The following is a 57,077-nucleotide window of genomic DNA, read 5'->3' on the forward strand; positions in this document are numbered from 1 at the left end:
GCCGAGGCGACCTTGAAAGCTCTCGCGGCCGCCATCAAAGCAAGATGGGTCTGCGAGCAGGCCCATCAGCAGATGAAGGAAGAACTCGGCCTCGATCACTTTGAAGGCCGATCATGGCAGGGCCTACACCGACACGCGTTGATGACGATGATTGCCTATGCCTTTCTTCAGCATCAGCGCCTCAACAAGGCAAAGCGGGAAAAAAAGAAAGAGGCACGGCCCGCCTAAGCCGACACTGCCAGCTGTCCGGCGTGCCGTCATAGCCGCACTCTCAAACCACCATCCACCACAACGATGTCCACACTGCCGTATCAGGTTCCAAATGAACCTAAATTCAATTCTGCCAAAGTAGTGCTAGTGATGATGAGCGGAACCGCCTGCTAATTCACCGCTCCATGAGGAGCGCATGCCGAATTCCTGTCGATTCCGCGATTTATGGGGTTCCGTTTGCAAATACATTTGCCTATAAGCCGCTTCTAGCCTGAAAAGACATGCCATGCGCCCCCGGCCGGTGATCTCCCACCCTGGCCGGTTTTTCGCGCAACAAAAAAACGGATGTGAGCCCATGCCGAAGCGCCAAGATATCAAATCGATCCTCATCATCGGCGCAGGACCGATTGTTATCGGCCAAGCTTGCGAATTCGACTATTCCGGCACACAGGCCTGCAAGGCGCTGAAGGAGGAAGGCTACCGCGTCATCCTCGTCAACTCCAATCCCGCGACGATCATGACCGACCCGGGCTTGGCGGATGCCACTTATGTCGAGCCGATCACGCCGGAAGTCGTCGCCAAGATCATCGCCAAGGAGCGCCCGGACGCCCTGCTGCCGACCATGGGCGGCCAGACCGCCCTCAACACAGCGCTGTCGCTGAAGCGCATGGGCGTGCTCGACCGCTACAACGTCGAGATGATCGGCGCCAAGCCGGCCGCGATCGACATGGCCGAAGACCGCGCCCTCTTCCGCGAAGCCATGGCCCGCATCGGTCTCGAAACGCCGCGCTCGATGCTGGCGAACGCCACCGACATCAAGGATACCGACCGCAAGACGCATGAAGCCGAGCGCACTAAGCTGAAGGCACAGCTTTCCGGTGCCGAACTCGACAAGGCGCTCGACGAACTGGAAAACCAGTGGAACCTCGGCGAAAGCGACCGCAAGCAGCGTTACATGAGCCATGCCATGGCAATCGCCGCCCAGGCGATCGACCATGTCGGCCTGCCCGCCATCATCCGTCCTTCGTTCACGTTGGGCGGCACCGGCGGCGGCATTGCCTATAACCGCTCGGAATTCTTCGAAATCGTCGGCGGTGGCCTTGATGCCTCCCCGACCACCGAAGTGCTGGTCGAAGAATCTGTGCTCGGCTGGAAGGAATTCGAGATGGAAGTGGTCCGCGACACGGCGGACAACTGCATCATCATCTGCTCGATCGAAAACATCGATCCCATGGGCGTCCACACCGGCGATTCGATCACGGTTGCTCCGGCGCTGACGCTGACGGACAAAGAATATCAGATCATGCGCAACGCCTCGATCGCGGTCCTGCGCGAGATCGGCGTCGAAACCGGCGGCTCGAACGTGCAGTTCGCGGTCAATCCGAAGGACGGGCGCCTCGTCGTCATCGAAATGAACCCGCGCGTGTCGCGCTCTTCCGCCCTCGCATCGAAGGCGACCGGCTTCCCGATCGCCAAGATCGCAGCCAAGCTGGCCATCGGCTATACGCTCGACGAATTGGAAAACGACATTACCGGCGGTGCAACCCCGGCATCCTTCGAGCCCTCGATCGACTATGTCGTCACCAAGATCCCGCGTTTTGCCTTCGAGAAGTTCCCAGGCGCCTCGCCGGTTCTGACCACAGCGATGAAGTCGGTCGGCGAAGTCATGGCGATCGGCCGCACCTTTGCCGAATCGCTGCAGAAGGCGCTGCGCGGCCTCGAAACCGGCCTGACCGGCCTTGACGAGATCGAAATCCCCGGCACCGAAGAGGGTGAAGGAAACCGCAACGCCATCCGCGCCGCCATCGGAACACCGACACCGGACCGTCTGCGCATGGTTGCTCAGGCGCTGCGCCTCGGCCTGACGCCGGAAGAAGTGCACGAAGGCTGCAAGATCGACCCCTGGTTCATCGCGCAGTTCAAAAGCATCGTCGACATGGAAGCCCGCATCCGCGAGCATGGCATGCCGGAAGATGCGACCAATCTGCGCATGCTGAAGGCGATGGGCTTTTCCGACGCGCGTCTCGCGACGCTGACCGGCAAGCGGCCGAAGGAAGTGGCGGAGCTTCGCAACAAGCTGAACGTGCGCCCGGTCTTCAAGCGCATCGATACCTGCGCCGCCGAGTTCGCGTCGCCCACTGCTTACATGTATTCGACCTATGAGACGCCTTTCGTTGGTACCGCGCGCTCGGAAGCACAAGTCTCCGACCGCAAGAAGGTCGTCATCCTCGGCGGCGGCCCGAACCGTATCGGCCAGGGCATCGAGTTCGACTATTGCTGCTGCCACGCCGCCTTCGCCCTGAAGGATGCCGGCTATGAAGCGATCATGATCAACTGCAATCCGGAAACGGTCTCGACCGACTACGACACCTCGGATCGTCTCTATTTCGAACCGCTGACGGCCGAAGACGTGATCGAAATCCTGAAGGCGGAGCAGGAAAATGGCGAAGTTGTCGGCGTCATCGTCCAGTTCGGCGGCCAGACCCCACTGAAGCTTGCCGAAGCGCTCGAAAAGAACGGCATTCCAATCCTCGGCACCGCGCCTGACGCCATCGACCTTGCCGAAGACCGCGACCGCTTCCAGAAGCTGCTGATGAAGCTCGATCTCAACCAACCGAACAATGGCATCGCCTATTCGGTCGAGCAGGCCCGCCTCGTCGCGTCGGAAATCGGCTTCCCGCTGGTCGTGCGCCCGTCCTACGTTCTCGGCGGCCGCGCCATGCAGATCATTCATTCGGAAGGCATGCTGCAAACCTATCTTCTCGACACGGTCCCCGAACTGGTGCCGGAAGACATTAAGCAGCGCTATCCGAACGACAAGACCGGCCAGATCAACACGCTGCTCGGCAAGAACCCGCTCCTGTTCGACAGCTATCTTGCCAGCGCCATCGAAGTCGACGTCGACTGCCTGTCCGACGGCACCGACGTCTACGTCGCCGGCATCATGGAGCATATCGAGGAAGCCGGCATCCACTCCGGTGACTCGGCCTGTTCGCTGCCGCCACGCACGCTGTCGCCCGCCATGATCGACGAATTGGAACGCCAAGCGAAGGCCATGGCCAAGGCGCTGAATGTCGGCGGTCTGATGAACGTCCAGTTCGCCATCAAGGACGGCACGGTCTACGTGCTCGAAGTCAACCCACGCGCCTCGCGTACGGTGCCTTTCGTCGCCAAGACCATCGGTGCGCCGATCGCCAAGATCGCCGCCCGCGTCATGGCCGGCGAAAAGCTGGATGCGGTGTTTGCCGCCTATGGCGAAAAGCCCGATCCGCGCAAGCTGAAGCACATCGCCGTCAAGGAAGCCGTCTTCCCCTTCGCGCGCTTCCCCGGCGTCGACATCCTGCTCGGACCGGAAATGCGCTCGACCGGCGAAGTCATCGGCCTGGATACCGATTTTGCTCTGGCCTTCGCCAAGTCCCAGCTCGGCGCCGGCGTCGAATTGCCGCGCGACGGGACAGTCTTCGTCTCGGTCCGCGACGACGACAAGCCGCGCGTCCTGCCGGCCATCCGCATGCTGACGGAACAGGGCTTCAAGGTGCTCGCAACCGGCGGAACCCAGCGCTTCCTCGCCGAGAATGGCATTGAAGCAACCAAGATCAACAAGGTGCTGGAAGGCCGCCCGCATATCGAGGACGCCATCCGCAACCGTCAGGTCCAGCTCGTCATCAATACGACCGACAGCAACAAAGCGATCTCGGATTCGAAATCGCTTCGCCGGGCGACATTGATGCAGAAGGTGCCCTACTACACCACCATGGCCGGCGCCGAAGCCGCCGCCATGGCGATCAAGGCCCTGAAGGCCGGGAACCTCGAAGTGCGGCCGCTGCAGAGCTATTTCTAAGGACGAATTTCCGTCACGACGAATGCGGATACAATAGCCGGATCACATTCGTCGCGGCGCGGAATGGGCATCGCGAGGATCGGTGAAGAAGCCTCATGGCCGATTTCCGGGCACCCGGCCTTGGCATGCGAAGACGTGGAGTAGCCTCCCATAAGTCATCGAATTTTCTGGAAATCGGCTGTCGCAATCTGCTATAGATGACAAAATATTGGCTCTACATGGTTCCGAAGTACCGCTTCGGAACCTGTTTTCTTTTGTGTGTGCGGAAGAGCAGCGCAGGGAGTGAAGGACAAGGCAAATGGTTGAAAAGGTACCGATGACACAGAACGGGTTCGTCAAGCTGCAGGAAGAACTGCGCTGGCGTCAGCAGGAAGAGCGCCCGAGAATCATCGAGGCAATTGCGGAAGCGCGCGCCCATGGCGACCTCTCCGAAAATGCCGAGTACCATGCCGCCAAGGAAGCACAGAGCCACAATGAAGGCCGCATCGGCGAGCTTGAAGACCTGACGGCACGCGCCGAAGTCATCGACCTCTCCAAGATGTCCGGCTCGAAGATCAAGTTCGGCGCCAAGGTGAAGCTCGTCGACGAGGACACCGAGGAAGAGAAGATCTATCAGATCGTCGGCGACCAGGAAGCCGACGTGAAGGCCGGCCGCATTTCCATATCCTCGCCGATCGCCCGCGCCCTGATCGGCAAGGAAGTCGGCGATTCCATCGAGGTCAATGCACCCGGCGGAGCCAAGGCTTACGGAATCCTCTCCGTCACCTGGGGCTAATCAGCCCCGTGCGCGATCGCGATTCAACGCATGCGAGCGATCTCCGCGAGATCGAGATCGTCGCGACGAATTTCAAACGCCGGCTCTCCGGCGTTACCTCCACGATCGTGCAGCTGATCCCCAAGCAGATCGAGCTAGGCTATCACATCGCAACGCTCGGCCCCGGTCTGCCGGCGGATCTGCCCAAGCTCTGCTGGATCCGGCTTTTCGGCCTCTGGACCAAGCCGCGCCGGCATCGCGTGCGTGTCTGGCATGCCCGCCGCAACAACGAGATGCTGGTCGGCCTGCTGCTGCGCTCCGTTCTGCGCATGCCGTTGAAGCTGGTGTTCACCTCGGCGGCCCAGCGCCGCCATACCGGCTATACGCGCTGGCTCATCCGCCGCATGGACGCTGTCATCGCCACCAGCACCCGCTCCGGCAGTTTCCTGCATGTGCCGCACACAGTTATCCAGCACGGCATCGATCTCAATCGCTTTCATCCACCGGAAACTCCTGACGACCGCATGGCCGCCACGGGCCTGCCCGGCACCTATCTCATCGGCTGCTTCGGCCGCGTCCGCCATCAGAAAGGTACCGATCTCTTCGTCAAGGCGATGATCGAGCTTCTGCCGCGCTATCCGGATTGGACCGCCGTCATCTGCGGCCGGGTGACTGCCGAACATCGCGGCTTCGGCGATGAATTGGTGAAGCTGGTAACCGACGCAGGCCTTGCCGATCGCATCCGTTTTCTGGGCGAAGTCGACGATATCAAGCCCTGGTATCGCCGAGCGACCCTCTACGTCGCCCCTTCCCGCAACGAGGGTTTCGGCTTGACACCGCTCGAAGCCATGGCGTCCCGCACCGTGGTTGTCGCCTCGGATGCCGGCGCCTATGCGGAGCTGATCGTTCCGGGCGAAACCGGTGCCGTCGTCCCCGCCGGCGATGGTGAAGCGCTGACCAGGGCTATCGACTTCTATCTTGCCAATCCGGAGGAGACGCTTCGTCAGGGCGAAAACGCCGTGCGTCACGTGCGCAGCGAATTCGCGCTGGAAAAGGAAGCGACTGCCATTGGCGATGTCTATCGACGGCTGCTCATCGCCAACGATTGAACGGGCAGGCTAGCGGCTGAGATCGATATGATAACGTTCAATGAAGTCGATCATCGAACGATCTTCCACCATATCTTCCTCGATGCTTTTGACGATGGACAGAACCTTGTCCCGGTATTTCGTCGCGCTGCTGTCGTAAGCCCATCCCCGCCCAAGCTTCTCCATCAGCTCCTGTCTAGATTTCGTATAGTAATGATTGAGCTGCAGGAACCGGTTCGAATAGAACTCGGGCGACTTCCGCGCCCGCCGCGTGAAGCGCTGGCCGGCATCGTTGGCCGTCAGATCCCCGTAAGCTCGCGTCTGGAACTGGTGAACGCTGACCTCAGTCACTTCACATGGATCGACGATGCATTTGAAATTGCTTACATTTTCCTTACGCGTCATCGGATCGGCGCCACGCTGCGTGTAGTTCAGCGTCAAGGGCCCGTCAGGAGGCGCCTCATGGCCGCTGGTGGCGAACATGTGCCATGGCAGCGAAACATTCGGAAAATCGCCGACGGCCTCCAACGCCTGTTCGACCGTGCGCGCCTGTTTCGGTAACAGGAACTCATCGACATCGATGAAAGCCATCCAGCGGTAATAACAGCCGAAATTGAGGATGGCGTGCGCGAAGACGATGACCTGGCCGTTCAGAATCGTTGATGTCGCCGTATCGCGCATCCGCCCGGCCCAGGGGATAACCGTCAGCGTGTCCTCATTCAGGAGGCTGCGAAGGAGCGCGCAGGTGTCGTCCGTGGAGCCGTTGTCATAGATGTAGAAGTGGCGAATGCCGACGGCCCGATGGAAGCGCACCCATTCCTCGATATAGCGCACCTCGTTCTTGACGCATGCGGCAATCGCAACACCATGGCGCCCTGCCCGTGGCTCGGGCGGATCGATGGTCAGTTTCTTGGCATCGGAGCCCTTGGGTTTCAGCCAGCGCATCAGCCTCTTTCTCTGCAACGGAACGATGCGTTGCTAGCAATCAACGGCTTGCATTGGCAAGCCCCGAGCTGAACAGTCCTGGCGGAACGACCAAAGGGATTTCAGCGTCTCAAGGCAGATTCAGGTGTTCGGCCTTGCAGCAAACCTGTCGTCATAACCGAAATCATACTTCAGCAGCGCCGAAACAGGCGAATAATTGATGAACGAAACACCGCGTTCCCCAGCGATTTGCCGGGCGAATACGAGATGCTCGACAATACGATCTTCGGCCCGTGCTATGCCTGAGAAAGCAGTGTCGCGGCCGGTCTCATAAAAGCGAGGTTCGCTCGCATTGGAAATATCGATACCCAGAAAGCCGATCGTCTTTGGCGTGCAATACAAGGCAAATTGCAGCGCAGACACCGCGACCGAGCCGCCAAGGAAAACGCCGCGATCCGGTGAGAGCGAGAAACCGGCTGAACCGGTTGCATCCAGACGCACATATTGGAGCTGCCTGATGTCGTCGAGGGTGCGGCGCCGTGTGCCATAGGGTTTGTAAATGTTATCGATCAGAATGATCGTCTTGTCCGCCAGCCAGCCTTTGTCGCTCTCGCAAAGCGCACGCAGTACGGCAATGGAGAACAAGCAAAGCGAGCCGGGCGCGATCTTCTTCCGCATCATTTCGATATGCCGCCAGACGAAGCGCTCGTCCTCGATCGCTATGGCGAGCGGCTCGGCGATCCGGTCGCCGATGAGCCCGATGGCGCCGTTCAGCAGAATGGCGCTACCGGATTCCAGTCCGCTTAGATCACAATCGCGAATCGATGGCCCCGAGCCGACAATATAGATCTGCTCGCCGGAGCGCTCACGCAGCTGATCCGGACCGGCGAGGACGGCGACCCTGGAGCCACGATAGAGCACTTCGCTCACATTTTGGCTGCGAACGATGCTAAGCCCGGGAAACCAATCCTGCACGTGAGCCAGCGAACCGCCCAGCACGAGGCGCACGCCGGACTTGATGAGCGATCGGTGCCACGGGCGATCCGCCATCCGTCCTAAAGCTCCACCAACCCAAGCTTCTTGACCTGCCGAATGGTCAGCATCGTACGCACCGTATCGACGTGCTCATTCGCCGTCAGAACCTCGATAACGAAATCCTGGAACCTGGTGAGGTTTTCCGCGACGCAATGCAGCAGGAAATCGCTGTCGCCGGAAACCATCCACGCCTGCCGCACCAGCGGCCATTCCGCGGTAGCGCCGGCAAAGGCCTTGAGATTGGCCTCGGATTGATGCTTGAGACCGACCATGCAGAAGGCAACGAGATCGAAGCCGAGCTTCGGGCTGTTCAGCATGGCATGATAGCCTTCGATGATGCCGGCTTCCTCCAGCTTGCGCACCCGGCGCAGACAGGGCGGCGCGGAAATGCCGACTCGATCGGCCAGCTCGACATTCGTCATCCGCCCGTCCCGCTGAAGCTCCCGCAGGATCTTGATATCGATGGCATCGAGTTCAGCGCGAAGCACTTTATGGCCTTTCTTTAATTCCCCTTCGCCAGCTTCTATATAAGGCAGGAAAATTCGCAAGAAAGTTTCTCTGGCGTAACCGATTCTTACACAAAGCAGATTTGCTCTGTTAGTAATGCAAGGCTGCCCTTGAATAAATGCATGCGGCAATCATAAATGGACCGGCGGATCGTGAAATCGCCTGCTTTTCCCGTTTGAAGCCGCGGTTTCCCAAGCGCTGAAATTGAAAGGACTGACTATGCCTGCCCGCCACACGAAGGTGCTCATCATCGGCTCCGGCCCAGCCGGCTATACCGCCGCTGTCTATGCTGCGCGCGCAATGCTGCAGCCGGTCCTGATTGCCGGCCTGGAACAGGGCGGCCAGCTGATGATCACGACCGATGTCGAAAACTATCCGGGCTTTGCCGACCCGATCCAGGGACCCTGGCTGATGGAGCAGATGCTGCAGCAGGCCCAGCATGTCGGCGCCGAGATCGTCAATGACCTCGTGACCGAGGTCGACACCAATCAGCGTCCTTTCCTCGCCCGCACCGACAGCGGCCAGGTCTGGACCGCCGACACACTCATCATCGCGACCGGCGCCAAGGCGAAGTGGCTCGGCATCGAGAGCGAACAGCACTTCCAGGGCTTCGGCGTTTCCGCCTGCGCCACCTGCGACGGCTTCTTCTATCGCAACAAGGACGTGATCGTGGTCGGTGGCGGCAACAGCGCCGTCGAGGAAGCGCTCTATCTTTCCAACATCACCAAGTCGGTGACCTTGGTACACCGCCGCGATTCCTTCCGCGCCGAAAAGATCCTGCAGGAACGCCTGTTCGCCAAGCCGAACGTGAAGGTTCTCTGGAACACCGAAGTCGCTGAAATCACGGGCACGCCGGCCAAGCCGCCGATGCCGCCATCGGTTTCAGGCGCACGCCTGCGCGATACGCGCACCGGTGCCGTCACCGATGTGGCGATCGACGGCATTTTCGTCGCCATCGGCCATGCGCCGGCGACCGAGCTTTTCAAGGGCAAATTGAAGCTCAAGGACAATGGCTACCTCTGGACCGCACCGGATTCGACGGCGACCAGCCTCGAAGGCATCTATGCCGCCGGCGACGTGACCGACGATACGTTCCGACAGGCGATCACCGCAGCGGGGATGGGCTGCATGGCCGCGCTTGAGGCGGAACGTTACTTGACTGGGCATATGCCCGTCGCCGTGGCTGCGGAGTGAGGCAGCCGATGAGGGGAAGCGGCATGCCATTGGACTGGGACAAGCTGCGTATTTTTCACGCGGCTGCCGAAGCGGGATCGTTCACGCATGCGGCGGATAAACTGCATCTGTCCCAATCCGCCATCAGTCGGCAGGTCAGCGCGCTGGAGCAGGATGTCGGCATCAAGCTCTTTCATCGCCATGCGCGCGGCCTCATTCTGACCGAACAGGGAGAGTTGCTCTACCGCACCGCACATGATGTTCTGCTGAAGCTCGAGACGGTCAAGATGCAACTGACCGAAACGACCGACAAGCCGAGCGGCAAGCTGCGCGTGACGACGACGGTCGGCCTTGGCCAGGGCTGGCTGACCGACAAGATCCAGGAATTCCTGCAGCTCTATCCGGATATGCAGATCCAGCTCATCCTCGACAACGAGGAGCTGGACGTGAACATGCGCCATGCGGATTGCGCCATCCGCCTGCGGCAGCCGCAGCAGTCGGACCTGATCCAGCGCAAGCTCTTCACCGTGCATATGCACGTCTATGCGGCCCCCTCCTACATCAATCGCCACGGCGAGCCGCAATCGGTCGAGGATCTGGACGAGCATCGCATCATCAGCTTCGGCGAGCCGGCGCCGAATTACCTGCTCGACGTCAACTGGCTGGAGATCGCCGGACGCTCTTCCGACAACAAGCGCATACCGCATCTGCAGATCAACAGCCAGACCTCGATCAAGCGCGCCTGCCTGCTCGGCATCGGCATCGCCGTGCTGCCCGACTACATCGTCGGCCGGGATCCAGGCCTGATTCAACTTGCGATCAATGCGGATGTCCCGTCCTTCGATACATATTTCTGCTATCCTGACGAGATGAAAAATGCGGCTAAGCTCAAGGTTTTCCGAGATTTTATCGTCGCCAAGGCCCGGAACTGGAATTTCTAGATAAGGGTAAACTACTGATAACAAACTCTTTTTGAGACTAATATATCAGCCGCGCGTATGATGCATAGCTGATATGCACAAAATAGAGTTGAAGCCTGCCCATTTAACTACCATATCGCACATAGCTGATGCACACGGTGGCTTTTCCTCCCAGTTCCACCGCATTGGCTGTTCCCCTCTGGAGGTTTTTGACCTTCATACCTATAGGGCCCTGGTTTACTCCGGTGGCCCTTTTTTTTGCCTTTTTGGCGCTGACCCTGCAAACGCATAACTGCCATGCACAAAAAAGCATTGCGCACTGCACAAATTAGCATCATAACGCACACAGCTGATGCACATGGTGGCTTTTCCTCCCAGTTCCACCGCATTGGCTGTTCCCCTCTGGAGGTTTTTGACCTTCATACCTATAGGGCCCTGGTTTACTCCGGTGGCCCTCTTTTTTTGCCCATTTTCTGAGCAGTCACCCTTGTTGCTATGCGGAAAATAATATCCCGCGTCGGTCTTGATATATCGAAAACCATCGATACATATATCGTCATTATTCGATATTCATGCGGTGAACACCATGGACAAAAGCGAGATACTCAAGGCTTTGGCCCATCCGGCCAGGCTTGAAATCCTCAACCACCTCAAGGATCCGCATACTCATTTCCCGACGCAGGAGCATCCGCTGGAACTGGGTGTCTGCGCCAGCCAGTTCGAGCGCTGCGGCCTGTCGCAATCCACCGTGTCGGCCCATCTGAGCACGCTGCACCGCGCCGGCCTGGTGACCACGCGACGGCTGGGCCAGTGGATTTTCTACAAGCGTAACGAGGAAACCATCGCCGAATTCCTCGACTCCCTGCAGAAGGAACTTTGAACATGCCGCTTGCGCTCCTCGTTCTCGCGCTCAGCTCCTTCGCCATTGGCACGACCGAGTTTGTCATCATGGGGCTGTTGCCCGAAGTGGCCTCGGACCTGTCCGTCACCATTCCGCAAGCCGGTTGGCTCGTCACCGGCTATGCGCTGGCAGTCGCCATCGGCGCGCCGATCATGGCGGTCTCGACCGCCCATCTGCGGCGGCGGTCGGCCCTGATCATGCTGATGGGCTTCTTCATTCTCGGCAATCTCCTTTGCGCCATAGCCCCGGGCTATTGGGTGCTGATGATCGCCCGGGTCGTTACCGCGCTTTGCCACGGTGCCTTCTTCGGCATCGGCTCGGTGGTCGCGGCAAGCCTGGTTGCGGATGATCGCAAGGCTCGCGCCGTTGCGCTGATGTTCACCGGCCTGACGCTTGCCAACGTGCTCGGCGTCCCCCTCGGCACGGCTTTCGGCCAGGCCTTTGGCTGGCGTGCGCCGTTCTGGATCGTCTCTCTTCTTGGCGTCGCCTCGATCATCGGCCTCATCGCCGTACTGCCGAAGGGCGAAGAAGTACGTCAGGGCAACCTCGGACGCGAGATCTCGGCACTGCGCGGCACCGGCCTCTGGCTGTCATTGCTGACGACCGTGTTCTTCTCGGCAGCCATGTTCGCGCTCTTCACCTATATCGCCCCGATGCTGCGCGACGTCACCGGCGTCTCGCCGAACACCGTCACCTGGACGCTGTTGTCGATCGGCGTCGGCCTGACGATCGGCAATTTGATCGGCGGCAAGCTCGCCGACTGGCGCCTCGGCACGACGCTTGCCGGCGTCTTCATCGCGATCGCGGTGACATCGGCGATCTTCAGCATCACCATTCATTCCTTCATCGGCGCTGAGATCACGCTGTTCCTGTGGGCGGCGGCAGCCTTTGCCGCCGTGCCTGCGCTGCAGATCAGCGTCGTCTCCTTCGGAAAGGACGCGCCGAACCTGGTTTCAACCATCAATATCGGCGCCTTCAACACCGGCAACGCGCTCGGCGCCTGGGTCGGCGGCATGGTCATCGACCAAGGCTTTTCGCTCTCGCAGGTGCCGCTCGCCGGCTCGGCCATGGCGGTCCTCGGCCTCATCACCGTCTTGTTGACCTTCGCAGCCGCCCGCCCCAAGGGCGAGGCCCTCGCCTCGTCCTGACAACTCCCCCTCTCCCGCCCCCTCATAAGAAAGGACGACCCATGACCAAATTGTTCGAACCGACGAAACTTGGCGATATCTCCCTTGCCAACCGCATCGTCATGGCACCTCTCACGCGCAATCGTTCCCCGAATGCCGTGCCGAACGAACTCAACGTCAAGTACTATGCTCAGCGCGCCTCCGCCGGGTTGATCATCACTGAAGCGACCGCAATCACCCATCAGGGTCAAGGCTACGCCAATGTACCGGGCCTCTACACCAAGGAAGCGCTCGACGGTTGGAAGAAGGTGACGGACGCAGTGCATGCCAATGGCGGCAAGATCGTCGTGCAGATGTGGCATGTCGGTCGCATCTCCCACACAACCCTTCAGCCGAACGGCGCCAAGCCGGTCTCCTCCACCTCCAAGCGCGCTGAAACCTCGAAGACCTATCTGGTCAACAGCGACGGCACCGGCAGCTTTGCCGATGTCTCCGAGCCGCGTGCGCTCGAAACCTCGGAAATATCAGGCATTGTCGAGGATTATCGCAAGGCTGCCCGCGCCGCCATCGATGCCGGTTTCGATGGCGTCGAGATCCACGCCGCGAACGGCTATCTGATCGACCAGTTCCTGCGCGGCAATGTCAACGATCGCACCGATCAGTATGGCGGTTCGATCGAAAACCGCGGCCGCTTCCTCTTCGAAGTCGTCGATGCCATTACCAGGGAAATCGGTGCCGGCCGCACGGCGATCCGCATCTCGCCGGTAACCGCGTCCGGTGATGCGAGCGATCCCGCTCCGCAGCAGCTGTTCACCTATGTGGTCGAGGGCCTGGCAAAGTTTGGCCTCGCCTACATCCATGTCGTTGAAGGCCAGACCGGCGGCAAGCGCGACTTCCTGTCCTTCGACTACGACGCCCTGCATGCAGCCTATAAGGCCGCAGGCGGCAAGGCTGGCTGGATGGTCAACAATGCCTATACCCGCGAGATGGCGATCGAGGCCGTCGACAGCGGCAAGGCCGATGTCGTCGCTTTCGGCAAGCCGTTCATCTCCAATCCAGATCTTGTCCACCGCCTGAAGGAAGATGCTGCGCTGGCAACGTGGGACCAGGCGACGCTCTATGGCGGCGGTGCAAAGGGCTATGCCGACTATCCGACGCTCGATGAGGCAGCCTGAGCCGCAAGCGGCGCTTTCACGCGCAAGCACGCATCTCGGATTTAATTCGATACCGACAAAGCACCCTCGCGACGAAACGTTGCGAGGGTTTTTCCATTTCAAAGCTTGAAAACAGACACGGCACAACCGAGCTAAACAGGCATGCACGCTTCAAAAGCATAATGCGCAGGTATAGCAAAGCCGATACATGTTTGATCCCTATATCGACCGTTGGTCGCTGACGCCGGACGGCGATCCCATCATTACCCATTCGAGCCATCTGTTGCCGGTCCTCTGGCGGGACAAGCCCGCCATGCTCAAGATCGCGCTGCATGTCGATGAGAAGTTCCGCAATCGCGTGCTGCGCTGGTGGGACGGTGACGGCACGGCCTTCGTCTACGAGCATGATGACAATGCTGCGCTTATGGAGCGGGCGATCGGGTCAGGCTCGCTGCTCACCATGGCGATACAGGGCGAAGACGACGAGGCGAGCCGGATCATGTGTCGCACGGCGGCAAGACTGCATGGGCCGAGGGCAAAGCCGCTTCCGTCTGATCTGGTACCTCTGGATCGCTGGTTCCGGGAGCTCGAACCGGCAGCGCGCATTCACGGCGGCATGCTCACCGCCTGCGCCGAGGTGGCCGCACGCCTTCTGGCGGATCAACGCGACCAGACCATATTGCACGGCGATATCCACCACGAGAATATTCTGGATTTCGGTTCCCGTGGCTGGCTCGCCATCGATCCCAAGCGGGTCTACGGCGAGCGCGGTTTCGACTTCGCCAATATCTTCTGCAATCCGGAGCTGCCGACCGTCACCAAACCGGGCCGCCTGCAACGGCAGTTGCCGATCGTTTGCGCCGAGGCAGGCCTCGAGCCGAAACGGCTGCTGCGATGGATCATCGCCTATGCGGGACTTTCGGCCGCCTGGTTCTTGAGCGACGGCGACACGAAGAACGCGGATTCGGATTTCACGGTCGCCGGTATTGCCTTTGCCGAGCTCAACGCCTGACGGCCGGCTTCATGCCGCCGGCAAGCAACCGATTGCTGCAAGGCTCGTCTTCACGGCCTCATCGATCGGCGTGTGTGGCTCTTCGCCCAGCGCGGTCAGCAGCTTGTCATTTCTCATCTGCAACGGCACGTCCCACAGATAGCTCATTTCGCGCAGCTCCCGCATGAACGGCACGAAGGGAGCAGCCAGCGGCACCAGCCACCAGGGAAACACCTTGACCTTCACCGGATGCCCGAGCACGCGCCCCACGGCATCGATCATCTGCCTGCCATCGCCATCCCAATGGCCGCGCATGTGATAGACAGCAAAGACAGGCAGCTCGTCGCCCTTCTCGATCAGGCGGATCATCGTCTCGGCGACATCGGGCAGGTAAGCCCATTGATGCCCGATACCGGACTTGCCTGGATAGGTTACGGAACGGATCGGTTTGCCGGGCGTCACCATCGCCTGTGAAAACCAGCTGTTGGCTCGGGTTCCGCCAAAGAAATCTCCCGCACGAACAATGATGACCGGCGTACCGCCCTCCTCCGCAGCCGCCCTCAGGCGCCGCTCCATCTGCACGCGGATGGCGCCCTTGCGGGTTTTCGGGCGCTGCGCACTATCCTCGGTGACATTGGGAAAGACATCCGGGCCGAAATTATAGACCGTGCCCGGCAGCACGATCCGCGCGCCGACAGCCTTTGCGGCCGCGATGGTGTTATCAAGCATCGGCAATACGAGCTGTCCCCAGTTGCGATAGCCGGGTGGGTTGACGGCGTGCACGATGACATCGGCTCCCGCCGCAGCCTTCAAGACATCCTCGGCTCGCATGGCGTCACCCTGGATCCCGTCGAAGCGCGGCTGACGGCGAGCCGCCTCTGCCGCGTCGCGGTTCAGCGCGCGGATGCGCCAGCCGCGCGCGGCGAGCCCCTCGGCAACGGCGCCGCCGATGCCGCCGGTAGCGCCGAGTATCAAAGCGGTTTTCGTATTGTCTGTTTGGTTGCTCATTGTCATCTCCACTGGTTCGATGAGCCGATTATGCTGCGTGCGCCAAATAAACAAAATTGCCAAAAAATCTGCAGATGTTATACATGAATGTATGATGACACCTGAACCAAGTTGGGATTTTTATCGCACCTTCCTTGCCGTGCTGCAGCATGGTTCGCTGTCTGCAGCCGCGCGCGATCTCGGACTGACCCAGCCGACCATCGGTCGCCATATCGACGCGCTGGAAGATGCCGTTGGCGCCGAACTCTTCACGCGCTCGCAACAAGGCCTCATTCCGACCGATGCCGCCCTCGCCCTGAGGCCATACGCCGAGACGCTGGCCAGCACCACCGCCGCCTTGTTGCGCACGGCTTCGGGCTCGCGCGACAAGGTGAGCGGCACGGTGCGCATCAGCGCCAGCGAAGTCATCGGCGCGGAGGTGTTGCCACCGATCCTTGCTGGGCTGCAGGCCAGCTACCCCGAGCTGATCGTGGAGCTTTCCGCCTCCGATGCGGTGGAGGACCTTCTGCAGCGCGAGGCGGATATCGCCGTTCGCATGGTCGAACCGGCGCAGGAAGCTCTGCTCTCCCGCCATATCGGTGTCATCCCGCTCGGCTTCTTCGCCCATCACACTTATATCGAACGACACGGCAAACCCGAGAGCCTCGAAGACCTGCGTCGACACAAGCTGATCGGCTTCGATCGCCAGACGGCCTATATCAGGATGATGCTGAAGCGCTATCCCGTGTTCGACGGCGTCCCCTTCGTCTTTCGGTCCGACCATAGCATTGCGCAGCATAACGCCCTGCGCGCAGGCATCGGAATCAGCTTCCTCCAGATACCTCTGGCAAGGCGCGAGAGAGACCTCGTGCGCCTGCTGCCCGAGATCGAATTGCCGCTCGACACCTGGGTCGTCATGCATGAAAACCTGAAGACATCGCCGCGCTGCCGCGTGACGTTCGATGCGCTGGTCACCGGCCTGCTGAACTATATCAAGGGTAACACCGCTGGAGAGCGAGCGTGACAATGAGTATTGCCGTGGAACTGGTGCCCTATGATCCGGACTGGCCTGCAGCCTTCCAGCATATTCGCGACAAGCTCGAGCGATTGTTGACCCCCTATGTCGTGGCGATCGAGCACATCGGCAGCACATCCATTCCCGGCCTGGCAGCAAAACCACTTGTCGATATCGACATCATTCTTCGCAGCTCCGATGACGTGCCACTAGCAACACAGCTTCTCCTGGATCAAGATTACGAGCCACGCGGCAATCGCTACGATGACGATGTCTGGGCGTTCATGCTTCGCGATGGCAAGCCGCCGGAACGCATCTATCTCTGCCCGCCGAACAACCAGACGCATCAAAGAAGGGTCATTTTTCGCGATCATCTGAGATCGCACCCCGACGACATGGCCGCGTATGCCAGGCTGAAATTGGATCTGGCGGAAAAGCACCGACGCGATGGTGATCGCTATACCGCCGAGAAACGGCATTTTGTCGATGCGATCATCGACAAGGCATCAGGTACGCCGTAATTCTAGGCACCGGGAGCCGTATCCACCGGCGGGAAATGCATCTGGCCATCGATAACTTCCGTTTCCGGCCGGTCGCCGCCATCGGCATATTCCTCATGCCACTTGCCGCTTTCGTCCTGCCAGCTGATTTCGGCCGAGTCACCCCCGACCTGCTGTTCGGCCGCGACAATCCTGGCTGCTTCCACCGCCTCGGAATGTGTCGGAAATGCTTCCGAATAGACATCGCGGAAACGATATGCCCATCCACCATCATGCGGCACGATTTCGTATACGACCTTGACCATTCAGATCCTCCTGCTGATCTGCCAAGACCTCAGGACCGGACATAGCCGGCGGGTCGCATGCATCTCAGACAAGTTTCGAGGATGCCGCGACATTTTTAGTTGGGCAGACCTATCCAACCAGTATTCCATTAAACGGCTTCGACTGCAAATTTCACCTTCGCATACGCGCTTGATGTGGGAAATCATTGATTTAGAGTACAACCGTGAATCGGCGCAAAGGTTGGAAACGTGACCATAGCAAAGTGGCTTAGACAGGAAAAAGCCCTCCTGGTGGCATTGGCAATCGCCGTCATCGCCTATGTCGGCGAGCATGCCGTGCTGGAAATGGGGCAAGCCGTGTCGGTGATCGCGGCCGTCGCATTGATCGCGACGATTGTGCTGGCCTCCATGCGCGTTGCGCATCATGCCGAAACCCTTGCCGTAAAAGTCGGCGACCCCTATGGCACGATGATCCTGACGCTGGCAGCCGTCGCCGTCGAAGTCATCATCCTCGCCATCATGATGAGCGGGGAAAGCTCGCCGACGCTGGTGCGTGACACCATCTACTCCGCCGTTATGCTCGACATCAACGGCATCCTCGGTCTCGCCGCCCTCCTCGGCGGACTGAAACATGGCGAGCAGCCCTACAACGACGATTCCAGCCGGACCTACGGCGTGATGATCCTGACGGCCATGGGCATTTCGATGATCGTGCCGGAATTCATTCCCAATGTGAAATGGCACTACTATTCCGCATTCACCATCGCCGCGATGATCGCTCTCTATACGCTGTTCCTGCGTATGCAGGTCGGCAAGCACAGCTATTTCTTCAGCTACAGCTATCCGCGCACCGAGAAGAAGCTCGCCGCGGCCGAAGCGCATCACGAGGACGAGTCCACCACCACATCGATCGTGACGATCCTGATCGGCGTCGTGCTGATCGGGGCCCTTGCGGAATTTATGTCTGCCTTCATGAATGTCGGTCTCAAGGGCACGGGCGCGCCGCCGGCCATCGCCGCGATCGTCGTCGCAGCGATTTCGGCAGCCCCGGAAATCCTGACTGCCTTGCGCGCGGCACTGCGCAACCGCATGCAGGCAACGGTCAACATCGCCATGGGTGCCTCGCTTTCGACCGTCATCCTGACGGTGCCTGTCATGGAGGCGATCGCGCTCTATACCGGCCAGCCCTTCATCATGGCGATGTCGCCGGCACAGACTGTCATGGTCATGATCACGCTCATCGTTGCCGCCATCAACCTCAACGACGGCGAAACCAACGCCATCGAAGGCATGACCCATTTCATCCTCTTCGCCACCTTCATCATGCTGACGGCGCTTGGACTTTGACTTTGATTTCAAAGGCTTGAGGCAGCAGGCGGATTCAAATCGCGAGGCGCTTGAATCAGTTGATGAGCCGATATCGAAGCCGGAAAAGCAAAAAAGCCCGCCATCTCCGGCGGGCTTTTCATTTGACTTGTCTTCGACTGCTTACTTGCAAGCGCCGCAGAAGCGCTGGATGCGGCGGCAAGCCTCTTCGAGCAGTTCTTCCGACGTCGCATAGGAAATGCGGAAGTTCGGGCCGAGGCCGAAAGCCGAACCGTGCACGACAGCTACGCCTTCCGATTCCAGCAGTTCGGATACGAAGTCCTCATCGGTTTCGATGACCTTGCCGGTCGGAGCCGTCTTGCCGATCAAGCCGGCGCAGGACGGATAGACGTAGAAGGCGCCTTCCGGAACCGGGCAGGAAAGGCCCTTCGCCTGGTTCAGCATCGACACGACGAGATCACGACGGCCTTCGAAGATCTTCTTGTTGCGCGGGATGAAGTCCTGCGGTCCGTTCAGCGCTTCGACGGCAGCCCATTGGGCGATCGAAGTCGCGCCCGAGGTCTGCTGGCCCTGGATCATGTCCATTGCCTTGATGAGCTGCAGCGGGCCGGCAGCATAGCCGATACGCCAACCGGTCATCGCGTAAGCCTTCGACACGCCATTCATCGTGAGCGTGCGGTCATAGAGGCTCGGCTCGACTTCGACCGGCGTGGCGAATTTGAAATCGCCATAGGTCAGATGCTCGTACATGTCGTCGGTCAGGATCCAGACATGCGGATGCTTGACAAGCACGTCCGTCAACGCCTTCAGTTCGGCATGCGAATAGGCCGCGCCCGACGGGTTGGACGGCGAGTTGAACATGAACCACTTGGTCTTCGGCGTGATCGCCTTTTCCAGGTCGGCAGGCTGGAGCTTGAAGTTGTTGGCCTGCGTCGTTGCGACGAAAACCGGCGTGCCGCCGCACAGCGACACCATTTCCGGGTAGGAAACCCAGTAAGGCGTCGGGATGATGACTTCATCGCCCGGGTTCAGCGTCGCCATGAAGGCGTTGAACAGGATCTGCTTGCCGCCCGTGCCAACGATGGTCTGCTCGGGAGCATATTCCAGATTGTTCTCGCGCTTGAACTTTGCGGCAATAGCCTTGCGCAGTTCCGGGATGCCGGCAACCGGCGTGTACTTCGTCTCGCCGCGATTGATCGCGTCGATGGCGGCCTGCTTGATATTGTCAGGCGTATCGAAATCAGGTTCGCCCGCGCCGAGGCCGATCACGTCACGTCCTTTTGCTTTCAACTCGCGCGCTTTCTGGGAAACGGCGATGGTGGCAGAAGGCTTTACACGGGAAAGAGCGTCGGCAAGAAAGGCCATGATGATCGGTCCTATTCGGTTGAAATGGGCAGAAAGCCTGTGGACCAGATTTCTGCGCTAAGCTCTATGTCGAATATGGGCCGCCGTTTCAAGCAGAAAGGCGTCACTGTGACGTTATTTCATGGCTTTTGAGCGGTGTCTTCCTTGTCATCTTCGGGCGATCTCGAGGTGACGGCGCAAGGCAGCGCCTGGCATCCGGATCGTCATCCGCCGCCCAAGCCTCGACATCATCATCCCCGAAGTTGAATCGATTTGCGAAGCACCTGATTCAGTTTCTGAGGACAGTTGAAATTTCCCATATGAAACAAAGGGTTTCCCAACCCCTTCGTTTCTCGCAAACCCGCAACGATTACGTCCCGACGACCCTGTCGGAGCCCTCGCCCGCGGAATAGCCGACGGATCGGCGGATGAGCGCGCGACAACACAAAGACGTTATCGACCCGATACCCGACCTTGAACGGCAGATTGGCCGCCCCACGTTGCGAAAGCGGCGATATTGGGGGAGTCGGGAAGATGCAATTTGGCAAAACAGGATTTTCGATCGCCCTGGTGGCTTCTGCCTTGCTGTCGGCAAGCATGGCGTTTGCCGAACCTGCGCGAACCTTCCAGACGCAGAAAGTAGCGGTCAAAATCGAGACGATCGCCACCGGCCTTGAGCACCCATGGGCCGTCGCGGTCTTGCCTGATGGAACCTATCTCGTCACCGAACGGCCCGGCCGCATGCGGACTATCCGCGATGGCAAGGTAGGGGCCCCCATCTCCGGCGTGCCGGAGGTCTATGCCCGCGGACAGGGCGGCTTGCTCGATGTGGAACTCGATCCGAAATTCACTAGCAATCGCACCCTCTACTTCACCGCCTCCGTGGCCGCCGGCGGCGGGAGCGGCACGGCGGTTTTTCGCGCGCGATTGTCGTCCGATGAAAAACAGCTGACCGATGTGAAGCGCATCTTCCTGATGAACAAGTTGTCGCGCGGCAATATCCAGTATGGCGCGCGCATCGCCATCGCCAGGGACGGCAGTCTCTTCGTCAGCCTCGGCGATCGCGGCGAGCAGGACCGCGCGCAGGATTTCCATGACGACGCCGGCTCCATCATCCATATCGAGGCCGATGGGAGCATCCCCGCCAACAATCCGTTCAAGGACGGCAAGGGTGCCCTGCCGGAAATCTGGTCGAAGGGCCATCGCAATCCGCAGGGTATCACCTTCGATACCGCGACGAACAAGCTCTACACTGCCGAACACGGCGCCAGGGGCGGCGACGAGATCAACACGCCGGAGGCCGGCAAGAACTATGGCTGGCCAGTCATCTCCTACGGGGTCAATTATTCCGGTACGAAGATTGGCATCGGCACGGCAAAGGCAGGCATGGAGCAACCCCTCTTCTATTGGGACCCATCAATCGCGCCCGGTGCCATCGCCGTCTATCGTGGCAAGATGTTTCCCGAATGGAACGGCGACCTGCTGGTCACCGCGCTGAAATTCCAGTTGCTTTCGCGCTTGAGCCGTGACGGCAGCGGCAAAATCACCGAGCGGGAACGTATGTTCGAAGGCGAATTCGGCCGTATGCGCGACATCACCGTCGCTCCCGATGGCGCGCTGCTGATAACGACCGACGAGGACGATGGTGCATTGCTGAGAGTTTCAAGAACAACGAGTTAGGCGAAGCTGTCGCCCAATTTGGCGCCTTTCGCCCTTGTCCGGCATAAGAGCAACTGCTAACGGTCGCCCAACTCGTTTTTCCCTTCCCGCAGGATGCAGATGTCTCGCATACAGGCGAATTTGTTGTTGTTGCTTGCCGCCGCGATCTGGGGCGGCGGCTTCGTCGCACAATCGACGGCAATGAAGTCGATCGGACCGTTCTGGTTCATCGGCCTGCGCTTCGCCGTCGCCACCATGGTCGTCCTGCCCTTCGTGTGGATGGAAAACAGAAAGGCGACGCAGCCGCTGACGCACCGCAACTGGCTCTCCTTCCTGCTGATCGGCATCGCGCTCTTCGGCGGAGCCGCGACGCAGCAGCTCGGGCTTTTGACCACCACCGTCACCAACTCCAGCTTCATCACCGGCCTTTACGTGGTTTTCGTGCCCTTGATCGCCGTCATCTTTCTGCGCCGCACGCCGCATTGGGTCATCTGGCCGGCGGCCCTGATGGCGCTTGGCGGCATATACCTCCTGTCCGGCGGATCCCTCTCGCATCTGACGATCGGTGATTTTCTGACCGTCGTCTGCGCGCTCTTCTGGGCCGCGCAGATCACGCTTGCCGGCTCCGCCGTCAATGAGACCGGCCGGCCGCTCGGTATTTCCGCCACGCAATTCGCAGTCACGGCCGTGCTTGCTCTTGCCGTCGCAATTGCCGTCGAGCCGATCAGTATTGCCGATATCCGCGCCGCACTCGGCGAAATCCTCTATGTCGGCGTCTTTTCATCCGGCCTTGCCTTCGCGCTGCAGATAATCGGTCAGCGCTATACGACGGCGCCGCAGGCGGCGATTTTCCTGTCCGCCGAGGCGTTGTTTGGAGCCTCGCTCGGCGCATTGCTGCTGGGCGAAACCATGGGTCCGCTCGGCTATGCCGGCTGCGCCTTGATGTTCGCCGCAATGCTGGCCGTGGAACTGGTACCGGAATTTGCCCGTAGGCGCCGCTCCCCAGCGTGAAATCGGCCTCAAATTGCTCGCTATGGCTGTCCCCATAAGCATTTTTTGAATTTTTTTCAAACAACCTGAAACACGCGTTTACCGTCAGCCATTTGGGAAAATAACGCCAAAACTATATCGCAAACGATGCAAAAACCTTAGAAATTTGTTTCAAAGCGGAAAAATTTACGAATCGCGTTATCACACTCGCATTACGGTACTGCGCGCGCCCAATGCGTTAAAAAACTTTTGCTTGCCAATTCCCAATAAACACAGCACTCTCAACGCTGTTCGGGCATTTTTAGAGCATGGGAAGTCCTAATAAAATTGCGCGCCGGGAACGCTAAATATTCCGGTCAGCTTGGTCGAGAAGCGGGTGGCAAACATCGCATCAAGATCATGCCGAGGTATAGGGGACCTTTTCCTTCAATTTGCGAGAATTGCCTGTAAGCGCCCGCAAGGGCAAGACAGTAGTGCTGCCCGTGTGGATGGCGGGCAGGGAGAAAAGGACCTTAGGCATGGCCGAGACTGGCACTGTAAAGTTTTTCAATACCGATAAGGGCTTCGGTTTCATCAAACCGGACAAAGGTGGGGCAGACATCTTTGTGCACATTTCTGCAGTTCAGGCTTCTGGTCTGGCAGGATTGTCGGAAAACCAGAAAGTAAGCTTCGACACGGAACCGGATCGCCGCGGCAAGGGACCGAAGGCCGTCAATCTCCAGATTGCCGGCTGATACGTCTTACGGCTATCATTCGAGTTGAGGCCCGGCAGCGATGCCGGGTTTTGTCATTCAGTCTGCATTCAGTTTGTTGCGTATAGTCTACCTGGCATGAAAGAGCGGGAATTGCAGTCGTCCCGTTCCCCTGAGAGGACAGACTAATGACCATACTCGGCAAATCGCTCGTACTGTCCGCCATGGCCGCAGCATTGACACTGACGTCTATAAGTGCTGCTTCGGCGGACGAATATTGGCGTCATCGCGACCGCGATGGTTGGGCGATCGGCGCTGCCGGCCTCGCCACCGGCCTGATCGTCGGCTCGGCTATCGCCAGCCAGCCGCGCTATGTTGAGCCCGGCCCGATCTATGCCGAGCCCGACTATGGCGCACCGCCCCCGCCCTATTACTACCGCGCCCCGCCGCGCCGGGTCTATGTCGAACGGGATGTCAGCTACTACGCGCCTCCCAGCGCAGCAGGCCTGCGCCCCTGGTCCTCGTCATGGATGCGTTATTGCTACGATCGCTATAGAAGCTTCGACGGCCGCAGCGGCACCTATGTCGGCTATGACGGCATGCGCCACTTCTGCACGGCCGACTGATCCCGAGCAGTTACTCATATCACCGGGAAAAAGCGCCGCCGTCGAGCGGCGCTTTTTTGATTCACAGTCCCCGCAAGAAAGGATTGGTGCGGCGCTCGTCGCCGATCCGGCTGCCTGGGCCGTGACCGCAGATGAAGCCCACTTCGTCGCCAAGCGGAAAGACCTTGTCGCGGATCGACTCCAGCAGTTGCTGGTGATTGCCGCCGGGCAAATCCGTGCGACCGATCGAGCCGCTGAACAGCACGTCGCCGAGATGGGCGAATCCCTGCTTTCGATTGAAATAGATGACGTGGCCGGGCGCATGCCCCGGGCAATGAAAAACGTCGAACTCATGCTCGCCGAAGGAGACCTTGTCACCGTCCTTCAGAAAGCGATCCGGCACCACGTTGCGCACGCCCTCGATGTTGAACATCTTGCCCTTGGCTTCGATGTCCTCAAGCAGGAACCGATCATCTTCGTGCGGACCGATGACCTCGATGCCGAGCGCTTCGCGTACTTCGTCAGCGCCTCCGGCATGATCGATGTGGCCATGCGTCAACCAGACGGCCTTCAAGGCGATGCCATTCTCGCGCACCATCTGCAGGATGATATCGACATCGCCGCCCGGATCGACCACCACCCCCTCCTTGGTCTCCGGATCGAACAGGATGGTGCAATTCTGTTCAAAAGGGGTCACCGGAATGATGCCGGCCTGGAGCATGCCCATGAGCGCCTCGTCTGTTTGATGGTCGTGCTGCCGGTATAGCGGCAAACAATCGGCAAAGCAGCCCCTGGCGATTTCATTTCAAAGTCGGGAGAGCCGCCCATCCCGGCGAGATTTAGCCGACCGGCAACCGACGTGGCCAACGCTCGGAACACTGAAGCGCCCGACGCGTTGAGCATAGTCTTTTGAGGCAGAAGGAGAAAACCAATGTCCTTGAGGAGAAATCTGCTGCTGGCCGGCTTCGTTCTCGTCGGCAGCGCCGGCCTGGCACAGGCCGACATGTCCGCAACCACTGCCACCGATATTGAGGTGCGCTCGGGTCCTGGCTCGGAATTTCCGACGATAGGCGTCGCGACGCGCGGCTCCGAGGCGACGCTGGATGGCTGCATCGAAGGCAGCCGCTGGTGTCGGGTCGACGTCAACGGCATGCGAGGCTGGGTCTACGCACAATATCTCAGCGTCGAGCAAAATGGCGCTTCGATGGTCGTCCAGGACCACCGTGACGACCTGGGTGTTCCGACCATCACTTACGAGCGAACCGATTCCGTCAAGACCGGCAGCGTGCAGCCCGGCCCGGATGATGAACTGCTCGGCAGCGTCGATCAGAACGGCGGTAATGTCGTTGCAATCACACCGCCGGGCGAGATTCGAACCTATATCGACGAAAATCCGGTCGATACCGTCCAGTTGGATGACGATGTCGCCGTCGGTGCAACTCTCCCAGAGAGCGTCGAGGTCCACCGCATCCCCAACTATCAATATAGCTACGTCGAAGTGAACCGTCAGCCGGTCCTGGTCGATCCGGGCACTCGGCGTATCGTCTACGTCTACCGCTGATTCGGCCTTCAATCGGAACAGGATGGCGAAATTCGCATTCGGCCGGCCGGCCGCATGCCTTCAAGGCCGATTTCTCCTGCAATTATTGCGGAATTCTCCCGTTTGAGTTGCCTTTCTATTTCCACCGATCGGTGCATGATGTAGTTCTAATATCATTGAGGATTATCGCCGCTCCCTGGCATCGATCCGGGGCGCGCCGAGAGGGCATCCGGAAGCGTCTTCCGGAACAATGGGAGAAGGGCAATCATGGAAAGTCTAGGGCCTATCATCACTCAACTGATAGCCGGCGCGATCGGCGGCAACGCCGCAAGCGCTGTGTTGAAGCAGGACGGTATCAATCTCGTCGCCAGAACGATTGCGGGTGCGGTCGGCGGTCTTGGCGGTGGCTTGATCCTCAATCTGATCGGCAGCGAAGCCCTGACCGGCCTCATCGCACAGGGCATATCCTCGCTGATCGCCGGCGGCGTGCTCTCGGCAATCGTCGGCGCGGTCCTGGGCCGCAAGTCGTAGAGATCGGAAACTGCAAAAGCCGGGCAGGACGACACGCCCGGCTTCTGCAGACCTATGCGAAATCTTGCTCGATGGCGCGGAAAGGTCCGGAATGGACACGTCTCCGCCACAGTACCGCGATAATCGGCCTCGTCATCTCCACATGGCGCCGATTTCAGCCACCCGTTTGCAAAATGTGCAGATCATCTAGAGATCGGCGGCGCTGGACGCATATCATGGCGTGGTCTTGATATCGCGGGCGGTATCCGGCGACATCGAAGCAGATGCCGTCATTTGAAAAAGGCTGCGCGCCGCCGGATCGCAATCACCAAGTTGATAGCATTGCGCTCCACGGAGATACCCTCCTCTCGCCATCGCGCCCGCAGGAGCCCCACATTGTCTCCTGACGCCGCTATACCATGGCAATTGATTGTTGCCTCAGCTAGGCTCCAGCCACGAGGCGCCAAAGGGAAATGCAAGAAATATTTGGAGTTTTGCGAGGCCGGGCTTAATTTTCAGATGGGGCATACCGTCCGGGCCATGCAAGATTGCGCGGAAGCGACCAGCGACGTAAAAATGCGTCAATAAAGCTGACATATTTTTGCGTAAGTTTCCCGAATGCTCCAAAATAGGAAAGGAAATGCCAGGGTGCCACGACAGACGAGCCAGAATGCGGCAAAGACGGAGCCGCTGGCAACGCCGATGCGGAATGCGGGAATCATCGATTTCGAGATTATCGAGCTGCTTTTCTTCGCCTATCGCGACTTCGTGTCGGATCCGGACCAGATCCTGGACAAGAGCGGATTCGGGCGTGCCCATCATCGCGTCGTTCATTTCGTTAACCGCGAACCCGGCATGACGGTTGCAGACCTTCTGGAAACCTTGAAGATCACGAAACAGAGTTTGGCGCGGGTTCTCAAACAATTGATCGATTCGGGGTATATTCGTCAGGTCGCCGGCCCGGAAGACCGTCGGCAGCGTAAGCTTTATCCGACGCAGGCGGGCAGAGATCTGGCGCTGGCGCTGGCTGAGCCGCAATCGCGCCGTATTGAACGAGCATTCGAAGGCGCATCGGAAGCGACGCGCGAAAGCGTGAAACGGTTCCTGAGGGGAATGCAGACCGAGAAGTGACGGCGAGTTCCGACCCCGGGGCCGGTTCGGAATGGATCATCTCAATCACTGGGTAGGACAAGATCGAGACGGATGGAATGACGACGAAAACAGCTATTTCGGACGACGCGGCGCACCTTCTGATCGTCGATGACGATACGCGTATCCGCGCCCTTCTCAACCGCTATCTGATGGAGAAGGGATTCCGCGTGACGGCCGCTGCCGACGGAGCCGAGGCGCGCCGCAAGCTGGAAGGACTCGATTTTGATCTCATCATCATGGACGTGATGATGCCCGGCGAATCCGGTATCGCGCTGACATCGAGCCTGCGTGCCATCAAGAACATCCCGATCATCATGCTGACGGCGCTTGCAGAAGCCGATTCCCGCATAGCGGGCCTCGAAGCAGGTGCAGATGACTATTTGCCGAAGCCGTTCGATCCGCGCGAACTGGTGCTGCGCGTCAACAATATCCTTCGGCGCAACACGCCGGCCGATTCCCCGAAAATCGAACTCGTCATGTTCGGGCCCTATACGTTTTCGCTGACCCGCAAGGAGCTCAAGAAGTCTGCCGAGCTCATCCGGCTGACCGATCGGGAGCAGGAGATCATGCTGCTCTTCGCCAAGCGCGCCGGCGAGACGATCCCCCGCCACGAACTCATCGGTGGCGACGCCGAAGTTGGCGAGCGGACCATCGACGTACAAATCAACCGGCTGCGCCGCAAGATCGAAGACGACCCGGCCAACCCCATCTGGCTGCAGACGGTGCGTGGCATCGGCTACCGCCTTAGCATAGACTGAAAAGATCGGCTCTCCAGGATCAGCGGCGATGGTGACATTCGACTCGATCAGGCGCGACCAGGATCACGCGCCGTCCAACGGCCTGCGGTGGCTTGCGCGCTGGCTGCGCCGGAATGTGCTGCCGACGGGCCTTTATGCGCGCTCGCTGCTGATCTTCATTCTTCCGATGATCATCCTGCAAGCGGTCGTGACTGTCGTCTTCATGGAGCGTCACTGGCAGATGGTGACGCAGAGATTATCCATGGCGACCACGCGTGACATCGCCGCCATCATAACGGTCATCGAGACCTATCCACAGGACGCCGACTATTCGGCCATTACGCAGATCGCACGGCAGAAGCTCGACCTCGCCATCTCGATCGAACCGGGTGGCGAGTTGCCGGCCCCGCGCGAAAAGCCTTTCTTCTCCATCCTGGACGGCATTCTGAGCGATGAAATCCGCGATCAGATCAACCTGCCTTTCTGGATCGATACGGTCGGAAACTCCAGCCTGGTCGAGATCCGGGTCAAGCTGCCCGATAAGGTGCTGCGGGTCTTCGCCAAGCGCAGCCAGACATATGCCTCCAACACCCATATCTTCATTCTCTGGATGGTCGGCACCTCCCTGGTGTTGATCGGCATCGCAGTGCTGTTCCTCAGGGGGCAGATCCGACCGATTCAGGCGCTGGCCCAGGCCGCGGAAAGCTTCGGCAAAGGCCAGAGGCTGGAAAACTATTCACCACGCGGCGCCGATGAGATCCGTCGAGCCGGCCTCGCCTTCATCCTGATGCGGGAACGCATCGAACGTCAGATCGAGCAGCGCACCGCAATGCTTTCCGGCGTCAGTCACGACCTCCGTACGGTACTCACCCGCTTCAAGCTGCAACTCGCCCTCGTCGGCGACAATCCGGATCTCTTGGGTCTCAATGAGGATGTCGAGGATATGCAGAGCATGCTCGAGGGCTATATGGCTTTCGCGCGCGGCGAAGCGGAAGAAGATGTCGGCCAGTTCAAGCTCAGCGACATTCTCGAGAAGATCCAGCAGGACTTTTCCTTGCATGGCAAGTCCATGGATTTCTCGATCGAAGGAGACAACCAGATTTCGGTTCGTCCGAATGCCTTTAACCGACTGGTGACGAATCTTGCCACCAATGCGCGCCGTTACGCCAAGAGCCTGCGCGTCGAGGCCAAGCACAGCGCCAAATGGCTGACGATCATCTTCGATGATGATGGCCCCGGCATTCCAGCCGGTGCCCGCGAGGATGTCTTCAAACCCTTCTTCCGGCTGGACGAGGCACGCAATCTCGACAAATCCGGCACCGGCCTCGGCCTTGCCATCGCCCGCGATATTGCCCGCAGTCACGGCGGCAACGTCACGCTTGGCGATAGTCCGCTCGGCGGCCTGCGCGCCACCATCCGCATTCCAGCCTGAGGGAGGCATCGCATGCCGATCGACATCGACAACATGCACTGGCTGAATGCGCCGCCCATGTGGGAAGTGAACCAGGGGCGGCTGTTCGTACGCTCAGGAAACAAGACCGACTTCTGGCAGGAAACCTATTATGGCTTCCATCGCGACGACGGCCACTTTCTCGGCGCATCCCGCCGTGGCGACTTCACCGCCGAAGTGACCTTCGTCGGACACTACCGCGAACTTTACGATCAGGCAGGCCTGATGATCCGCCATGACGCCAGACACTGGATGAAATGCGGAATCGAATATACCGACGGCGCCAGGCATTTCAGCGTCGTCGTCACCAATGGCAACTCCGACTGGTCCGCCTTTCGGCTGGACCACGAATTCGATGCCATGTCTGCGCGGGTGACGCGCAACGGCGACGCTCTCTTCATCCAGTATCGCACCGACCGGATGAACGAATGGCGCATGGCAAGACTTGCCTGGTTCGATCCGACGCTGGAGGAGGTATCGATCGGCCCCGCCTTCTGCTCGCCGCAGCGCGAAGGCTTCGAGGCAGAGTTCCTCGATTTCAGCCTGAATGATCCGCTATCAAGGGATATTCACTGAACCATCTCTTCTCTGCACGAAGAAGAAACCTGGCTCACATCATCTTTTTGCCGTTCGGCACCGCGTGAGTAACCGCGGCAAGAACGATCGCACCGGACTCATCCTCGAACCCGAGCGTCAGGACCTCCGAGCGCACCGGGCCGATCTGGCGCGGCGGAAAATTGACGACGGCAAGTACCTGCCGGCCGATTAGGGTTTCCGGCGTGTAGTGCACCGTGATCTGCGCGGAGGAGCGCTTGATGCCGATCTCCGGCCCGAAGTCGATCCGTAGCTTGTATGCCGGCTTGCGCGCTTCCGGAAAGGTCTCCGCCTCGATGATCGTCCCGACGCGGATATCCACCCGCTCGAAATCGCCATAGGTGATCTCTTCCGTCATGCCTCTGCCCTTTTCGTCGAAAATTTAACCGGCCAGCTCCTGCGCCCGCTTGCGTGCCGCTTCCAGCGCCGCATCGAACAAGGGCTGCATGCCGTCCTCCGCCATCAAAACACCCAGCGCGGCGGCGGTCGTCCCGCCCGGAGATGTCACGTTCTGCCGCAGACGCGAAGCGTCGTCGGGGGACTGATGTAATAGCTCACCAGCCCCCGCGACAGTTTCCCGTGCAAGCCGCATGGCGAGGTCCGCCTGCAGACCGAGTTTCCGGCCCGCTTCCGCCATGCATTCGACGAGATAGAAAACATAGGCAGGCCCGCTGCCCGAGACCGCAGTCACCGAATCGATATCGGCTTCGCCCGGCACCCACTCGACCGGACCGGATACTTTCAGGAGATTCTGAACCAGCTGCCTTTGCCGTTCGCCTACCCTGGCATTCGCGAAGGCGCCGGTCACTCCACGCCCGACCATGGCAGGCGTGTTGGGCATGGCCCGCACCATCGCCGCCTCGCCCAGATGCTTCTCGAGCGAGGCAAGCGTCTTGCCGGCCGCGATCGACACGACGACCGTATCTGTTCCCACCGCCGCCTTCAGCGGCGGCAGCACCGCATCCATGACCTGAGGTTTGACGGCAACGAACAGCACGCCCGCAGTCACACCGGCGGGAATGCCGATGACATGGCTGGCTCCCGCATCCGCAATCATCTTCCGCATCGGCTCGGATGGATTGGGATCGACGACGATCACCGAAGATCCCGGCACGCCATTCTTCAGCCATCCCGTCAACAGCGCGCCGCCCATATTGCCGGCCCCGATCAATATGATCGGCCCTGTTGATGCAAAAGCACTGGCGGACTGTTGACCTGTCATATCACGCTTCGCCTACCGTTTCGAAAAGCACAGCTTCCATGGCGCGGTTGGCCTCAAGACCGGACCACACCACGAACTGGAAAGCCTGATAGTATGCCTCGCAGGTGTCAAGCGCGTTGGAAAGCAGCACTTCCACTTGTCGGTTCGTGGGCTCCGCACCGCCGGACAGCAAGAGCGACTGGCGGAAAATTACGATATCTTCCTGGCGCCAGAGGTCGAAGTGCCCCATCAACACCTGCCCGTTGATGCAGGAAAGCAGCTTGATCACCTCGTTGACGCGCGGCTCCGAAACCTTGACGTCGAAAGCACAGGCGATATGCAGCGCCTCGAATTCCTCCATCCAGGAGAAGGAGACGTGGTAATCGGTCCATTTCCCTTCGACGGTCATAGCGAGTTCGTCCTCGCCGGACCGTTCGAACGACCAATCATTGTTGGCGGCCACGAACTCGATCATATCGACCGGATTCGACTGTCGTTCGACTTCCATTTCCATAAGGCTCATGCAGCACCTTCTTGACCGGAACGAATGCAGTTTTTTCGTGTTCGAACACCAAAAGAACGCAAACAGTTTTACTCCGGAGACATCCTCGGGATGATGTTGAACGGCTACGAGACTAACGCATCCATCCTGCCCGGAGCTTACCAAGTCCGTTTCGAATCATCATTTAAAATCAGTGTATAGCGGCATGCCCGGCAAGCCAGCCCCTGAGGATCGATTTTGGAAACGGCACTGTGGACAGCTCTTCCGGCGTCTATTCAGAAGGGAGTCATAACCGACTCTGACGATTGGCTTTTTTGCCTATGTCCACAGGTGGAAAAACAGCTGAATATTTTCAGAGAAAAAAGCGCGGCAAACGAGTGCCGCGCCGGTCAACAGCGAAAGGGTGTGCTTATTTGCTTTTGGAGGCCAGCTTTGCCTCGAGCGCTTCGATTCTCGCAAGCAACGCTTCGTTTTCGTCGCGCGCCTTGATCGCCATCTCGCGAACGGCCTCGAATTCCTCGCGCTTGACGATGTCCAGGCTATTCAGCCAACGCTCGGCATGCGCATTGAAAGCAGTCTCGATCTCCCGGCGCACGCCTTGGGCAGCACCGGCGGCATCGGTCATCAGCTTGGCGAATTCATCCAAGATACGGTTCGGTCCAGTGCTCATAACAATCTCCTTGCGGCCGTCGGCCCCGAAAACGGACAGGCATCGATAAGGGGCCAGGTAGTGTTGAGGTAGGATTTCCAAGGGTTCGATGCAAGCAAATTGAGATAGAACGGGACAACCGGACCTGCGATAAAGGACACAGCAATAATCGACTTGACCGTTTCGATAGCGAGCGCCATGTTCCGCGCACATTTGGATTTAGCATGCTCTTGTCCCGAAATGGCGCAATGCCTTTTGGGAATCATGCGACAACGGGCCTGACGATCTTGCTGACATCCGCCAATCTCGCCGCCATCCTGCCGTTTCCGGATATCGATCCGGTCGCCGTTTCTTTAGGCCCGCTGTCGATTCACTGGTACGGCCTGGCCTATGTGGCGGGCATCCTGCTCGGCTGGTTCTATGCAAGGCGCCTGGTCGACAACGGCAAGCTCTGGCTGAACGACACCGCGCCGATGACGCGCCAGCATCTGGATGATTTCATCCTCTGGGTGGCGTTCGGCATCGTTCTCGGCGGCCGCATCGGCTATATCCTGTTCTACGATCTCGACCCGGTGCTCGCCAATCCGATCCGCGCGATTGAAGTCTGGAATGGCGGCATGTCTTTCCATGGTGGATTGATCGGCACGACCATCGCCATGATTTTGTTCGCAAAACGCAACAAGGTCCCGGTATGGAGCCTGTTCGATATCGTCGCCGCCGTCGCGCCTCTCGGCCTCTTCTTTGGTCGCATCGCCAATTTCATCAATGGCGAGCTCTGGGGCCGGGCCGCGGACGTCCCCTGGGCGATGGTATTCTGCAGCCCGCACGTGATCGCCGCACACAATGGCATCTGCCCCGCAGGTCCCAATCCGCGCCATCCGAGCCAGCTTTACGAGGCGGGTATCGAAGGCATCATACTCTTTCTCGTTCTCTTCATTCTCACGCGTTGGGCTCTGGCGCTCAAGAAACCGGGTACGGTCAGCGGTATTTTTGTGATCGGCTACGCTTTCTCGCGTATTTTTGTCGAATTCTTCCGTCAGCCTGATGAGCAGCTCGGCTATCTTCTCGGCACGAACTGGTTGACGATGGGCATGGTGCTGTCTCTGCCGATGGTTGCTATCGGTCTGTGGGCAGTTGTCCGCGCCCGGCAGGCAGCAACCAGGCAGACAGCTTGAGCTGAAGATTAATATCGCATGACCCTTTCAAAAGCCCCCGCTTTTCAAGGCAGTACACTAGCGAAAGCAGAGAATGACGACGGCGCTCGGTGAAAAGATCAAAGCCATTATCCGCACGAATGGGCCACTGAGCATCACGGACTATTTTTCGCTGTGTCTCGCCGATCCGACGCATGGCTATTACAAAACGCGCGAACCCTTCGGCCAATCCGGCGACTTCGTCACCGCACCTGAGATCAGCCAGCTCTTCGGCGAGATGATCGGCGTCTTCATGGTGCATGCGTGGCAGCGCCAGGGAACGCCGGCCGATGTGCGTCTCGTCGAAATCGGCCCTGGCCGCGGCACGATGATGTCAGACATGCTGCGTGTCATCAGCAAGCTGGCGCCGCCGCTCTATGACGTCGTGACGGTCCATCTGGTCGAGACCAGCGAGCGTTTGCAGGGATTTCAGCAACAGACCCTGGAGCCTTATGGCTCAAAAGTCTCGTGGCATACGGATTTCGGCGAAGTGCCTGATGGTTTTACCCTGCTTGCCGCCAACGAACTCTTCGATGCCATCCCCATCCGTCAGTTCGTTCGCACCGCCAGCGGTTTTCGCGAGCGCGCGGTCGGCCTCGATGTCGACGACGAACTGACCTTCACCACCGGCGTCGCCACCCTTGATCCGGCGCTTCTTCCGGAGGGCGGACTTCCGCCGATCGGTACGATTTTCGAACTCGCGCCAGCCCGCCAGGCCGTCATGACGACAATCTGCGACAGGCTGGCCACCCATGGCGGCACGGCTCTCGCTATCGATTACGGCCACATGACGACGGGTTTTGGCGACACGCTGCAGGCCGTGCGCATGCATGAATACGATCCGCCGCTGGAACATCCCGGCGAAGCCGACCTTACCAGCCATGTCGATTTTCAGCATCTGGCGCAGACGGCGCTCGCCTCCGGCATGCACATCAACGGATGTTGCCACCAGGGCGATTTCTTGATCGGGCTCGGATTGATGGAACGAGCAGCGGCTCTTGGACGCGATCGCGATGTCGCAACTCAGGAGAGTATCCGCGTCGCCGTGGAGAGGCTGGCCGGAGCCGGAGAAGGCAGGATGGGAGAGCTTTTCAAGGTGCTTGCGGTTTCCAGTCCGGCGATCGACCTCCTGCCCTTTCGTCCTGTCAGTTGAACCGTGACCGTCGATCCAGCGGATTGACAGCTCGCGCCGCGCTGGGCCAACATCCCGGCCAGATCGAACTGCTTCGCCGCGGCTGCGTTACTCATCGCACGACAAGCTAAACCGAATATCAAGGAACGCTGTGTTGCCGACACCAATTGCAAGCACGCTGCTGAGCGCCGCCGAGGCTGCCGGCATCCGCCATGGCTATTTCACCCGCGCCGGCGGCATTTCAGAAGGCCTCTATCGCGGCTTGAACGTCGGCCTCGGCTCGAACGACAATCGTGAGCATGTGCAGGAAAACCGCCGCCGCGTCGCCCATTGGTTCGGTCTTTCGCTTGAGCGGCTCGCCACCGTGCACCAGATTCATTCCCCCGATGTCGTCACCATCGACGAGCGTTATGACGGCAGTCGGCCTGAAGCTGACGCGATGGTGACGGCAACACCAGGCATCGTGCTTGGCGTTCTTGCCGCCGATTGTGGCCCCATCCTCTTCGCCGATCCCGAAAATCGGATCATCGGCGCCGCCCATGCAGGCTGGAAGGGAGCGCTGACCGGCGTGCTGGAAAACACCATCGACGCGATGGTGGCGCTCGGCGCAAGGCGTGAGGCGATCATTGCCTGCCTCGGCCCCTCCATCAGCCAGGCAAGCTACGAGGTCGGCCCGGAATTCGTCGATCGGTTCCTGGCCCACGACCCGGGCTACGCCAGATATTTCACGTCGTCTGAACGGGCCGGCCACGCGATGTTCGACCTGCCGGCCCTGACTGTCGATCGCCTGCGCAAGTCAGGCGTGACAGCCGAAAGCCTGAATCTCTGCACCTATCCGGATCCAGACCGCTTTTTCTCCTATCGCCGCACCACACATGCGAAGGAGCCGGATTACGGCCGGCAGATTTCCGCCATCGCCATCGGGGAGGCAGCTTGATATGGCCTTGCATTTCGAACGCAGCGAATTTGGTGCACGCTTGGCTCGACTGCTCGCCAAGATGCAGGAGGAAAAGCTCGACGCCATGCTGCTCTTCGCGCAGGAGAGCATGTATTGGCTGACGGGCTACGATACCTTCGGCTATTGCTTCTTTCAGACCCTGGTGGTCAAGGCGGACGGATCGATGACGCTCCTGACGCGCTCCGCCGACCTTCGTCAGGCGCAACTCACTTCGGTCATTTCCGATATCCGTATCTGGGTCGATCGCGTCAATGCCGATCCGACGCTCGATCTCAAGGAATTGCTTGTTGATCTCGACCTTCTCGGTGCCCGCATCGGCATCGAATACGATACGCATGGCATGACCGGCCGCATCGCCCGCCTGCTTGACCAACAGCTTGCCAGTTTTGGCCAGATCGTTGATGCCTCCTATCTCGTCAGCCGATTGCGCCTGATCAAGAGCCCGGCGGAGATCGGCCATGTCGAGCGCGCCGCCGCTCTCGCCGACGATGCCCTGGACGCCGCCCTGGCGCTGATCAAGCCCGGTGCGGATGAGGCCGATATCCTCGCCGCCATGCAGGGCGCCGTCTTTTCCGGCGGAGGCGACTATCCAGCCAACGAATTCATTATCGGCTCCGGCGCCGAGGCCCTGCTCTGCCGCTACAAGGCCGGCCGTCGCAAGCTCGACGCCGACGACCAACTGACACTCGAATGGGCCGGCGTCGACGCTCACTACCATGCCGCCATGATGCGTACCGTCGTCATCGGCAATCCCAGTCATCGCCACCGAGAGCTCTATAGCGCCTGCCTGGAGACACTGCAGGCGATCGAAACCATCCTGACGCCTGGCCACAGCTTCGGCGATGTTTTCGACATGCACGCCAAGATCATGGACGAACGCGGGCTTTCGCGCCACCGGCTGAATGCCTGCGGTTATTCGCTCGGCGCCCGCTTTTCTCCGTCCTGGATGGAGCACGAGATGTTCCACATCGGCAATCCGCAGGAGATCGAGGAGAATATGTCGCTCTTCGTGCACATGATCATCATGGACTCCGACAGCGGTACCGCCATGACCCTCGGACAGACCTATCTGACGACGTCGCAAGCCCCGAAAGCCCTATCCCGTCACCCGCTCGAATTTCTTAACCGTTAGCGGCGTAAGATAGCGATCCTGAACGGAGAGACCGTCGAGGAAAGGATCGCGCAATGGGACTGGTCAGGACAATGTTGACTGTCGCCGGCTTCTGCCTCGCGCTCTCCGCCTGCAACACCACGGACGCCCTGACGCCACCCGAGGCGATCGGCGATGTCGGCTCCAACCCGGTCACCCAACGGGATGTCGAGCGGATGGCCACAGCACCCCAGCGTCGCCAAAGCTATCCGGGAACACAAGAGAGCTACGGCTACCAGCAGCAGACGTCTCAGCAAGCATATCAGCCGCAAAGCTATGGCGGCGGTTCGCTTGACGACCAGGCATCGGCGCTGCGGTCGAACGGCACCAATCCCTATGCCTCGCGCCCGCTTGATGACGGCCGCACCGCTTCCATCGGCCCGGCCGATACGCAGACCTCGCAAACCGACGAGCAGAGCGAGGCCGACAGGCGCCTTTCGGAAGATCCGCAACAGCAACCGAAACGGCAGCGGCAAGCCGCCGACGATCAACAGCCGGAACAACAGCAACAGGCGTCGCTGCCGCCCGCCGCCGCCCCCGGCGGCAACAGCATTCGCTTTCTGCCGATCATCGGCGCGCCCGTCGACGCCGTCACCCCGCTATCGCGTCAGCTCGGTGCGGATGCCCGCTCGCTCGGCCTGACGATCAAGAGTTCCAGCGACGCCAGCGCCAGCTATGTTTTGAAGGGCTACCTCTCCGCCTTCGAGGACGGCCCGCAAATTTCCGTGACCTATGTCTGGGATGTGCTGGATAACAACGGCAACCGCCTGCACCGAATCCAGGGCGCGGAAAGCGCGCCGCTGAAGCGCGGCGACCCGTGGACGGCCGTTCCGCCGGCCGTCATGCAGAAAATCGCCTCCAAAACCATGTCGGAATTCAATTCCTGGCGCAATTCCAGCGGTGGATAGCCACAAGCTTTTCAGAAATATGAAAGGTATCGCGCGTCTCCCCCTTGCATTCGAGTGCAAGGCGGTTAAAAGCGCGGCTATCAGGTTGGTAACAGGCGGGCCAAGATGAAGGTTTTCGCAGGCAATTCGAACAGGCACCTTGCCGAAGCGATCTGCAATTATCTCAATGTTCCCTTGGGAAGGGCTAGCGTCCGCCGGTTCGCCGACCAGGAGATTTTCGTAGAGATCCAGGAAAACGTGCGCGGCGAGGATGTCTTCCTCGTACAGCCGACGTCGTTTCCGACCAACGATCACCTGATGGAACTGCTGATCATGATCGATGCGATGCGCCGCTCGTCGGCGCGGCGCATAACCGCAGTCATCCCCTATTTCGGCTATGCCCGCCAGGATCGCCGCGCCTCCGGGCGCACGCCGATCTCGGCCAAGCTGGTGGCCAATCTGATCACCGAGGCTGGCGCCGACCGTGTTCTCACGCTCGACCTGCACGCGGGCCAGATTCAGGGATTCTTCGATATCCCAACCGACAATCTCTATGCGATTCCGGTGCTGACCCGCGACATCAAGGCCAATTACGACATCAGCAACGTCATGGTTGTCTCGCCCGACGTCGGCGGCGTCGTGCGCGCCCGCGCTCTTGCCAAACGTCTCGACTGTCTGCTGGCGATCGTGGATAAGCGCCGCGACCGCCCGGGCGAATCCGAGGTGATGAACATCATCGGCGAAGTGGAAGGAAAAGACTGCCTGCTGATTGACGATATCGTCGATTCCGGCGGCACGCTCTGCAACGCGGCCGATGCTCTGCTCGCACAAGGCGCGGCAAGCGTCACTGCCTACATCACGCATGGCGTCCTCTCGGGCGGTGCCGTGACCCGTGTTGTAAACTCGAAGCTGAAGGAACTGGTGATCACCGATTCCATTCAGCCGACGACAGCAGTGCAATCGGCGCCCAATATCCGCGTCATCAGCACGGCCAGCCTCATCGGCGAAGCCATCAACCGCACCAGCCAGGAAGAATCGGTCTCGAGCCTGTTCGACTGAGGCCGACAAGCACTCTCAGGCGGTCTTCGCTGTGGACGGGTGTGTCTGCCTCCATGCCAGCAAGCCGATCCCGACAAGACCCGAGGCGAACACAGCCGCCCCCGCACCCATGATCGAAGGCCCGATGCCAAACCAGGCAAACAGGCTCGGTGACATGAGGTAAGCCACAAACAAGCCCGTGAAAATAGCGCACATCAGCAGACGATAGACCTGTGCCAGGCGATGCGGTTCACTGCGCGTCTGCATCAGGTACAGCATGGCGAGGTTTTCAAAAGGACCATTGATTGCCGCGAAGCACGCGACGATCATCAGCCACATCCTGTCATGCATTAGCGGCAGCAGGAATACCCCTGCCCCGAAAATGAGCTTTGCCACGATAATCCAGACAACAGGCCGGCGGGGCTTGATGCTGCTGAGAATGAGATTGGTCGTCAGGTTACCGACACCGTAAGCCGTCATCATCAAGCCGTAATCCGTCAGAGGATCGGCACTGGTTTCGCGCAGATGCAAGATCATCCCGAGCAGAATTCCCATTGCCCAGGCGATGTTCCCCATCAGGTTGGTGAATAACCCATAGAGGATCGCCGCATGACCCCGGGCCACCCGCCATCCGCCAAGGACACCATCTATCACGGCAGCCGTTCCGGAAAAATCGCGACGCCTCGGCGCAGCCGGGAATTTCGCGACCGCGAGCCAGACGGCGAGCGCCGACAGCAAGAAGGTAGCTGCAGTGACAGTGAAAAACTGCGACTTCGGCAGGAAGCCGTTCACGAGCGCGATCAAGCTCGGACCGAGAATGCGCGCCATGCGCCGTGTGGCATCGAACAGGCCATTGGTTGCATGCCGAACATCAGGATCGACGGCAATCGTCGGCAGGGTCGCCTGCAGCGACGGGTCGAATGTCGAGGTCAGCAATGCAATGCATCCGGCAAGTACCATCAGCAGCGGCAGGCTCATCAGATGCAGAAGGCCGGCAAGCGACAAAGTCAGCAACAGAGCTGCACGCACGAGATCGGCTGCGATCATCGTGGTGCTGTGACGCCAACGATCCGTGACAATGCCGCCGAAGAGACTGCCGAACAGAAGCGCGCCGGACTGCAACGCGGAAACGTATCCCGCATTCCTGCCGATGAAGTCCGCCGCGATCCAGACGACTGCGACCATGTAGAATTCCGAACCTGTGGCCGCCAGCACCTGACCGGCCCACAGGAGAGAGATCGAACGCTGGCCGAGCGGCCTTAGAACAAACATGATCGCATTCTGACTTCAGATTGATTTACTTGATAACCTGGCCGTTGACCTTCACACCGCCGTCGTCGGAAAGATCGATCTCCCAGCGCGAACGCCCGTCCGCATCCGTCTTGGCGAAGCCCTTGGCCATCATCAGGCCGAAGGAAAGCTGAGCGAGATCGGTCTTCGTCTTGGCGGCCTCCTGGACCGCGGCGATCGTCTTGTCGAGATCGCGGGCGAGCACCGTCATCTTCATGGACACGCGGTCCTTCTCGTTCAGCCAGCCGCGCATGCTGCCGGAGGCCTCGACATCGTAAAGACCCGAGACGGCGCTGATTTTCGGAAAGTTGATGGTCATCGTCCCATCCGGGAACATGGCTTGCTGCAGCTTGACGTCCATGGCCGTATTGTTATCCGGAACCTTGAAATCGGTCTGCTGCAAGACGTCCATCAGAGCGGAGAAGTTCAGGTTCGGCACCTGCAACTGGATATCGGCGGCATCGGGAATGAAGGCGACATAGTCTTCAGGCATCAGACCCGAGGCAAGGGTGAGCTTTTCGGCACTCATCCCGAAATTTGCGTTCATCGCATTGGTCGGCCCCGCCACCTTGAAGAAATAGCCGAGCTTCTGCAGTCCGCCATCACCGAGTGGCGTCGTGACGGCAATGTCCTTGATGGCGACCGACTCGTCGAACGAACCGACGATCGGCATCGCGTCCATCAGCAGGGCCTTCAGCGCCAGGCTGTCGGTGTCTGAGAGGGTCTTCTGGTCCTTGTGTTCCGAGACGAAATGCAGCACGGAATTCACCGCCTTCAACGGCAGCTTGGTCGCGCTGGCATTGAAATCGATTGCCGCGACCTTGATTTCGCCAAGCGCCGTGCTGTCGGACGAGATCTTGTTGTAGAGCGACTGCAGGCCGCCGCTCATCTTGATATCGAGTCTGCCAGGCTCGCCACTGTCCGACGAGGACAGGGTATAGCCGATACTGTCGATCGTGGCGTCGTTCTTCTGGACGCCATTGTCGCTGGTCTTGGTGGCGAAGGTGATGCCGCTGCCCTTCATATCCATCGAGCGCAGATAGTGAAGCGCAGGATCGAACACACCCTTGAAATTCGAGGAGGCCAGCGCATAACGAAATTCGGTGTCGGGACCGGTGCCCGGCTTCGAGCGCGCCGTCACGTCAAAGGCGTTGTTGCCTTCAATGTTCCAGAGGCCGCTATCCAGCGGCGTCGCAAGCAGCGCTAACGGCTTCAAGCCGCTGATATCGAAACCGGTCACGTTCAGCTTGTCGAAAAGCTTCTGCAGGTCATAGGTGACCTCATAATGAGCACTGACCGGCTTCACCGAGATGCCGCCGCTCCCGGCGATATCATCGGGCAGGAAATAGGTCAGATTGCCGAGTAGATCCTTGGCACCCTGCTCGCTGACATCTGCCGCCTGGACAATGCCGGCCACGCCGGCGGCGAGAACAGCCGCCGCGGCAACCGCTTTAAAACGCATAATTCACCCCCAAATATGATGGAAAAACAATATGAAAGTCCGAAAATGCCCAAGAAGCTTGGTTCGCCCCGTGCCTCAGGGCTTCTTCATCACCTGTCCGTTGACCGTAACTGTCCGATCTTCATCCATCGTGACGTCCCAGCGTAGGCGACCGTCCGGATCGGTTTTTGCAAACCCCTTGGCGGCGAGCAGGCTGAAGGAGACATTGTTCAGCCGAGGCTCCGTCTTGGCGGCCTCCTGAATGGCTGTAACAGTCTTGTCGAAATCGCGCGCCAGGATCGTTGCCTGCAACGAATAGTCGGAATGGGCCTTGGTCGAGGCCTTCACCGCGCCGGAAACCTCGACGTCGTAGACACTGGAGGTAGCGCTTATCTTCGGAAATTCGAGCGTACCGTATCCGCTCGGGAACATCGTGCGCTTCAGCGCTTCACCGGAAACCGGCGTCGCCCGCGTGGCGACCGCCCCTAGAGCCGTGTCGATGAGGCCGGCGAAGTTGATGTTGGGCACACCGAGCTGAACGTCCAATGTCTCGGGCAGGAAAGGCGAATAAGCCGCCGGGATGAGGTCCGCATCAGGCGTGAAATGCTCTGCCCGCAGCTCGAAATTGACATTGGACGCCTTTGTCAGGCCATCCATCTTGAAATTATAGTCGACACGCTTGACGCCGACCTTGCCCTTATCCGTCGCCACCAGGACATTGTTCAACGTCACAGTCTTGTTGAACGAACCGAAAACCGGCAGGGCGCGGCGCACCAGCTGCTCGAACTTCTCGCTGCCGCTTTCCGAGAGCTGCTTCGCCTTGACGTGTTGAACGAAGAAGCGAATGAGTGCACGCAGCTCCTTCACTGGCAAGCTGGTCGCGGTAACGTTCGTATTGACGCTCTCGACACTGATATTGACGGGTGAACCATGCGGCCGCCCCGTGAACTGTTCGCTGAATCGCTGCAGCGTGCCCTGCAATTGCAGATCGACCTTGCCTGCCTCGGTGCTGTCGGTCACCGTATGCGCGAAAGAGGCGCTATCGATGGTGGCGTCGATCTTGCGCCCGCTCCTTGGCCCGCTGCCGACACTGGAGAATTTCACGCCGCTGCTCTTGATGCCCATCGACCGCATCATCTCGATCGTAGGATCGAAAATGCCGTCGAAAGAGGTGGAGGCAACGGAATAAGCTATGTCGGACACCGGCGAATGCAGGGAAATATCGAGGCTGTTATCGCCCTTCAAATGCCATTTGCCCTGATCGACCGGCTGCGCGAACAAAGAAAGCGGCTTGAAACCCGTGACGGAAAACGCGCTGGAATTGATTTTGTCGAAGAACTTTGCAAGGTCATAGGTAATCTCATACTGATCACCCGCTGGTTTCACCGAGACGAAATCGCTTCGGGCAAGATCGTTTGAAAGAGAATGCGTCAGTATGTTGCGAAGGTCCTTGGCGCCTTGCTCGTTGATGTCGGCCGCCTGTGATGCGCCGGCAAGACCCATGGAAATAACCGCAGCGGCGATAGCCCTGGAGCGCATGCCCGACCTCTCCTTTTGACCCTGATCGATTGAGTTCGACTGTTGAAGGGGCCGAGGGTATATGTCAAGTCGTTGATAGAAATGGCGTCGCAGCCTCGTGCGCAAGAGTTGCAATGTCATCACAGACCTTCGCATTCCGGAGGTGCTTGCGCCTTCGGCCACTTTGTATTATACGCCACGCGTCCGCGTAGACACCCTTGGAGGCAACGCGGATGAGGCAGGGCATGCCCTCCTCCAGTTCAACCGATACGGCGATGACCGACCGGATGAACTCTCCAAATAACCTCGAAAGGAATAGCCATGAGCCACGAAAGCTACGAGCTCAAGGCCGAGGCGCGCGAACGGGTTGGTAAGGGGTCCGCCCGTGAACTTCGCCGCAACGGTTTGATTCCCGCTGTCATCTATGGTGACAAGCAGGCCCCCATTTCTATCGCTCTCAACACCAATGAGGTGACGAAGCGCATCCACGCCGGCGGTTTTCTCACGACGATCGCAACGATCGACGTCGGCGGCAAGAAGATCAAGGTTCTGCCGAAGGACTACCAGCTCGATCCGGTCCGTGACTTCACGGTTCATGTCGATTTCCTGCGCGTTTCCGGCAACACCGAAGTCACCGTTGAAATCCCGGTTCACTTCGTCAACCACGAAAAGTCCCCGGGCCTCAAGGCTGGCGGCGTTCTCAACATCGTTCGTCACGAAGTTGAAGTGCATTGCCCGGCCGACGCGATCCCGGAATTCTTCACCGTTGACCTCAGCGGCCTGAAGAGCGGCGACAGCATCCACATCTCGAATGTGACGCTGCCGAAGAAGGTCACCCCGGTGATCAGCGACCGCGACTTCACGATCGCAACGATCGTTGCCCCGGCAGCCGGTCTTGCTGAAGAGGAAGAAGGCGGCGAGGAAACCACCGCCTGATTTTGGCGTCTTCATTGCCAAGCATCCAGACCCGCCTCCCTTATGGGGATGGCGGGTTTTTCATATTCAATCACTAATATTAGAACAAGTAAAAATAAAGATTTCTTGAATCTATACTTTGATTGATATTCTTTAACCCCGGAATTTCAACAACATTTAACACATTCATGGAACCTTACGCGAAAGAGTTGTAGGGAACGGTATCCCAAGATTCGCCGGCCTATGACTGGGGAGCTATCGGGACTATGAGCCATTCGGTCGAAAACAGGTTTTTCGCGATCGTCTGCGGAGCGCTGCTGATTTTCGTAGCGCCGCTCTTTATTCTATTTCTTTTCCTGTCGTCAGAGCGCGCCGAAAAGGAAATCAAGGATCATATAACCGTACTGCTCGTTGCCAATGCCCAGGCCCTGGCCAAACCTCTGTGGGATCTCGACGAAGACAGCGTCACCCAGATCAGTGCGACGACGGTCGCCGAAGGCGCCATCGTCAGGGTCAATGTCCGCGACCTCTCTGGCCAGCTCGACGTAACGCAATCGACAATCCCTAAATCCTACAAGGGCAATCTGGAGTCGGTTTCCCGTTCGATCGTCTATAACGGCGTCGATGGCGCAAAGAAGCTTGGCACCATCACGGTCTACTATCCCCAGCTTGGGCTCTTCGATGGTTTGAAGAACGAGGAGATCGTCTTCATCTCCATCTTCATCTTCGCCGTGCTGACGGTCTTCGGCGCGGCGCTGATCGGCAACCGCATCTTCGTCATCCAGCCATTGATGCGGTTGACGCACGCCGTCGAGGCGACGCGGCGGCTCGGCTCGCGCCATCATGTCGATTGGCAATCGAATGACGAAATGGGACGGCTCGCCAGCAGTTTCAACGACATGCAGAGCAAGCTTCAGCGCGAGGAAACCGAGCTGAAGCACGCTCATCGCCGCGCCACCGACACTTATAATCTGACGCCCGCCATGCTCTTCTCCCTCGACAAGGACGATTGCATCGCCGCCGTCAGCGATTACTGGCTCGCTGCGACAGGCTATAATCGTGCCGAGGTGTTGGGGCGGGAATTCGCCAGTCTGGTACTGCCAGATTCGCGCTCGCAATATGTCGACCGCAAACGCAGCCATCCCGATAGCGCCGCCCGCCTTGCCGTCACGGTAAAATTCCTTTGCCAGGACGGGCGCAAAATGGACGTCTTGATCCTCGAGACGACGGCAGTCCAGGACGGCCTCTCGCTGTCCGTCATGACCGACGTCACCGAACTCAAGCAATCCGAAGACCGGAACTTGCGCCAGGCGATCACCGACCATCTGACTGGCCTCTTGAACCGTCAAGGATTCGAGACCGCACTCGACGCCAAGATCAATGAGGCGGACCTGCGCCATCGCGAGCTTGCCTGCCTCTTCATCGACCTCGACCGGTTCAAGTGGATCAACGACAATATGGGCCATGCCGCCGGCGATGCGGCACTGCGCGAACTCGTATCGCGCCTGCAGGCCCGACTGACGCCCGGCGATGTCGCAGCTCGCCTCGGCGGCGACGAATTTGCGATCCTGCTGCTGGCGGAAGATGCGGAAGCAAGAGCCATGGACATGGCCGCTCGCATCGCCGAAGTCTTCGACGCGCCATTCTGTGGCGACGCCCGCCTCAGCGCCAGCATCGGCATCGCCATCTATCCGCGCCAAGCCGCCAACGCGGCCGAACTGCTGCTGAAATCCGATATCGCCATGTATGCCAAGAAGCGCGACGGCAAGAACGGCGCGCAGATCTTCGACAACGGCATGCTCGATGACTCCCGCCGCCGCGCTGAATTGGAGAGCTACATCGAAAGCGGTCTCAGCGAAGACTGGTTCGAAGCCTATCTGCAACCGGTCGTCAATATCGATGATCGCTCCATTGTCGGCTTCGAGGCGCTGATGCGATTGCATCATCCGCAGAAGGGCATCCTGCCTCCGGGCCGCATCATCGAGGTTGCGGAAGAAACAGGCTCCATCATACGCATAGGCAATCGCATCATGGAAAAAGCGATCGCCCATTTCGCACGGCTGTCGCGGCTCGACGGCATGCAGGACAGCTACATCGCGATCAATTTCTCACCCTTGCAGTTCGAGCCGGATCTGCCCGTGCGCATCGCAGCCTTGCTTTCGCGCTACGATATTTCCCCGCGACGCATCGTCATCGAAATCACAGAGGCCGTGCTCATGGACGACAATCCGGAAACACGCATGGTCATCAACGAGATCTGCCACTACGGCTGCCGCATCGCGCTCGACGATTTCGGCACGGGTTATTCCTCGCTGAGCTATATCAATCGGTTCCCCGTCGACATCATCAAGATCGATCAATCCTTCATCCGCGCCATCAACGATACCGCTTCGGACGTCAGCGCCAGGAGCCGCATGCTTGTGGAAAGCATTACGACGCTCTCGCACAAGATGAGCTGCACGGTCATTGCCGAGGGTGTGGAAACCGAAGAGGAATGCGCGACCCTGCGCACCATGGGCATCGATTATGGGCAAGGCTATCTCTTCCATCGACCGCAACATCCGGACAATCTGATGAAAACGCTGTCCGGCCCGCAATTCGACCAGCTCTCCCCCGTAGCGCAGGCGTCATAGCGATGAGGAACCGCATGCGAAAACTGCTGCTAACGGTCGCCATCAGCCTGTCTTCGCTATCCGTCCTTTCTCCTGCTCGTGCTGAAACCATCCATTTCACGACCGAAGAATATCCGCCCTTCAATTATCGCGACGGCAAGACCCCCATTGGAGCAACCGTCGAACAGGTACAGAAGGTCATGACCGACATCGGCGTCGATTACACGATCGATATCATGCCCTGGGCCCGGGCCTACAACCAGGCGCTGACGGAGCCTCTGACCTGCGTATTCGCCACGGCGCACAACGACGAGCGCGACAAGCTCTTCAAATGGGTGCAGCCGTTGCTGATCGATCGCAACATCCTGATCAAGCACAGCGGCTCGACGGTTACAGCCGCCACGATCGACGAAGCCAAGACGTACCTCGTGGGCACCTGGCGCCAGGACTATACGGAGAGTGTACTGCGCCGGAACAATTTTCCGCGTATCGATGTGGGCAGCGACTTCAGGGCGACGCTGAAGAAACTGATGAGCGACCGCGTCGACCTGATGCCGATCTCGGAATTCTATTTCGATAAGCTGAAGAAGGACGGCAATGCCGTGGAGAAGGTGACGATCCTCTCCCAGCAACCCATGGGTATCGCCTGCCAGAAGGATTTCCCCGACGATCTCCAGAGCAGAATGCAAACCGCGCTCGATGCGCTGATCGCCGACGGCACGCAGACGCGGATTTTCCTGAAGTACGGCCTGCGCCTCGGCGAGTGACCGCATCCCGCCTTGACTTTGCCGTCAATTCCCTGTCGTGAAGGGCATCTGCATTTTCCAAGGGGTGAAGCGCATGCTTCTCATCGCGGGCCTCGGCAATCCCGGCGCCAAATATCAGGGCAACCGCCACAACATCGGCTTCATGGCCGTGGACGCGATCCATCGCCGCCACAGCTTTTCGCCGTGGTCGAAGAAATTCAAGGCGGAGATTGCCGAAGGCGAGCTCGGCGGCCAGAAAGTGCTGCTCATCAAGCCGCAGACCTTCATGAACCTGTCAGGCGAATCCGTCGGCGAGGCCATGCGCTTTTATAAGCTCGAGCCGTCCGACCTGGTGGTGATCTACGATGAACTCGACCTGCCGGCCGGCAAGGCACGCCTGAAGACCGGCGGCGGCCATGGCGGCCACAACGGCATCAAGTCGATCGATGCCCATTCCGGCCGCGAATATCGGCGCCTCCGTCTCGGCATTGGTCATCCCGGCGCAAAGGAACTCGTGCACAATCACGTTCTCGGCGATTTCGCCAAGGTGGACCGGGACTGGCTGGAACCTTTGTTCGATACGCTTGCCGACAATGCCGACATGCTGGTGCGCGGCGAGGATTCGCAGCTGATGAACAAGATCGCGCTCGCCCTGGGCGGCAAGGCCGAGGAAGAGGCGCCAAAGCCGGAAAAGAAAGTCACGGCCAAATCGCATATCCATCAAGCACGCAACCACAACCAGCCGAGGATACCGGAAACCGGCCCGATGGCGGAGATGCTGAAAAGGATGTTCGGCAAGAAGGGCGATTGAAATGCCGGAAGCAGCAGCCGAAAACGCCGACAATATCGTCATCCGGCCGGCAGCAGCCAGGGATCTCAGAACCCTGCTGGCACTCTATCGGCACCTCAACTCCGATCCGGAGCTGGAACTTCATCTGGTGGAGAGCCGCTTCGCCGAAATCCTGACCCATCCCGGCATGACGATCTTCGCGGCCTTCGCCGGCGACGAAGCAATTTCCTCAGTGACACTGGTGATAATTCCAAACCTGACACGCGGCGCCTCCTCCTATGCCTTGATCGAGAATGTCGTAACCCATGCCGATTATCGCCAACACGGCCTTGCCGGAGCGCTCATTGAAAGGGCCATAGGGGCAGCCTGGGAAAAGAACTGCTACAAGATCATGCTGCTGACCGGCTCAAAAGACCCGGCGACACTGCGTTTCTACGCCAATTGTGGTTTCGCGCAGGACAAGACCGGCTTCCAGATCCGCCGCCCCGTTGCAGTCTGACGCTCCGAGGGAGCCTTATTCTTCCGGCTCGGTGGTGAACATCAGCGGGAAATCGGCACTTTTTGCCAGATCGATCGCCTCCTGGGCTTTCGTCTCGGCGATATCCCGCGCGCAAACCATCACCACGCAGCTGCCGAGCTTATGCGCCGTCATCATGACGCGATAGCCGGCCTCCTCGCTCATGCGGAAGACGGCCTTCAGCACCATGATGACGAACTCGCGCGGCGTGTAGTCGTCATTGACGAGAATGATCTTGTAAAGCTTCGGCCTCTCGACCTTCAGCTTGGTTTTGGTCTTTGGTTTAAGGACAACATCATTGTCACTCATCGGCATCACCGTTGACGACAGAGAAAAAGGCTTTGAGCTAATAGCGCCATTATAGTGCAGCGCACCACGCCATTCAAGGCGGACGGTGTCTCGGAGACAATGTGGCGCCGCAGCTTTTGAAGGCTTCAACCCGTCTTGCGGCAGAAAATCGGCTCGCTTTCCCCACAAGACTTGACCCGCAACGGCCCTTCCCCCATACGCACTGCAAAGATTTTCTAGATATGGACAAGGTGCCATGGGTTTCAAATGCGGTATCGTCGGGCTGCCGAATGTCGGCAAGTCCACTCTGTTCAACGCGCTGACCAAGACGGCGGCGGCGCAGGCGGCGAATTATCCCTTCTGCACGATCGAGCCGAACACCGGTGAAGTCGCGGTTCCCGATCCGCGCATGCGCAAGCTTGCCGACATCGCCAAGTCGAAGGAGCTGATCCCGACGCGCATCTCCTTCGTCGATATCGCCGGTCTCGTGCGCGGCGCCTCGAAGGGCGAAGGCCTCGGCAACCAGTTCCTCGCCAACATCCGCGAAGTCGATGCCATCGTGCATGTGTTGCGCTGCTTCGAGGATAGCGACATCACCCATGTCGAAGGCCGCATCAATCCGGTCGCCGACGCCGAGACGATCGAGACCGAGCTGATGCTCTCCGATCTCGAGAGCCTGGAGCGCCGCACAGAACAGATGCGAAAGCGCGCCACCAGCAAGGACAAGGATTCCATGGCGATGCTGCCGATCATGGAAGCCTCGCTCAGCCTGCTGAACGAAGGCAAGCCGGTCCGCACGCTGCTATCGAAGCTCGACGCGGAGGAGCTCCGCATCCTCAAGAGCCTGAACCTTCTGACCTCGCATCCGGTGCTCTATGTTTGCAACGTCGCCGAGGCGGATGCCGTGACCGGCAACGAGCACACCGCTGCAGTCGAAGCCATGGCGAAGGAACAGAATTCCGAGGTGGTGATCATCTCCGCCGCTATCGAAGCGGAAGTAGCCCAGCTGCCTGAAGAGGAAGCGACGGAATTCCTCTCCGCTCTCGGCCTCGATGAAGCCGGCCTCGACCGGCTGATCCGCGCCGGCTACAAGCTGTTGCACCTCATTACCTATTTCACAGTCGGCCCGAAGGAAACGCGCGCCTGGACGATCGAGCGCGGCACAAAGGCCCCGCAGGCCGCCGGCGTCATCCATTCGGACTTCGAACGCGGCTTCATCCGCGCCAGCACCATCGCCTATGACGACTACGTCGCCTACAACGGCGAAGTCGGCGCCAAGGAAGCAGGCAAGATGCGCTCCGAAGGCAAGGAATATGTCGTCCAGGACGGCGATGTCCTCAACTTCCTCTTTAACGCCTAAAGAATGAAGGATTGCCGGCGCTTACCTGAGCGCCGGCAATCTTTCTTGTATAGATGCCGGCAGCAGCCGGACCGTGGCGCGGCGCAGATGCGGCCAGCCGACGCCGATCACCAGTACGATGAGCCCGACGATCATCAGCACGATGAAGCTCACCTTGTCGAGCCCGGCATTGTTCTGCCGCAAAATAGTGCCGATCGCCACGCCGAGCGAAAGCAAACCAGCTGTGACGAAAGCACGCCTGTCGATGATCAGGCCGATCAGCATCATGATCGCCACGATGACGACGATGGTCGCCGCCTGCGCGTAACCACCAGTGTCAATGTTGGTGAAAATGTCGCCGTCCTTGCCGAACTCAAGCATGAATGCCAGCAGGTTCGCCGTGTACAGCAACGCAGGCGCGGTCGCGAGATGCAGCCAGAAGGCAACGTCAGAGCGGCGTGTTACGCGCTGGGGATCGCGGAGATCGAAATACATCGCAACCGCGAATGTCCCGAGTGCCGCCGCAAACATGATGCAAATCGACAGCAGCGGGTAGGCAAGCACCACGTTCGGCGCGCCCGTCACCAGCCCCATGATGTAGAAGACTGCCGCCAGCAACAGCGCAAACAGCGAAAAGAGCAGCATTGCCAGCGACAACGGCACGCGGTAGCGCCAATAAAACAAGGCAAAGAGCGGCGGCAATGGAAGCGTCATCACCATCCAGTCCACCATGATAGATCGGCCATCGTCGGCCGGACCGAGATAGACCACCGAGACGGTGATTATCCATTGCGCCAGCGCGATGGTCAGCGCAACTGCCGGAAGCGCCAGCCGCTGGCGGCGCACCAGGATTTCGGCAAGGATGATAATCGCCGGCAGCGGCCCGAGGAAGCTCGTAAGCCCCCATAGCCCGGCAAGCAGCACGATGATGCCGATGGTAATCAGGACATCATGAAAGCCTCGAATGAAGCGCGGCGCTTCACTGTCCTCCAGCGGGTTCATCAGATCATTGTCGCGCGGCTGCGAAAGACCGTTCCGAACGGTGGGGGCGCCGATATTGCGCTCGGCCAGATAGGGCAAAAGCCGCATGGCTTGGTCCGGGGAAATTATCCCCTCGCCGGCGGCGCCTTCCAGCGCGGTCTTGAGATCGCTCATGTCTGTCCTTACTGCGTGACGATGTTATGCAGCCTCATCACATCGCCGGCACACAATCAAGGGCTGCGGGGCACCGGCATGCGTTCACAGCACTCTGTTATCCGCTGCTATTACGAAAATACTTGCGCGCTTCCTGCCCGGCATGCGATTGCGCACGGACGGAATGAGGAGGCTCGTGACGAATATGGCGAAACTGGCATATGAGGATTTTCAGCCGGGGCAGGAATTTCCGCTCGGCCCAAAACATGTGACGGCGGTGGAAATTATCGAATTCGCCAGGGAATTCGACCCGCAACCGATGCACCTGGATGAGGAAGCGGGCCGCACCAGCATCCTTGGCGGCCTTGCAGCCTCAGGCTGGCATACCGCGGCGATGTTCATGCGCATGATGTGCGACTCCTATCTTCTCGAAGCCGATGCGCAAGGTGCCCCGGGCATCGACTTCATGGATTGGAAGAAGCCGGTTCTGGCTGATGATACCCTGTCCGGCCGGTCCATCGTGCTGGAAGCACGTCCCATGCGCTCGCGCCCCGGCATCGGCATCGTCAAATTCCGCCACGAGGTCGAGAACCAGCGCCGCGAGCTCGTCTGCCTCGGCGAAAACTCGACGATGATCCGTATGCGCGCAGGCGCGGAGGTGTCGGCATGAAGATGAGCGAGCTCTATACCATCGGTGAACGGGTCGAGATCGGCACCCATACCTTCACGCCCGAAAGCATTGTCCGCTTCGCATCGCGCTTCGATCCGCAGATCTTCCACATGGATGCCGAAGCGGCCAAAGGGACGCTGTTCGGCGGCCTTTGCGCCTCCGGCTGGCACAGTTGCTCGATGTGGATGCGCACCTTCGTCGATTTCTGGAAGGGCGAGACCATCAGGCTGATTGCGGAGGGGAACACTCCCCCCAAACTCGGGCCCTCGCCCGGCTTCAAGACGCTGCAATGGCTGCGCCCGGTCTTTGCCGGCGACACCATCACCTATGGCGTCACCCTGCTCGCCAGCCGCCCTTTGGCCTCGCGCCCCGGCTGGACGCTCTACACACTCGCCTGTGACGGCTCGAACCAGCATGGCATGCCGGCCTTGCGCTTCGAAAGCACCGTGCTGGCATTTGAATAGGAATAGCGGGGCTGCCGGCAATTCTGCCCGGCGGGCCCAACAAGCCCGGCTCAGTGACCGGCGAATTCCACCAGCGTATGAACGGGCACATCAAGCGCTTCGAGCTTCTTGCGGCCGCCGAGATCCGGCAGGTCGATGACGAAGCAGGCAGCGACGACTTCGGCGCCGATCTGGCGCAGCAACTGCGTGGCGCCGACAGCCGTGCCGCCGGTCGCGATCAGGTCGTCGACAAGGATCACTCTCTCGCCGGGATTGACGGCGTCCCGGTGCATCTCCATCTCGTCGACGCCATATTCCAGGCTGTAGGCGATGCGGACGATATCGTGCGGCAGCTTGCCCTTCTTGCGGATCGGCACGAAGCCGGCCGACAACTGATGCGCTACCGCTCCCCCAAGGATAAAGCCGCGCGCTTCCATTCCAGCGATCTTGTCGATCTTCGTGCCGGCATAGGGCTGCACGAGCGCATCGACCGCGCGGCGAAACGCCTTGGCATCGCCGAGCATCGTCGTGATGTCGCGAAAGATGATGCCGGGCTTGGGATAATCCGGAATGGAGCGGATGCTGGCAGCAAGCTCCGAAGCGATAGTGTTCATGAAATATGTACTCTCAGGCTGTGATAGGGCCGGCCGCACCCTAGCAATACCCAGGCGTTATACCAATAAAAAAGGCGGCCCGGACAGGCCGCCTTTTCGTTGATTCACCGCAATACTCAGTGAGCGCCGGCCTTGGCATAGACGGACCGTTTGGTGAGATAGATCAACACCGAGAAGATCAGCAGGAACACGATGACCATGAAGCCGAGGTGCTTGCGATCCTCCAGATGCGGTTCGGATGTCCACATCAGGAAGGCAGCGACGTCGCGCGCATACTGGTCCACCGTCTGCGGCGAGCCGTCGTCATAGGTCACCTGCCCGTCCGAAAGTGGCTTCGGCATCGCAAAGGTCGCGGCCGCATCGAAATACGGATTGTAGTGCGAGTTCTGCGGTACCTTGAAACCGGCCGGCGCATCTTCATAGCCGGTCAGCAGCGAGTAGATGTAGTCCGGGCCGCCTTCCTGATACTGCGTGAAGATATCGAAAATGAACTGCGGGAAGCCGCGTTCGATTTCGCGCGCCTTGGCAAGCAGCGACATGTCAGGCGGAACGGCCCCGTTGTTGGAGGCAGCAGCAGCCTCGTCGTTCGGGAACGGCGAGTTGAAATGATCTGATGGAACCGCCTTGCGGGTAAACATCTCACCCTGAGGGTTCGGCCCGTCCTGCACTTCGTAGTTGGCAGCGAAGGTTTTCACCTGCGCCTCAGAATAACCGAGGTCTCCCAGCGTGCGGTAGGCCACCAGCTTCATCGAGTGGCAGGCGGAACAGACTTCCGTGTAGACCTTGAGGCCACGTTGCAGCTGCGCCTTGTCGTAATAGCCGAACGGGCCGGAGAAGGACCAATGCTGTTCGCGCGGCTCCTTCAGCGGATAATGCGGCGTCTCGCTTTCTGCGGCAGGCTTCGTTTCCGCGGCAAAGGCAGCAACGCTCGCCGGACCGCCCATGAGCGTGAGCGACAGAAGGCCGACAATAAGTTTTTTCATCGTTTTCTTCCTCTATCGCCGGTCAAGCTTGAACCGGGGTGGCAACTTTACCGCCCTGTTTTTCAAGAACCGCTTCCGTAATCGAATTGGGAACGCGCCTCGGTGTCTCGACTATGCCGAGCACCGGCATGGCGACGAGGAAGAAGAGGAAGTAGAACAATGTCGCGAACTGCGCAGCCGTGGTGTAGATCCCTTCCGCCGGCTGCGAGCCCAGCCAACCGAGCAGGATGGCATCGGCGACGAACAGCCAGAAGAACAGCTTGTACCACGGACGATAGACGGCCGAACGAACCTTCGACGTATCGAGCCACGGCAGGAAGAACAGCACGATGATCGCGCCGAACATCGTCAAGACGCCGCCGAGCTTGGAATCGATCGGCCCGATGTTGAAGGTGATCGACCGCAGCATTGCGTAGAACGGCAGGAAGTACCATTCCGGAACGATGTGAGCCGGCGTCTTCAGCGGATTGGCCGGGATATAGTTATCGGCGTGACCGAGGAAATTCGGCAGGTAGAAGACGAAATAGGCGAACACCAGCAGGAAGATCGAAACGCCAAGCGCGTCCTTGAGCGTGGCGTAGGGTGTGAAGGCCACGGTATCGGTCTTCAGCTTGACCTCGACGCCGGTCGGGTTCGTCTGGCCGGTCACATGCAGAGCCCAGATGTGCAGGATGACAACGCCGGCGATCATGAACGGCAGCAGATAGTGCAGCGAGAAGAAGCGGTTGAGCGTCGGATCGTCAACGGCGAAGCCGCCGAGCAGGAAGGTCTGGATCCAGTCGCCGACCCAAGGGAAGGCCGAGAAAAAGCCGGTGATAACAGTGGCACCCCAGAAGGACATCTGGCCCCAGGGCAGCACATAGCCCATGAAGGCGGTCGCCATCATCAGCAGATAGATGATCACGCCGAGGATCCAGAGGATTTCGCGCGGCGCCTTGTAGGAGCCGTAATAGAGGCCGCGCGCGATGTGGAGATAAACAGCGACAAAGAAGAAGGACGCGCCGTTGGCATGCATGTAGCGCAGCAGCCAGCCGTGGTTGACGTCGCGGACGATCTTTTCGACCGAATTGAAGGCGACGGTCGTATCCGCCGCATAATGCATGGCAAGGACGACACCCGTCAGGATCTGCAGAACGAGCATGACGGCCAGCATCGCGCCGAACGTATAGGCATAGTTCAGGTTGCGCGGAACCGGATAGGCAATGAAACTGTCATAGACCATACGCGGCAGCGGCAACCGCGCATCGACCCATTTTTCGAGCCCTGTGGATGGCTCGTAAGACGAATGAGTACTCATGATTCAGCTCCCCCTCAACCGACCTTGATCTTTTTTTCTGCGGTGAACGCATATAGCGGAATGGCGAGGTTCTGCGGCGCCGGCCCATGGCGGATGCGACCGGCGGTATCATAGACCGAACCGTGGCAGGGACAGAACCAGCCGCCATATTCCCCAGCCTGACCGAGCGGGATGCAACCGAGATGCGTGCAGACGCCGATCATGACAAGCCAGTTTTCCTTCCCATTACCGGCCGAACGCGCGGCATCGGTCGCTTGCGCATCCGACGGCAGATTGGCATTGCGGGCGACGGGATCCTTCAGATCGGAAATCTGCGTGCCCTTGGCATCGTCGATTTCCTTTTGCGTGCGGTTGCGGATGAAGACAGGCTTGCCGCGCCATTTCACCGTCAAAGACATGCCAGGCTCCAGGCTCGACACGTCGACTTCGATGGAAGCAAGAGCGAGTGTGGACGCATCCGGCCGCATCTGATCGATAAACGGCCAGGCGACGGCAACCGCGCCCACTGCGCCCGCCATTCCTGTCGTCAAATAAAGGAAATCGCGGCGAGTTGGCTCGCCGATGGTTTCACTTGTCGTACTATGCTCGCTCAAGGCTGGACATCCTCTTCCGCAAAACCGCGGCAGAGCCGCGGTACCCCCTCACTAACGGCGAATCAACGCGACCATAATTCCGCCATAGATTCCTCCGTAACCCGCTGCGTTCTAAGCTTGATCGCAAATTATGTCCAGTCTTGGCAAGGGAAGAGGGCACAATGTCGCGGCAAAACTGCGCTATTCGTTCGCAAGGCCGGAGCTTAAAATCGCAAGCTGCAGTGACGCGGCCCTAAGCACATGAAAAAACGAGCGATTCAGATAATATATTTTTATGATGCAAGGCAAAATAAACAGTGATTTCAATGCTGCATTGCGGCATAAGCGGTAGCGGTACAGCGTCCGGTATATAATGAGCTTGCCTTTCTACCTCTTAAAACGGAATGGATTTAGCGCGCGATTTATGAACGATTGAGGCCGTTGCTGCGCCTCGTCAAAGCGCCGAAAACGAAGCACGAGAACCTCTCATGAGACATACGGTTTATTGCGTTCTATGTGTCCTCGCCACTCTGGCGCTCGGCATACTCGCGGCGCGCTACGTGGCCGATTCGTGGATACTGGCCTTTTTTGATAGCCTGCAGACCCACATCAGCCTGGTCGCGATCGTGCTCGCCCTGATCGCGCTTGTTTTCAAACGGCACTGGTATGCGACATTCCTGGTGTTGGTCGGCGCCGCGCTGCTGGTGCATTCCGTTATCATGCTCCAGGAATATGCCGTCCCCTCCTTCATTGCGCCGGCGGAAGCATCGGTCGGAAGCTTCAGGCTCCTCTCCTTCAACATAGAGGACAGCAACTTCGAGAACGGCGGACGTATCGCCGATCTCATCATCGGCTCGAAGGCCGATATCGTCGAAATCTTCGAGGCAGGCCCGATCTTTTCGCAGATGGATCGCATCACACAGGTCTATCCCTACCACATCGGCTGTGGCGTGATGACGTCCGATTGCGACTCGCTGATGCTGTCGAAGCGGCCGTTCCAGACGCAGCTCATGCGCAGCCTCGGCAGCCTTTGGGACAATCGTTTCATTCTCGCCACCATCGACATGGAGGGACAGCCCGTCAATTTCGCATCGGTCCATCTGAGCAAGCCCTATTTCGACGCCTTCCATCAGATCGAACTCGATCTTCTCGGCTCGATCCTTGGCGATGTGAAAGGGCCGTTGATCC

At 59.4% G+C, this 57,077-nt stretch carries 58 protein-coding genes (1 of these 58 running past the window's edge); 38 read left to right on the plus strand and 20 right to left on the minus strand.

Annotation, left to right across the window (positions count from 1 at the left end):
* The 4 genes from GA0061101_RS28465 to GA0061101_RS28480 all read left to right on the plus strand — a co-directional run.
* Positions 1-228 (plus strand): transposase (locus GA0061101_RS28465; protein ID WP_167669609.1); only part of this gene is annotated, 228 nt, incomplete at its 5' end.
* Between the two features lie 337 nt (positions 229-565).
* Positions 566-4,051: a carbamoyl-phosphate synthase large subunit gene (carB, locus tag GA0061101_RS28470; RefSeq protein ID WP_092576243.1), complete on the plus strand. Its 3,486-nt coding sequence runs from the start codon at positions 566-568 to the stop codon at positions 4,049-4,051.
* Positions 4,052-4,349: 298 nt separating this feature from the next.
* Entirely contained in the window at positions 4,350-4,826 is a 477-nt protein-coding gene (gene greA, locus GA0061101_RS28475) for a transcription elongation factor GreA (protein WP_034504116.1), read from the plus strand.
* A gap of 8 nt (positions 4,827-4,834) precedes the next feature.
* Positions 4,835-5,914: a glycosyltransferase family 4 protein gene (locus GA0061101_RS28480; protein ID WP_092576245.1), complete on the plus strand. Its 1,080-nt coding sequence runs from the start codon at positions 4,835-4,837 to the stop codon at positions 5,912-5,914.
* Positions 5,915-5,923: 9 nt separating this feature from the next.
* Here GA0061101_RS28480 and GA0061101_RS28485 read toward each other — a convergent pair whose 3' ends face one another.
* From GA0061101_RS28485 to GA0061101_RS28495, 3 genes are all read right to left on the minus strand, one after another.
* Positions 5,924-6,838, minus strand: coding sequence for a glycosyltransferase family 92 protein (locus GA0061101_RS28485; RefSeq protein WP_037194619.1), 915 nt, complete (start codon positions 6,836-6,838; stop codon positions 5,924-5,926).
* Positions 6,839-6,958: 120 nt separating this feature from the next.
* Positions 6,959-7,867, minus strand: a complete 909-nt coding sequence (locus tag GA0061101_RS28490; protein ID WP_037194621.1) for a glycosyl transferase — start codon at positions 7,865-7,867, stop codon at positions 6,959-6,961.
* Between the two features lie 5 nt (positions 7,868-7,872).
* The gene (locus GA0061101_RS28495; protein WP_037194623.1) at positions 7,873-8,340 is read right to left on the minus strand and encodes an Lrp/AsnC family transcriptional regulator; all 468 of its coding nucleotides are present in this window, start codon (positions 8,338-8,340) and stop codon (positions 7,873-7,875) included.
* Positions 8,341-8,578: 238 nt separating this feature from the next.
* Between GA0061101_RS28495 and trxB the strand changes: the two genes are divergently transcribed.
* The 6 genes from trxB (at position 8,579) to GA0061101_RS28525 (ending at position 14,646) form a co-directional block, all read left to right on the plus strand.
* The gene (gene trxB / locus GA0061101_RS28500) at positions 8,579-9,553 is read left to right on the plus strand and encodes a thioredoxin-disulfide reductase (RefSeq protein WP_037194627.1); all 975 of its coding nucleotides are present in this window, start codon (positions 8,579-8,581) and stop codon (positions 9,551-9,553) included.
* 23 nt (positions 9,554-9,576) lie between these two features.
* Entirely contained in the window at positions 9,577-10,473 is an 897-nt protein-coding gene (locus GA0061101_RS28505) for a LysR family transcriptional regulator VtlR (RefSeq protein WP_004116399.1), read from the plus strand.
* A gap of 565 nt (positions 10,474-11,038) precedes the next feature.
* On the plus strand, positions 11,039-11,332 hold the full coding sequence (locus GA0061101_RS28510; protein WP_037194631.1) for an ArsR/SmtB family transcription factor: 294 nt from the start codon (positions 11,039-11,041) through the stop codon (positions 11,330-11,332).
* Between the two features lie 2 nt (positions 11,333-11,334).
* Entirely contained in the window at positions 11,335-12,501 is a 1,167-nt protein-coding gene (locus tag GA0061101_RS28515; protein ID WP_092576248.1) for an MFS transporter, read from the plus strand.
* A 41-nt stretch (positions 12,502-12,542) separates the two neighbouring features.
* The gene (locus GA0061101_RS28520) at positions 12,543-13,655 is read left to right on the plus strand and encodes an alkene reductase (RefSeq protein ID WP_037194636.1); all 1,113 of its coding nucleotides are present in this window, start codon (positions 12,543-12,545) and stop codon (positions 13,653-13,655) included.
* A 187-nt stretch (positions 13,656-13,842) separates the two neighbouring features.
* Positions 13,843-14,646 carry an aminoglycoside phosphotransferase family protein gene (locus GA0061101_RS28525; protein ID WP_037194638.1) on the plus strand — a complete coding sequence of 268 codons (804 nt, stop codon included), beginning with the start codon at positions 13,843-13,845 and terminating at the stop codon, positions 14,644-14,646.
* Between the two features lie 9 nt (positions 14,647-14,655).
* Here GA0061101_RS28525 and GA0061101_RS28530 read toward each other — a convergent pair whose 3' ends face one another.
* Positions 14,656-15,633 carry an SDR family oxidoreductase gene (locus GA0061101_RS28530; protein ID WP_037194640.1) on the minus strand — a complete coding sequence of 326 codons (978 nt, stop codon included), beginning with the start codon at positions 15,631-15,633 and terminating at the stop codon, positions 14,656-14,658.
* Between the two features lie 94 nt (positions 15,634-15,727).
* On the opposite strand from GA0061101_RS28530, the gene GA0061101_RS28535 reads away from it, so the two are divergent.
* On the plus strand, positions 15,728-16,636 hold the full coding sequence (locus GA0061101_RS28535) for a LysR family transcriptional regulator (protein WP_186453479.1): 909 nt from the start codon (positions 15,728-15,730) through the stop codon (positions 16,634-16,636).
* A gap of 2 nt (positions 16,637-16,638) precedes the next feature.
* Positions 16,639-17,148, plus strand: a complete 510-nt coding sequence (locus GA0061101_RS28540; protein ID WP_092576250.1) for a GrpB family protein — start codon at positions 16,639-16,641, stop codon at positions 17,146-17,148.
* 2 nt (positions 17,149-17,150) lie between these two features.
* Here GA0061101_RS28540 and GA0061101_RS28545 read toward each other — a convergent pair whose 3' ends face one another.
* Positions 17,151-17,432 carry a DUF2188 domain-containing protein gene (locus GA0061101_RS28545; protein WP_037194647.1) on the minus strand — a complete coding sequence of 94 codons (282 nt, stop codon included), beginning with the start codon at positions 17,430-17,432 and terminating at the stop codon, positions 17,151-17,153.
* A gap of 228 nt (positions 17,433-17,660) precedes the next feature.
* On the opposite strand from GA0061101_RS28545, the gene GA0061101_RS28550 reads away from it, so the two are divergent.
* On the plus strand, positions 17,661-18,758 hold the full coding sequence (locus GA0061101_RS28550) for a calcium:cation antiporter (RefSeq protein ID WP_092576252.1): 1,098 nt from the start codon (positions 17,661-17,663) through the stop codon (positions 18,756-18,758).
* 141 nt (positions 18,759-18,899) lie between these two features.
* Here the strand turns inward: GA0061101_RS28550 and GA0061101_RS28555 are convergent, their stop codons facing one another.
* Positions 18,900-20,102: a pyridoxal phosphate-dependent aminotransferase gene (locus GA0061101_RS28555; RefSeq protein WP_092576254.1), complete on the minus strand. Its 1,203-nt coding sequence runs from the start codon at positions 20,100-20,102 to the stop codon at positions 18,900-18,902.
* Between the two features lie 513 nt (positions 20,103-20,615).
* Here GA0061101_RS28555 and GA0061101_RS28560 point away from each other — a divergent pair.
* The 4 genes from GA0061101_RS28560 (at position 20,616) to GA0061101_RS28575 (ending at position 24,048) form a co-directional block, all read left to right on the plus strand.
* Positions 20,616-21,761 carry a PQQ-dependent sugar dehydrogenase gene (locus GA0061101_RS28560; protein WP_092576257.1) on the plus strand — a complete coding sequence of 382 codons (1,146 nt, stop codon included), beginning with the start codon at positions 20,616-20,618 and terminating at the stop codon, positions 21,759-21,761.
* A gap of 99 nt (positions 21,762-21,860) precedes the next feature.
* Positions 21,861-22,751, plus strand: a complete 891-nt coding sequence (locus GA0061101_RS28565; protein WP_092576260.1) for a DMT family transporter — start codon at positions 21,861-21,863, stop codon at positions 22,749-22,751.
* A 497-nt stretch (positions 22,752-23,248) separates the two neighbouring features.
* A complete protein-coding gene (locus GA0061101_RS28570) occupies positions 23,249-23,464 on the plus strand; it encodes a cold-shock protein (RefSeq protein ID WP_004116423.1) in 216 nt (71 codons plus the stop codon).
* Positions 23,465-23,610: 146 nt separating this feature from the next.
* Positions 23,611-24,048 (plus strand): BA14K family protein, encoded by a 438-nt coding sequence (locus GA0061101_RS28575; protein WP_037194659.1) that lies wholly within the window; start codon positions 23,611-23,613, stop codon positions 24,046-24,048.
* A 61-nt stretch (positions 24,049-24,109) separates the two neighbouring features.
* On the opposite strand, the gene GA0061101_RS28580 is transcribed toward GA0061101_RS28575, so the two are convergent.
* The gene (locus tag GA0061101_RS28580) at positions 24,110-24,754 is read right to left on the minus strand and encodes an MBL fold metallo-hydrolase (protein ID WP_047562715.1); all 645 of its coding nucleotides are present in this window, start codon (positions 24,752-24,754) and stop codon (positions 24,110-24,112) included.
* 204 nt (positions 24,755-24,958) lie between these two features.
* Between GA0061101_RS28580 and GA0061101_RS28585 the strand changes: the two genes are divergently transcribed.
* The 6 genes from GA0061101_RS28585 to GA0061101_RS28610 all read left to right on the plus strand — a co-directional run bounded on the left by GA0061101_RS28585 (position 24,959) and on the right by GA0061101_RS28610 (position 29,992).
* Complete coding sequence (locus tag GA0061101_RS28585) at positions 24,959-25,588, plus strand: DUF1236 domain-containing protein (RefSeq protein WP_092576263.1); 630 nt, start codon at positions 24,959-24,961, stop codon at positions 25,586-25,588.
* A gap of 246 nt (positions 25,589-25,834) precedes the next feature.
* Positions 25,835-26,098 (plus strand): hypothetical protein, encoded by a 264-nt coding sequence (locus tag GA0061101_RS28590; RefSeq protein WP_037194666.1) that lies wholly within the window; start codon positions 25,835-25,837, stop codon positions 26,096-26,098.
* A gap of 627 nt (positions 26,099-26,725) precedes the next feature.
* A complete protein-coding gene (locus GA0061101_RS28595; protein WP_037194668.1) occupies positions 26,726-27,208 on the plus strand; it encodes a MarR family winged helix-turn-helix transcriptional regulator in 483 nt (160 codons plus the stop codon).
* A 77-nt stretch (positions 27,209-27,285) separates the two neighbouring features.
* Complete coding sequence (locus GA0061101_RS28600; protein WP_037194671.1) at positions 27,286-27,987, plus strand: response regulator; 702 nt, start codon at positions 27,286-27,288, stop codon at positions 27,985-27,987.
* A 28-nt stretch (positions 27,988-28,015) separates the two neighbouring features.
* Positions 28,016-29,398, plus strand: a complete 1,383-nt coding sequence (locus GA0061101_RS28605) for an ATP-binding protein (protein ID WP_037194672.1) — start codon at positions 28,016-28,018, stop codon at positions 29,396-29,398.
* 12 nt (positions 29,399-29,410) lie between these two features.
* Positions 29,411-29,992 carry a DUF1349 domain-containing protein gene (locus tag GA0061101_RS28610; RefSeq protein ID WP_092576265.1) on the plus strand — a complete coding sequence of 194 codons (582 nt, stop codon included), beginning with the start codon at positions 29,411-29,413 and terminating at the stop codon, positions 29,990-29,992.
* Between the two features lie 34 nt (positions 29,993-30,026).
* On the opposite strand, the gene GA0061101_RS28615 is transcribed toward GA0061101_RS28610, so the two are convergent.
* From GA0061101_RS28615 to GA0061101_RS28630, 4 genes are all read right to left on the minus strand, one after another.
* Positions 30,027-30,368 carry a tRNA-binding protein gene (locus tag GA0061101_RS28615; RefSeq protein WP_047562707.1) on the minus strand — a complete coding sequence of 114 codons (342 nt, stop codon included), beginning with the start codon at positions 30,366-30,368 and terminating at the stop codon, positions 30,027-30,029.
* A 24-nt stretch (positions 30,369-30,392) separates the two neighbouring features.
* A complete protein-coding gene (proC, locus tag GA0061101_RS28620; protein ID WP_092576268.1) occupies positions 30,393-31,232 on the minus strand; it encodes a pyrroline-5-carboxylate reductase in 840 nt (279 codons plus the stop codon).
* 1 nt (position 31,233) lies between these two features.
* Positions 31,234-31,734: a type III secretion system chaperone family protein gene (locus GA0061101_RS28625; RefSeq protein WP_037194677.1), complete on the minus strand. Its 501-nt coding sequence runs from the start codon at positions 31,732-31,734 to the stop codon at positions 31,234-31,236.
* 388 nt (positions 31,735-32,122) lie between these two features.
* Positions 32,123-32,383, minus strand: coding sequence for an accessory factor UbiK family protein (locus GA0061101_RS28630; protein ID WP_037194679.1), 261 nt, complete (start codon positions 32,381-32,383; stop codon positions 32,123-32,125).
* Positions 32,384-32,649: 266 nt separating this feature from the next.
* Here GA0061101_RS28630 and lgt point away from each other — a divergent pair, with 266 nt between their 5' ends.
* From lgt to GA0061101_RS28660, 6 genes are all read left to right on the plus strand, one after another.
* Positions 32,650-33,537 carry a prolipoprotein diacylglyceryl transferase gene (lgt, locus tag GA0061101_RS28635; RefSeq protein WP_167669610.1) on the plus strand — a complete coding sequence of 296 codons (888 nt, stop codon included), beginning with the start codon at positions 32,650-32,652 and terminating at the stop codon, positions 33,535-33,537.
* A gap of 73 nt (positions 33,538-33,610) precedes the next feature.
* A complete protein-coding gene (locus tag GA0061101_RS28640) occupies positions 33,611-34,708 on the plus strand; it encodes a class I SAM-dependent methyltransferase (RefSeq protein WP_092576271.1) in 1,098 nt (365 codons plus the stop codon).
* Between the two features lie 82 nt (positions 34,709-34,790).
* Positions 34,791-35,624 (plus strand): peptidoglycan editing factor PgeF, encoded by an 834-nt coding sequence (gene pgeF, locus GA0061101_RS28645; RefSeq protein WP_425350034.1) that lies wholly within the window; start codon positions 34,791-34,793, stop codon positions 35,622-35,624.
* 1 nt (position 35,625) lies between these two features.
* Positions 35,626-36,777: a M24 family metallopeptidase gene (locus GA0061101_RS28650; RefSeq protein ID WP_047562699.1), complete on the plus strand. Its 1,152-nt coding sequence runs from the start codon at positions 35,626-35,628 to the stop codon at positions 36,775-36,777.
* Between the two features lie 53 nt (positions 36,778-36,830).
* Entirely contained in the window at positions 36,831-37,703 is an 873-nt protein-coding gene (locus GA0061101_RS28655; RefSeq protein WP_092576275.1) for a hypothetical protein, read from the plus strand.
* 105 nt (positions 37,704-37,808) lie between these two features.
* Positions 37,809-38,741 carry a ribose-phosphate pyrophosphokinase gene (locus GA0061101_RS28660; RefSeq protein ID WP_037194690.1) on the plus strand — a complete coding sequence of 311 codons (933 nt, stop codon included), beginning with the start codon at positions 37,809-37,811 and terminating at the stop codon, positions 38,739-38,741.
* 15 nt (positions 38,742-38,756) lie between these two features.
* Here GA0061101_RS28660 and GA0061101_RS28665 read toward each other — a convergent pair whose 3' ends face one another.
* From GA0061101_RS28665 to GA0061101_RS28675, 3 genes are all read right to left on the minus strand, one after another.
* Complete coding sequence (locus GA0061101_RS28665) at positions 38,757-39,992, minus strand: MFS transporter (protein WP_092576278.1); 1,236 nt, start codon at positions 39,990-39,992, stop codon at positions 38,757-38,759.
* Positions 39,993-40,017: 25 nt separating this feature from the next.
* Entirely contained in the window at positions 40,018-41,472 is a 1,455-nt protein-coding gene (locus GA0061101_RS28670) for a YdgA family protein (protein ID WP_092576281.1), read from the minus strand.
* A 75-nt stretch (positions 41,473-41,547) separates the two neighbouring features.
* A complete protein-coding gene (locus GA0061101_RS28675; RefSeq protein WP_092576284.1) occupies positions 41,548-42,990 on the minus strand; it encodes a hypothetical protein in 1,443 nt (480 codons plus the stop codon).
* A 300-nt stretch (positions 42,991-43,290) separates the two neighbouring features.
* On the opposite strand from GA0061101_RS28675, the gene GA0061101_RS28680 reads away from it, so the two are divergent.
* The 5 genes from GA0061101_RS28680 to GA0061101_RS28700 all read left to right on the plus strand — a co-directional run bounded on the left by GA0061101_RS28680 (position 43,291) and on the right by GA0061101_RS28700 (position 48,531).
* A complete protein-coding gene (locus tag GA0061101_RS28680; protein ID WP_037194699.1) occupies positions 43,291-43,905 on the plus strand; it encodes a 50S ribosomal protein L25/general stress protein Ctc in 615 nt (204 codons plus the stop codon).
* 245 nt (positions 43,906-44,150) lie between these two features.
* The gene (locus GA0061101_RS28685; protein ID WP_047638648.1) at positions 44,151-46,517 is read left to right on the plus strand and encodes an EAL domain-containing protein; all 2,367 of its coding nucleotides are present in this window, start codon (positions 44,151-44,153) and stop codon (positions 46,515-46,517) included.
* A gap of 14 nt (positions 46,518-46,531) precedes the next feature.
* Positions 46,532-47,263, plus strand: a complete 732-nt coding sequence (locus GA0061101_RS28690; protein WP_092576287.1) for a substrate-binding periplasmic protein — start codon at positions 46,532-46,534, stop codon at positions 47,261-47,263.
* Between the two features lie 73 nt (positions 47,264-47,336).
* Positions 47,337-48,053: an aminoacyl-tRNA hydrolase gene (gene pth / locus GA0061101_RS28695; RefSeq protein ID WP_037194706.1), complete on the plus strand. Its 717-nt coding sequence runs from the start codon at positions 47,337-47,339 to the stop codon at positions 48,051-48,053.
* 1 nt (position 48,054) lies between these two features.
* Positions 48,055-48,531, plus strand: a complete 477-nt coding sequence (locus GA0061101_RS28700) for a GNAT family N-acetyltransferase (protein ID WP_092576290.1) — start codon at positions 48,055-48,057, stop codon at positions 48,529-48,531.
* A 15-nt stretch (positions 48,532-48,546) separates the two neighbouring features.
* Here the strand turns inward: GA0061101_RS28700 and clpS are convergent, their stop codons facing one another.
* Complete coding sequence (gene clpS / locus GA0061101_RS28705) at positions 48,547-48,858, minus strand: ATP-dependent Clp protease adapter ClpS (protein ID WP_037194710.1); 312 nt, start codon at positions 48,856-48,858, stop codon at positions 48,547-48,549.
* A 235-nt stretch (positions 48,859-49,093) separates the two neighbouring features.
* Between clpS and ychF the strand changes: the two genes are divergently transcribed.
* A complete protein-coding gene (gene ychF / locus GA0061101_RS28710; protein ID WP_037194712.1) occupies positions 49,094-50,197 on the plus strand; it encodes a redox-regulated ATPase YchF in 1,104 nt (367 codons plus the stop codon).
* A 21-nt stretch (positions 50,198-50,218) separates the two neighbouring features.
* Here the strand turns inward: ychF and GA0061101_RS28715 are convergent, their stop codons facing one another.
* Entirely contained in the window at positions 50,219-51,331 is a 1,113-nt protein-coding gene (locus tag GA0061101_RS28715; RefSeq protein WP_092576293.1) for a hypothetical protein, read from the minus strand.
* A gap of 184 nt (positions 51,332-51,515) precedes the next feature.
* On the opposite strand from GA0061101_RS28715, the gene GA0061101_RS28720 reads away from it, so the two are divergent.
* On the plus strand, positions 51,516-51,980 hold the full coding sequence (locus GA0061101_RS28720; protein WP_092576336.1) for a MaoC family dehydratase: 465 nt from the start codon (positions 51,516-51,518) through the stop codon (positions 51,978-51,980).
* Complete coding sequence (locus GA0061101_RS28725) at positions 51,977-52,444, plus strand: MaoC family dehydratase (protein WP_092576296.1); 468 nt, start codon at positions 51,977-51,979, stop codon at positions 52,442-52,444. Before GA0061101_RS28720 ends, GA0061101_RS28725 begins: the two co-directional genes overlap by 4 nt.
* Positions 52,445-52,494: 50 nt before the next feature.
* Here the strand turns inward: GA0061101_RS28725 and GA0061101_RS28730 are convergent, their stop codons facing one another.
* From GA0061101_RS28730 to petA, 4 genes are all read right to left on the minus strand, one after another.
* Entirely contained in the window at positions 52,495-53,037 is a 543-nt protein-coding gene (locus GA0061101_RS28730; protein ID WP_037194719.1) for an adenine phosphoribosyltransferase, read from the minus strand.
* A 116-nt stretch (positions 53,038-53,153) separates the two neighbouring features.
* Entirely contained in the window at positions 53,154-54,020 is an 867-nt protein-coding gene (locus GA0061101_RS28735) for a cytochrome c1 (protein ID WP_037194722.1), read from the minus strand.
* A 22-nt stretch (positions 54,021-54,042) separates the two neighbouring features.
* The gene (locus tag GA0061101_RS28740; RefSeq protein WP_034504061.1) at positions 54,043-55,317 is read right to left on the minus strand and encodes a cytochrome b; all 1,275 of its coding nucleotides are present in this window, start codon (positions 55,315-55,317) and stop codon (positions 54,043-54,045) included.
* A 14-nt stretch (positions 55,318-55,331) separates the two neighbouring features.
* Entirely contained in the window at positions 55,332-55,910 is a 579-nt protein-coding gene (petA, locus tag GA0061101_RS28745) for a ubiquinol-cytochrome c reductase iron-sulfur subunit (protein ID WP_037194725.1), read from the minus strand.
* A gap of 467 nt (positions 55,911-56,377) precedes the next feature.
* Here petA and GA0061101_RS28750 point away from each other — a divergent pair, with 467 nt between their 5' ends.
* Positions 56,378-57,077, plus strand: partial view of an endonuclease/exonuclease/phosphatase family protein gene (locus GA0061101_RS28750; protein ID WP_092576299.1) — the 5' portion only. Its footprint extends 242 nt past the window's final position; 700 of the gene's 942 nt are visible here — the first part of the coding sequence; its start codon is at positions 56,378-56,380; its stop codon lies off the right edge, out of view.

It is taken from the genome of Martinezella lusitana (assembly GCF_900094565.1).
GTDB lineage: Bacteria > Pseudomonadota > Alphaproteobacteria > Rhizobiales > Rhizobiaceae > Rhizobium > Rhizobium lusitanum.

Coding starts and splice junctions, on each gene's coding strand:
- carB (WP_092576243.1), top strand. CDS start 566: ATGCCGAAGCGCCAAGATATCAAATCGATCCTCATCATCGGCGCAGGA.
- greA (WP_034504116.1), top strand. CDS start 4,350: ATGGTTGAAAAGGTACCGATGACACAGAACGGGTTCGTCAAGCTGCAG.
- GA0061101_RS28485 (WP_037194619.1), bottom strand. CDS start 6,838: ATGCGCTGGCTGAAACCCAAGGGCTCCGATGCCAAGAAACTGACCATC.
- GA0061101_RS28490 (WP_037194621.1), bottom strand. CDS start 7,867: ATGGCGGATCGCCCGTGGCACCGATCGCTCATCAAGTCCGGCGTGCGC.
- trxB (WP_037194627.1), top strand. CDS start 8,579: ATGCCTGCCCGCCACACGAAGGTGCTCATCATCGGCTCCGGCCCAGCC.
- GA0061101_RS28505 (WP_004116399.1), top strand. CDS start 9,577: ATGCCATTGGACTGGGACAAGCTGCGTATTTTTCACGCGGCTGCCGAA.
- GA0061101_RS28510 (WP_037194631.1), top strand. CDS start 11,039: ATGGACAAAAGCGAGATACTCAAGGCTTTGGCCCATCCGGCCAGGCTT.
- GA0061101_RS28515 (WP_092576248.1), top strand. CDS start 11,335: ATGCCGCTTGCGCTCCTCGTTCTCGCGCTCAGCTCCTTCGCCATTGGC.
- GA0061101_RS28520 (WP_037194636.1), top strand. CDS start 12,543: ATGACCAAATTGTTCGAACCGACGAAACTTGGCGATATCTCCCTTGCC.
- GA0061101_RS28525 (WP_037194638.1), top strand. CDS start 13,843: ATGTTTGATCCCTATATCGACCGTTGGTCGCTGACGCCGGACGGCGAT.
- GA0061101_RS28530 (WP_037194640.1), bottom strand. CDS start 15,633: ATGAGCAACCAAACAGACAATACGAAAACCGCTTTGATACTCGGCGCT.
- GA0061101_RS28535 (WP_186453479.1), top strand. CDS start 15,728: ATGACACCTGAACCAAGTTGGGATTTTTATCGCACCTTCCTTGCCGTG.
- GA0061101_RS28540 (WP_092576250.1), top strand. CDS start 16,639: ATGAGTATTGCCGTGGAACTGGTGCCCTATGATCCGGACTGGCCTGCA.
- GA0061101_RS28545 (WP_037194647.1), bottom strand. CDS start 17,432: ATGGTCAAGGTCGTATACGAAATCGTGCCGCATGATGGTGGATGGGCA.
- GA0061101_RS28555 (WP_092576254.1), bottom strand. CDS start 20,102: ATGGCCTTTCTTGCCGACGCTCTTTCCCGTGTAAAGCCTTCTGCCACC.
- GA0061101_RS28560 (WP_092576257.1), top strand. CDS start 20,616: ATGCAATTTGGCAAAACAGGATTTTCGATCGCCCTGGTGGCTTCTGCC.
- GA0061101_RS28565 (WP_092576260.1), top strand. CDS start 21,861: ATGTCTCGCATACAGGCGAATTTGTTGTTGTTGCTTGCCGCCGCGATC.
- GA0061101_RS28570 (WP_004116423.1), top strand. CDS start 23,249: ATGGCCGAGACTGGCACTGTAAAGTTTTTCAATACCGATAAGGGCTTC.
- GA0061101_RS28575 (WP_037194659.1), top strand. CDS start 23,611: ATGACCATACTCGGCAAATCGCTCGTACTGTCCGCCATGGCCGCAGCA.
- GA0061101_RS28580 (WP_047562715.1), bottom strand. CDS start 24,754: ATGGGCATGCTCCAGGCCGGCATCATTCCGGTGACCCCTTTTGAACAG.
- GA0061101_RS28585 (WP_092576263.1), top strand. CDS start 24,959: ATGTCCTTGAGGAGAAATCTGCTGCTGGCCGGCTTCGTTCTCGTCGGC.
- GA0061101_RS28590 (WP_037194666.1), top strand. CDS start 25,835: ATGGAAAGTCTAGGGCCTATCATCACTCAACTGATAGCCGGCGCGATC.
- GA0061101_RS28600 (WP_037194671.1), top strand. CDS start 27,286: ATGACGACGAAAACAGCTATTTCGGACGACGCGGCGCACCTTCTGATC.
- GA0061101_RS28605 (WP_037194672.1), top strand. CDS start 28,016: ATGGTGACATTCGACTCGATCAGGCGCGACCAGGATCACGCGCCGTCC.
- GA0061101_RS28610 (WP_092576265.1), top strand. CDS start 29,411: ATGCCGATCGACATCGACAACATGCACTGGCTGAATGCGCCGCCCATG.
- GA0061101_RS28615 (WP_047562707.1), bottom strand. CDS start 30,368: ATGACGGAAGAGATCACCTATGGCGATTTCGAGCGGGTGGATATCCGC.
- proC (WP_092576268.1), bottom strand. CDS start 31,232: ATGACAGGTCAACAGTCCGCCAGTGCTTTTGCATCAACAGGGCCGATC.
- GA0061101_RS28625 (WP_037194677.1), bottom strand. CDS start 31,734: ATGAGCCTTATGGAAATGGAAGTCGAACGACAGTCGAATCCGGTCGAT.
- GA0061101_RS28630 (WP_037194679.1), bottom strand. CDS start 32,383: ATGAGCACTGGACCGAACCGTATCTTGGATGAATTCGCCAAGCTGATG.
- GA0061101_RS28640 (WP_092576271.1), top strand. CDS start 33,611: ATGACGACGGCGCTCGGTGAAAAGATCAAAGCCATTATCCGCACGAAT.
- GA0061101_RS28650 (WP_047562699.1), top strand. CDS start 35,626: ATGGCCTTGCATTTCGAACGCAGCGAATTTGGTGCACGCTTGGCTCGA.
- GA0061101_RS28655 (WP_092576275.1), top strand. CDS start 36,831: ATGGGACTGGTCAGGACAATGTTGACTGTCGCCGGCTTCTGCCTCGCG.
- GA0061101_RS28660 (WP_037194690.1), top strand. CDS start 37,809: ATGAAGGTTTTCGCAGGCAATTCGAACAGGCACCTTGCCGAAGCGATC.
- GA0061101_RS28665 (WP_092576278.1), bottom strand. CDS start 39,992: ATGTTTGTTCTAAGGCCGCTCGGCCAGCGTTCGATCTCTCTCCTGTGG.
- GA0061101_RS28670 (WP_092576281.1), bottom strand. CDS start 41,472: ATGCGTTTTAAAGCGGTTGCCGCGGCGGCTGTTCTCGCCGCCGGCGTG.
- GA0061101_RS28675 (WP_092576284.1), bottom strand. CDS start 42,990: ATGCGCTCCAGGGCTATCGCCGCTGCGGTTATTTCCATGGGTCTTGCC.
- GA0061101_RS28680 (WP_037194699.1), top strand. CDS start 43,291: ATGAGCCACGAAAGCTACGAGCTCAAGGCCGAGGCGCGCGAACGGGTT.
- GA0061101_RS28685 (WP_047638648.1), top strand. CDS start 44,151: ATGAGCCATTCGGTCGAAAACAGGTTTTTCGCGATCGTCTGCGGAGCG.
- GA0061101_RS28690 (WP_092576287.1), top strand. CDS start 46,532: ATGCGAAAACTGCTGCTAACGGTCGCCATCAGCCTGTCTTCGCTATCC.
- pth (WP_037194706.1), top strand. CDS start 47,337: ATGCTTCTCATCGCGGGCCTCGGCAATCCCGGCGCCAAATATCAGGGC.
- GA0061101_RS28700 (WP_092576290.1), top strand. CDS start 48,055: ATGCCGGAAGCAGCAGCCGAAAACGCCGACAATATCGTCATCCGGCCG.
- clpS (WP_037194710.1), bottom strand. CDS start 48,858: ATGAGTGACAATGATGTTGTCCTTAAACCAAAGACCAAAACCAAGCTG.
- ychF (WP_037194712.1), top strand. CDS start 49,094: ATGGGTTTCAAATGCGGTATCGTCGGGCTGCCGAATGTCGGCAAGTCC.
- GA0061101_RS28715 (WP_092576293.1), bottom strand. CDS start 51,331: ATGAGCGATCTCAAGACCGCGCTGGAAGGCGCCGCCGGCGAGGGGATA.
- GA0061101_RS28720 (WP_092576336.1), top strand. CDS start 51,516: ATGGCGAAACTGGCATATGAGGATTTTCAGCCGGGGCAGGAATTTCCG.
- GA0061101_RS28725 (WP_092576296.1), top strand. CDS start 51,977: ATGAAGATGAGCGAGCTCTATACCATCGGTGAACGGGTCGAGATCGGC.
- GA0061101_RS28730 (WP_037194719.1), bottom strand. CDS start 53,037: ATGAACACTATCGCTTCGGAGCTTGCTGCCAGCATCCGCTCCATTCCG.
- GA0061101_RS28735 (WP_037194722.1), bottom strand. CDS start 54,020: ATGAAAAAACTTATTGTCGGCCTTCTGTCGCTCACGCTCATGGGCGGT.
- GA0061101_RS28740 (WP_034504061.1), bottom strand. CDS start 55,317: ATGAGTACTCATTCGTCTTACGAGCCATCCACAGGGCTCGAAAAATGG.